General features: G+C 44.1%; 49 protein-coding genes and 11 pseudogenes (2 of these 60 only partly in view). 6 read left to right on the forward strand and 54 right to left on the reverse strand.

What is annotated here, in order from left to right; translation table 11 throughout:
* Positions 1–704, forward strand: the 3' portion of a protein-coding gene (locus tag JCM19037_RS00540; protein WP_042396713.1) for an HAD-IIB family hydrolase. Its footprint begins 55 nt before the window's first position; only the last 704 of its 759 coding nucleotides appear in the window; its start codon lies off the left edge, out of view; the stop codon is at positions 702–704.
* 38 nt (positions 705–742) lie between these two features.
* Here JCM19037_RS00540 and JCM19037_RS00545 read toward each other — a convergent pair whose 3' ends face one another.
* The 7 genes and pseudogenes from JCM19037_RS00545 to JCM19037_RS00575 all read right to left on the reverse strand — a co-directional run bounded on the left by JCM19037_RS00545 (position 743) and on the right by JCM19037_RS00575 (position 7852).
* Complete coding sequence (locus JCM19037_RS00545) at positions 743–943, reverse strand: hypothetical protein (protein WP_152548877.1); 201 nt, start codon at positions 941–943, stop codon at positions 743–745.
* Between the two features lie 382 nt (positions 944–1325).
* The gene (locus JCM19037_RS00550; protein WP_042396718.1) at positions 1326–2240 is read right to left on the reverse strand and encodes a chemotaxis protein CheV; all 915 of its coding nucleotides are present in this window, start codon (positions 2238–2240) and stop codon (positions 1326–1328) included.
* Between the two features lie 221 nt (positions 2241–2461).
* Complete coding sequence (locus tag JCM19037_RS00555; protein WP_042396723.1) at positions 2462–3433, reverse strand: glycine betaine ABC transporter substrate-binding protein; 972 nt, start codon at positions 3431–3433, stop codon at positions 2462–2464.
* 81 nt (positions 3434–3514) lie between these two features.
* Positions 3515–4360, reverse strand: a complete 846-nt coding sequence (locus JCM19037_RS00560; protein ID WP_042396726.1) for a proline/glycine betaine ABC transporter permease — start codon at positions 4358–4360, stop codon at positions 3515–3517.
* Positions 4353–5547: pseudogene (locus tag JCM19037_RS00565) on the reverse strand (glycine betaine/L-proline ABC transporter ATP-binding protein). The gene JCM19037_RS00560 and the pseudogene JCM19037_RS00565 overlap by 8 nt, the downstream one beginning before the upstream one ends.
* 461 nt (positions 5548–6008) lie before the next feature.
* Positions 6009–6803 (reverse strand): SurA N-terminal domain-containing protein, encoded by a 795-nt coding sequence (locus JCM19037_RS00570; RefSeq protein ID WP_042396728.1) that lies wholly within the window; start codon positions 6801–6803, stop codon positions 6009–6011.
* Positions 6800–7852, reverse strand: a complete 1053-nt coding sequence (locus JCM19037_RS00575; protein ID WP_042396732.1) for a dipeptidase — start codon at positions 7850–7852, stop codon at positions 6800–6802. The genes JCM19037_RS00570 and JCM19037_RS00575 overlap by 4 nt, the downstream gene beginning before the upstream one ends.
* Positions 7853–7963: 111 nt before the next feature.
* Here JCM19037_RS00575 and JCM19037_RS00580 point away from each other — a divergent pair, with 111 nt between their 5' ends.
* Positions 7964–8299 carry a YppG family protein gene (locus JCM19037_RS00580; protein WP_042396736.1) on the forward strand — a complete coding sequence of 112 codons (336 nt, stop codon included), beginning with the start codon at positions 7964–7966 and terminating at the stop codon, positions 8297–8299.
* 44 nt (positions 8300–8343) lie between these two features.
* On the opposite strand, the gene JCM19037_RS00585 is transcribed toward JCM19037_RS00580, so the two are convergent.
* From JCM19037_RS00585 to acnA, 10 genes and pseudogenes are all read right to left on the reverse strand, one after another.
* Positions 8344–8676 carry a cyclic-phosphate processing receiver domain-containing protein gene (locus tag JCM19037_RS00585; protein WP_238544466.1) on the reverse strand — a complete coding sequence of 111 codons (333 nt, stop codon included), beginning with the start codon at positions 8674–8676 and terminating at the stop codon, positions 8344–8346.
* Positions 8677–8816: 140 nt separating this feature from the next.
* On the reverse strand, positions 8817–10010 hold the full coding sequence (locus JCM19037_RS00590; protein ID WP_042396740.1) for an EAL-associated domain-containing protein: 1194 nt from the start codon (positions 10008–10010) through the stop codon (positions 8817–8819).
* Position 10011: 1 nt separating this feature from the next.
* The gene (locus JCM19037_RS21730) at positions 10012–10221 is read right to left on the reverse strand and encodes an alpha/beta fold hydrolase (RefSeq protein ID WP_052363396.1); all 210 of its coding nucleotides are present in this window, start codon (positions 10219–10221) and stop codon (positions 10012–10014) included.
* 11 nt (positions 10222–10232) lie between these two features.
* Positions 10233–10853 carry an alpha/beta fold hydrolase gene (locus JCM19037_RS00595; RefSeq protein ID WP_052363397.1) on the reverse strand — a complete coding sequence of 207 codons (621 nt, stop codon included), beginning with the start codon at positions 10851–10853 and terminating at the stop codon, positions 10233–10235.
* Positions 10840–11748 (reverse strand): homoserine O-succinyltransferase, encoded by a 909-nt coding sequence (gene metA / locus JCM19037_RS00600; protein ID WP_042396743.1) that lies wholly within the window; start codon positions 11746–11748, stop codon positions 10840–10842. Before metA ends, JCM19037_RS00595 begins: the two co-directional genes overlap by 14 nt.
* Before the next feature lie 25 nt (positions 11749–11773).
* Positions 11774–12253 carry a DUF4352 domain-containing protein gene (locus JCM19037_RS00605; RefSeq protein WP_042396746.1) on the reverse strand — a complete coding sequence of 160 codons (480 nt, stop codon included), beginning with the start codon at positions 12251–12253 and terminating at the stop codon, positions 11774–11776.
* 32 nt (positions 12254–12285) lie between these two features.
* Positions 12286–13425 (reverse strand): ammonia-dependent NAD(+) synthetase, encoded by a 1140-nt coding sequence (gene nadE / locus JCM19037_RS00610; RefSeq protein WP_307189685.1) that lies wholly within the window; start codon positions 13423–13425, stop codon positions 12286–12288.
* The gene (locus JCM19037_RS00615; RefSeq protein WP_042396748.1) at positions 13425–13859 is read right to left on the reverse strand and encodes a thioesterase family protein; all 435 of its coding nucleotides are present in this window, start codon (positions 13857–13859) and stop codon (positions 13425–13427) included. The genes nadE and JCM19037_RS00615 overlap by 1 nt, the downstream gene beginning before the upstream one ends.
* Before the next feature lie 182 nt (positions 13860–14041).
* Positions 14042–14161 carry an FbpB family small basic protein gene (locus tag JCM19037_RS23850; RefSeq protein WP_081828954.1) on the reverse strand — a complete coding sequence of 40 codons (120 nt, stop codon included), beginning with the start codon at positions 14159–14161 and terminating at the stop codon, positions 14042–14044.
* Between the two features lie 150 nt (positions 14162–14311).
* Positions 14312–17033, reverse strand: a pseudogene (gene acnA / locus JCM19037_RS00620) (aconitate hydratase AcnA).
* 137 nt (positions 17034–17170) lie between these two features.
* Here acnA and JCM19037_RS00625 point away from each other — a divergent pair.
* Positions 17171–17599, forward strand: a complete 429-nt coding sequence (locus JCM19037_RS00625) for a DUF2621 family protein (RefSeq protein WP_042396753.1) — start codon at positions 17171–17173, stop codon at positions 17597–17599.
* Positions 17600–17636: 37 nt separating this feature from the next.
* On the opposite strand, the gene JCM19037_RS00630 is transcribed toward JCM19037_RS00625, so the two are convergent.
* From JCM19037_RS00630 to JCM19037_RS25380, 7 genes and pseudogenes are all read right to left on the reverse strand, one after another.
* The gene (locus JCM19037_RS00630; protein WP_042396756.1) at positions 17637–18152 is read right to left on the reverse strand and encodes a CcdC family protein; all 516 of its coding nucleotides are present in this window, start codon (positions 18150–18152) and stop codon (positions 17637–17639) included.
* A 100-nt stretch (positions 18153–18252) separates the two neighbouring features.
* Entirely contained in the window at positions 18253–18480 is a 228-nt protein-coding gene (locus JCM19037_RS00635; RefSeq protein ID WP_081828955.1) for a YneF family protein, read from the reverse strand.
* 86 nt (positions 18481–18566) lie between these two features.
* Positions 18567–19001 (reverse strand): sporulation inhibitor of replication protein SirA, encoded by a 435-nt coding sequence (sirA, locus tag JCM19037_RS00640; protein WP_042396757.1) that lies wholly within the window; start codon positions 18999–19001, stop codon positions 18567–18569.
* A 174-nt stretch (positions 19002–19175) separates the two neighbouring features.
* Positions 19176–20444 (reverse strand): transketolase C-terminal domain-containing protein, encoded by a 1269-nt coding sequence (locus tag JCM19037_RS29770; RefSeq protein ID WP_373900103.1) that lies wholly within the window; start codon positions 20442–20444, stop codon positions 19176–19178.
* Positions 20441–21207, reverse strand: a pseudogene (locus JCM19037_RS29775) (hypothetical protein). The gene JCM19037_RS29770 and the pseudogene JCM19037_RS29775 overlap by 4 nt, the downstream one beginning before the upstream one ends.
* 105 nt (positions 21208–21312) lie before the next feature.
* A complete protein-coding gene (locus JCM19037_RS00650; protein WP_042396760.1) occupies positions 21313–21537 on the reverse strand; it encodes a DUF896 domain-containing protein in 225 nt (74 codons plus the stop codon).
* Between the two features lie 159 nt (positions 21538–21696).
* Positions 21697–21861, reverse strand: coding sequence for a hypothetical protein (locus JCM19037_RS25380; protein WP_193744617.1), 165 nt, complete (start codon positions 21859–21861; stop codon positions 21697–21699).
* Between the two features lie 148 nt (positions 21862–22009).
* Here JCM19037_RS25380 and lexA point away from each other — a divergent pair, with 148 nt between their 5' ends.
* Positions 22010–22657, forward strand: a complete 648-nt coding sequence (gene lexA / locus JCM19037_RS00655; protein WP_042396763.1) for a transcriptional repressor LexA — start codon at positions 22010–22012, stop codon at positions 22655–22657.
* Positions 22658–22965: 308 nt separating this feature from the next.
* Entirely contained in the window at positions 22966–23631 is a 666-nt protein-coding gene (locus JCM19037_RS00660) for an SOS response-associated peptidase (protein ID WP_042396765.1), read from the forward strand.
* 114 nt (positions 23632–23745) lie between these two features.
* Here the strand turns inward: JCM19037_RS00660 and glnA are convergent.
* From glnA to JCM19037_RS00685, 6 genes and pseudogenes are all read right to left on the reverse strand, one after another.
* A pseudogene (glnA, locus tag JCM19037_RS00665) lies at positions 23746–25094 on the reverse strand (type I glutamate--ammonia ligase).
* A gap of 88 nt (positions 25095–25182) precedes the next feature.
* The gene (locus JCM19037_RS29045; RefSeq protein ID WP_307189686.1) at positions 25183–25359 is read right to left on the reverse strand and encodes a hypothetical protein; all 177 of its coding nucleotides are present in this window, start codon (positions 25357–25359) and stop codon (positions 25183–25185) included.
* Positions 25350–25541: pseudogene (locus JCM19037_RS29780) on the reverse strand (MerR family transcriptional regulator); the annotation flags it as partial. The pseudogene JCM19037_RS29780 and the gene JCM19037_RS29045, both read right to left, overlap by 10 nt.
* Positions 25542–25685: 144 nt before the next feature.
* A pseudogene (locus JCM19037_RS00675) lies at positions 25686–26932 on the reverse strand (aminotransferase class I/II-fold pyridoxal phosphate-dependent enzyme).
* 15 nt (positions 26933–26947) lie between these two features.
* Positions 26948–28181 (reverse strand): annotated as a pseudogene (gene hflX / locus JCM19037_RS29785) (GTPase HflX).
* A 13-nt stretch (positions 28182–28194) separates the two neighbouring features.
* The gene (locus JCM19037_RS00685) at positions 28195–29097 is read right to left on the reverse strand and encodes an AAA family ATPase (RefSeq protein WP_373900151.1); all 903 of its coding nucleotides are present in this window, start codon (positions 29095–29097) and stop codon (positions 28195–28197) included.
* Positions 29098–29200: 103 nt separating this feature from the next.
* Here JCM19037_RS00685 and JCM19037_RS00690 point away from each other — a divergent pair, with 103 nt between their 5' ends.
* Positions 29201–30169, forward strand: coding sequence for a site-specific integrase (locus tag JCM19037_RS00690; protein ID WP_042396768.1), 969 nt, complete (start codon positions 29201–29203; stop codon positions 30167–30169).
* Between the two features lie 125 nt (positions 30170–30294).
* Here JCM19037_RS00690 and hfq read toward each other — a convergent pair whose 3' ends face one another.
* The 24 genes and pseudogenes from hfq to JCM19037_RS00815 all read right to left on the reverse strand — a co-directional run.
* Positions 30295–30531 carry an RNA chaperone Hfq gene (gene hfq / locus JCM19037_RS00695; protein WP_042396961.1) on the reverse strand — a complete coding sequence of 79 codons (237 nt, stop codon included), beginning with the start codon at positions 30529–30531 and terminating at the stop codon, positions 30295–30297.
* Positions 30532–30560: 29 nt separating this feature from the next.
* Positions 30561–31196 (reverse strand): tRNA (adenosine(37)-N6)-dimethylallyltransferase MiaA, encoded by a 636-nt coding sequence (miaA, locus tag JCM19037_RS00700; protein WP_052363399.1) that lies wholly within the window; start codon positions 31194–31196, stop codon positions 30561–30563.
* Between the two features lie 14 nt (positions 31197–31210).
* On the reverse strand, positions 31211–32452 hold the full coding sequence (gene mutL, locus JCM19037_RS00705) for a DNA mismatch repair endonuclease MutL (RefSeq protein ID WP_052363400.1): 1242 nt from the start codon (positions 32450–32452) through the stop codon (positions 31211–31213).
* A gap of 2 nt (positions 32453–32454) precedes the next feature.
* Positions 32455–35022: a DNA mismatch repair protein MutS gene (gene mutS / locus JCM19037_RS00710; RefSeq protein ID WP_042396771.1), complete on the reverse strand. Its 2568-nt coding sequence runs from the start codon at positions 35020–35022 to the stop codon at positions 32455–32457.
* 101 nt (positions 35023–35123) lie between these two features.
* Complete coding sequence (cotE, locus tag JCM19037_RS00715) at positions 35124–35795, reverse strand: outer spore coat protein CotE (protein ID WP_307189688.1); 672 nt, start codon at positions 35793–35795, stop codon at positions 35124–35126.
* 160 nt (positions 35796–35955) lie between these two features.
* On the reverse strand, positions 35956–36432 hold the full coding sequence (locus tag JCM19037_RS00720) for a DNA starvation/stationary phase protection protein (RefSeq protein WP_042396775.1): 477 nt from the start codon (positions 36430–36432) through the stop codon (positions 35956–35958).
* A gap of 199 nt (positions 36433–36631) precedes the next feature.
* Positions 36632–37012, reverse strand: coding sequence for a RicAFT regulatory complex protein RicA family protein (locus tag JCM19037_RS00725; protein WP_042396779.1), 381 nt, complete (start codon positions 37010–37012; stop codon positions 36632–36634).
* Positions 37009–38621, reverse strand: a pseudogene (gene miaB, locus JCM19037_RS00730) (tRNA (N6-isopentenyl adenosine(37)-C2)-methylthiotransferase MiaB). The gene JCM19037_RS00725 and the pseudogene miaB overlap by 4 nt, the downstream one beginning before the upstream one ends.
* A 195-nt stretch (positions 38622–38816) precedes the next feature.
* Positions 38817–40463 carry an ABC-ATPase domain-containing protein gene (locus tag JCM19037_RS00735; protein WP_152548879.1) on the reverse strand — a complete coding sequence of 549 codons (1647 nt, stop codon included), beginning with the start codon at positions 40461–40463 and terminating at the stop codon, positions 38817–38819.
* 105 nt (positions 40464–40568) lie between these two features.
* The gene (locus JCM19037_RS00740; RefSeq protein WP_042396783.1) at positions 40569–40829 is read right to left on the reverse strand and encodes a stage V sporulation protein S; all 261 of its coding nucleotides are present in this window, start codon (positions 40827–40829) and stop codon (positions 40569–40571) included.
* 90 nt (positions 40830–40919) lie between these two features.
* Positions 40920–41713: pseudogene (locus JCM19037_RS00745) on the reverse strand (TIGR00282 family metallophosphoesterase).
* A gap of 127 nt (positions 41714–41840) precedes the next feature.
* A pseudogene (gene rny / locus JCM19037_RS00750) lies at positions 41841–43399 on the reverse strand (ribonuclease Y).
* Positions 43400–43825: 426 nt separating this feature from the next.
* Entirely contained in the window at positions 43826–44869 is a 1044-nt protein-coding gene (gene recA / locus JCM19037_RS00755; protein ID WP_042396790.1) for a recombinase RecA, read from the reverse strand.
* A 1821-nt stretch (positions 44870–46690) separates the two neighbouring features.
* A complete protein-coding gene (locus tag JCM19037_RS00765; RefSeq protein WP_042396796.1) occupies positions 46691–48298 on the reverse strand; it encodes a DEAD/DEAH box helicase in 1608 nt (535 codons plus the stop codon).
* 3 nt (positions 48299–48301) lie between these two features.
* On the reverse strand, positions 48302–49543 hold the full coding sequence (locus JCM19037_RS00770; RefSeq protein ID WP_042396800.1) for a competence/damage-inducible protein A: 1242 nt from the start codon (positions 49541–49543) through the stop codon (positions 48302–48304).
* Between the two features lie 30 nt (positions 49544–49573).
* Positions 49574–50149, reverse strand: coding sequence for a CDP-diacylglycerol--glycerol-3-phosphate 3-phosphatidyltransferase (gene pgsA, locus JCM19037_RS00775; protein ID WP_042396803.1), 576 nt, complete (start codon positions 50147–50149; stop codon positions 49574–49576).
* A 162-nt stretch (positions 50150–50311) separates the two neighbouring features.
* Positions 50312–50593 carry a hypothetical protein gene (locus tag JCM19037_RS00780; RefSeq protein WP_152548880.1) on the reverse strand — a complete coding sequence of 94 codons (282 nt, stop codon included), beginning with the start codon at positions 50591–50593 and terminating at the stop codon, positions 50312–50314.
* A 10-nt stretch (positions 50594–50603) separates the two neighbouring features.
* Positions 50604–51200: a RodZ family helix-turn-helix domain-containing protein gene (locus tag JCM19037_RS21735; protein WP_052363401.1), complete on the reverse strand. Its 597-nt coding sequence runs from the start codon at positions 51198–51200 to the stop codon at positions 50604–50606.
* 15 nt (positions 51201–51215) lie between these two features.
* Positions 51216–51989 (reverse strand): DUF3388 domain-containing protein, encoded by a 774-nt coding sequence (locus JCM19037_RS00790; RefSeq protein WP_042396808.1) that lies wholly within the window; start codon positions 51987–51989, stop codon positions 51216–51218.
* 155 nt (positions 51990–52144) lie between these two features.
* A complete protein-coding gene (locus tag JCM19037_RS00795) occupies positions 52145–52393 on the reverse strand; it encodes a DUF3243 domain-containing protein (protein WP_042396971.1) in 249 nt (82 codons plus the stop codon).
* A gap of 69 nt (positions 52394–52462) precedes the next feature.
* The gene (gene ymfI, locus JCM19037_RS00800; RefSeq protein ID WP_042396810.1) at positions 52463–53185 is read right to left on the reverse strand and encodes an elongation factor P 5-aminopentanone reductase; all 723 of its coding nucleotides are present in this window, start codon (positions 53183–53185) and stop codon (positions 52463–52465) included.
* Positions 53182–54468, reverse strand: a complete 1287-nt coding sequence (gene yfmH, locus JCM19037_RS00805; protein WP_042396813.1) for an EF-P 5-aminopentanol modification-associated protein YfmH — start codon at positions 54466–54468, stop codon at positions 53182–53184. The genes ymfI and yfmH overlap by 4 nt, the downstream gene beginning before the upstream one ends.
* Positions 54465–55741, reverse strand: a pseudogene (yfmF, locus tag JCM19037_RS00810) (EF-P 5-aminopentanol modification-associated protein YfmF). Before yfmF ends, yfmH begins: the two are co-directional and overlap by 4 nt.
* An 18-nt stretch (positions 55742–55759) precedes the next feature.
* Positions 55760–57671: the 3' portion of a DNA translocase FtsK gene (locus JCM19037_RS00815; protein ID WP_042396815.1), read on the reverse strand. It continues 380 nt past the right edge of the window; only the last 1912 of its 2292 coding nucleotides appear in the window; its start codon lies off the right edge, out of view; the stop codon is at positions 55760–55762.

The raw sequence follows: 57671 nt of genomic DNA on the forward strand, positions 1-57671 counted from the left end.
CAGAAAACATTACGAACACGTTGCTCGGTTTGCAAACGGCTGGTCATACGGTCACATTTGCATCGGCGAGGAGCATCCGGGACTTGCTACCCGTCCTTGATCAAAGGCTGGTAGACGCACGGCTAATTAGTGCAAATGGGGCTGTAATCTGGGAGGAGCGTCAGCTACGACGTTTTGTCGGCATTGACACTGATACATTCGCAAGAATGCAAAGTTTACTGCACTCCATCGGCGCCACGTATCTCGTGGAAGCAAGTACGGACTACGCCGTTGTTGGAAATGACGCCGAACGATATCTTCCTAGCTACGTGCATCTGGCAGAAGCATCGGCTAAAAATGTGGACGAGCTCCCGTTTATCGGAAAAATACTCGTCCTAGGTTGCCAAGATCCGACCCCACTGCTTGAAGCGATCCCAACGATGAATGTCACACGGCATCGCCATCAAGGGGAAGCTCGGTTTGATTTGACCGCAAAAAACGTGAGCAAACACCAAGCTTTTCAAAGTGTTTGCGTAGAGGAGTTCGTCGTTTTCGGCAATGATTTGAATGATATCCCGCTGTTTATTCAAGCTAACCATAGTGTCATCGTCGGTGACTTTCCTCCCGTACATATACATGCAAATGAACAAGTTCCAATTACAAGTCGCACAGAAGCTGCACTCGTTGAAACCATACAAAAACTTGCTGAAAAATACGGCACATAAAAAGCAACAGCTACGAGGTGGCTGTTGCTTTTTATCGTTTATACGCGCTTTGCTTTTCCTTTTTTAATAACGATACGACGAAACGGAAATTCTTCCTCTTTATTAGGAATTGGGAAGCGATTAAATTCCGCTACAATCGTTCGTTCATACTCAGCAATGACCTTCATCGTCTCGCCTTCATATGTGACCGTCTCTCCAATAGTAAACAAGCGTTCTTTCTCTTCCATTTCATTCACCATACCTTCTACGATAAAATCGCTTCAAGCCATTTTATCATATCAGGAACCATCTGACGAATTTACAACTTCTCAAAACCTCTTTCGTAGTACTCATTTATCTGTTGAATAACAGATGGTTCTTCTCGGCCTGCTCCGCTCAACTTTTCCGTTGATTCTCTCGTTTTTCCGTTCATTGCCATCCTCTCCCTCTCCTTTGTGTTGTAATAGTGTATGCTCATTGTATCTTTTTGTTATAATACAGTCAACAATTATTTTAATTTTTATATAACACAATACCGCAAACCCGCATGGTTAATACTCTTTATACACAAAAATACGCATATCCACAGGTGATATGCGTATTTTTGTTATAGACTTTATAACTCATTTTTTAGTTTTGTTGTTACAACACAGAAGGGCGTATGTGTAATTGCTCGTCCATCACAGAAACAAGCTGCGAAACGTCAGGCTTCTGAACTTGTTGAGTGACGCCAACTTGCTCATTTCGCTCTCGTACATTTTCACTTACCATCGCTGAAAATAAAAGAATCGGTAAGTCTTGATGCACAGAATTCCTTCTTAATTCATTCGTTAACTGGTGACCTGTTATTCCCGGCATTTCCAAGTCTGTAACGAGTAGCCCGCAATTGGAGTGGTCGCCCTCCAAAAGATAGGTCAACGCATCTTGACCGTTTTTAAATGTCGTCACATTTGTATACCCAGAAGCGCGTAAGAAGTCCTCAATCGACCTTAGCATCATCACAGAGTCTTCTATGAGTACGATGTGTTGATTGCTTCGTTCTTCAACGTACATTACCTTCTCAGTCAATCCTGTATCCAGCCGTTCATCATGAATTTCCATAATAATCTTCTCATAATCGAGAAATTGTACGGTTTCATTATCCATCTTCACATAGCCTGTCGCTAGATACTCTAACCCTGCAGAAAGCTCATCGGTATTGTGTACTAACGCCCAATTGATGTTATAAATGCCTACAACACCATCCACCGCAAGTACCATCGCCTGTCCGTTCACTTCCACGACCATCATCTTCTCATCACCAGTTGATAACGAGTCTTCTAACGCCAACACACGATGAAGTTCAATGACAGGCACTGCCTCATCGCGAAACTGTACCGTACCTGACACGTAACGATGCCGGTTTGGGGTTGCTGTTATCGATCCTCGGTGAATCACTTCTTTCACTTTTAATATATTTATTGCAAAAGATATGTCACCTACACGATAGACGATAATCTCAAATTCGTTTAAGTCTTCATTCACATATTCGGTTTCAAAGAATGAGCTACTTCCCATGATCGTCACCCTCTCTATCTTTATTATCGGACGCCCATTGCCTTCATTTAACAAGAAAGTCCATGAATATTTGAAAACACTTGATTGCGGGTAGCCATTCACCAATCGCAATCGCCAATAACACCCAACTTTTAGTAACTAACCGATGAATTTGTCAAAAGTTACGCAAAAAACACCGCAAGCGAAAGCTTGCGGTGTTACGTCTCGACAAATTCTATCGATTAATCTTCACGTAAGTCTTCAATAGAATCAATGTTCATATATGAAGGGACGGTAAGTCCTAGAGCGGCTTCACCGTCTACGTTTGGCCCAAGGTCTACGAATTGATCTTCCATTTGTGCATAATATTCTTCATGCGTGTACGGTAACCAAGCCGCAACCATACCGTCAGCATCGCCATTGGCAATAGCTGTGAACATAATGTTTGCTTCCATTGAGCTCATGTTTACTTCATAACCAATGCTCTCTAGTACAAGAGCAACAACGTTTGTTGAAGCAATCTCAGTTTCCCAAGGAACGTATGCAAGGTCAATTGACTCGCCGTCAACTTCGCCAGCATCCGCTGTCCACTCAGAAACAACGTCTTCGTTCGCGTCGATCCAGTTTTGTGCCGCTTCTTCTTCAGCAACGCCTTCGCTAATTTCAAGCATCACTTCATCCATATCAGCCGCTGTCCACGCAAAGTTATCAAGAACCGCAAAGCCTTCTGGCTGATCTTCCTCTAGACCTTCACGTACGATCGTGTGGATGCTTTCTGCTTCACCGAAAGACAACTCTGGGTCATCAAGAATCTTCAGGTCCATCGCTTCAAACTTCCAGTGAGGCGTCCAACCTGTCACAAGAATCGGCTCTTCATTCTCATATGCGTTTGCCAACTCTTGTGTCATCGCTGCGGATGAACTCGTTTGCACACTCCATCCTTCTAAGTCGTAATCTTCAATCGCTTGCTCTGCAGCAGCTACTACACCAGCACCTGGGTCAATGCCGACGATCGTATAGTTAACCTCTTCACCATAGTTCGCTGTTTCACCGTTATCATCGGTGTCGTCCTCGTCGTCTGCTTCCTCACCCGTGCCATTATCGTCTGTTGAATCTACACCGTTGTCATCGCCATCATCTGTGCCGCAACCTGCAGCTACAAGTGTGAAAGACAAAGCAGATGCAAGACCGATTCTCTGCCAGTTCTTTTTCATAAAAAACTTCACTCCTTAAGTAATTTGTTTTGTATAGTATTGACCCCCCTGCGCGCTGCCAGCGGCAGGGAAGAATTCGTGCTAGGATCTTCGTTTTCGTAAACCAAAACCTGCGGTAAGTCGGTCTAAGATTATCGCGACAACGACAATGGCAAGTCCGGCTTCAAAACCACTACCGACATCATTTCGACCTACAGCCCGGTACACGATATCACCCAAACCGTCAGCACCGATCATCGATGCGATAACGACCATGGAAAGGGAAAGCATAATCGTTTGGTTCACACCCGCCATAATTGTCGTTCTTGCCATCGGCAACTGAACTTTAAATAGTTTCTGTGCACCTGTAGACCCGAACGCATCTGCCGCTTCAATCGCTTCAGAAGACACTTCGCGAATTCCGAGGTTCGTAAGGCGAATGGTCGGTGGCATCCCGAAGATCACTGACGCAATAACTCCTGGCTCCATACCAATTCCAAAGAAAGCAACTGCAGGAATTAAGTATACAAATGCTGGCATCGTCTGCATAAAGTCAAGGATCGGCTTGACAATCGCTTCGACGGTGTCATTCTTTGCCATCCAAATTCCGACAGGAACACCAATCACAACAGAAAGAATCGTCGCTGCCAAAATGAGTGACAGCATCGTAATCATGTCTTCCCAGAATCCTAAGTTAATAATTAACATGAGACCGAAGAAGACAAAGGCGGTAAGGCCAATTTTCCTTCCGGCAAAAAAGTACGTTACAGCAGCGATAATTGCTACAAATAATAGTGCCGGGATCGCTTCCATGGCTGTGGTCAGCCCTAATAGGATATAGTAAATGACCGTTTCGATACTTTCAAAGATGAAATCCGCATTCGTCATCCAATCAACAACATCACGCGTCCATTCATCGAGAGGAATTCTAGGTATCGCATCACTCATCCAGATTCACCTCTTTTCCAGAAAGCGCTGCAAGAATTGAACTTCTAATAATAATGCCTCGAAGCTTCCATCATCCACAACCGCAATTGGATATTTAGTTTCTGACGTTAAATCAATGACATCATTGACAGGCATGTCCATCTCGATCACTTTTAGTGCGTTCGTTTGAATAGCCTCTGTCAAATCGTCTTTTCCTTCGTCCACAAGCTTGCGAACGTCTGCCGCATCAACAATACCGATGAGTTCACGGTTTCGTTTCACTGCGAAAATGCTTGAAATACCCGTCTCACGCATCCGTTTCAACGCAACACGAGGACCTTCCCGCTCTGGTTGTACCGTTTCTGGGCGCATCATGACGTTGGATGCAGTATACACCTTTGATCGATCAACGTCCTCGACAAATTTCTCTACGTATTCATCGGCAGGATTCGTTAGAATCTCCTCAGGCGTGCCGATTTGTACAATGGCGCCATCTTTCATAATTGTAATCCGGTCGCCAATGCGAAGCGCTTCGTCTAAGTCATGCGTAATAAAGATAATCGTCTTCTTCATCGTTTCTTGAAGATCGAGCAATTCGTCTTGCATGTCTTTACGAATTAACGGGTCTAACGCTGAGAAGGCTTCATCCATTAACAATACGTCGGAATCATTCGCAAATGCCCGCGCCAGTCCAACACGCTGTTGCATCCCTCCGGAAAGCTCATCTGGATACTTATCTTCGTAGCCTTCCAAGCCTACGAGCTTTAACGATTCCATCGCTTTCTTGTAACGATCGTCTTTACTAACCCCTTGAACTTCCAATCCGTATTCAACATTGCTAACAATGGTACGAAACGGAAATAAACCAAACTTCTGAAAAACCATACTCATATCTTTACGTCTTATGTCACGTAATGTTTTCTGGTCCACTTTCGCCAGATCTTTGTCGTTTAAGTATACAGAGCCTTCTGTCGGTTCAATCAGTCGGTTAAGTATCGTACGAGTGTCGATTTTCCACTTCCCGATAACCCCATAATGACAAAAATTTCTCCGTCTTCAACTGCAAATGAAGCTTTGTTCACACCGACAGTTAATCCTGTTTTTTCGAGGATCTCTGATTTGGACTTTGATTCATTTAATAACGGAATCGCCCGCGCCGGTTTCTTACCGAATACTTTCGTCAAATTCTCTACTTTAATTTTCGACAATGCATCCACCCCTCTATTTGATCATGTTTAAGCATTCACGCACATTTATCATCATTGATCAATGGTCTATGCTTTTTGCACCATACTTTCAAAACTATACGCCGTTTTTGGATCGTGTACAAACTCATTCTATCGTATATATTGCCCATAATCTAAGATCCTTACAATTCCAAGGGCTTTACTACATGGTTTTCGAATGTATTCGCTTGAATGCTCATGTTTTGATGCATTATCGCGATTGCCAATTGTCAAAAACGTGCGCAAGCTTTAACAACTACTATATTCCCACAACTTTTAAGACGTAAACCTCATATTTTGTAAAAAAATATCGAAACGTAAGGCTTTGTGCCTGAATCGATTCAACTAAAAAACAATCAGCAATACAAAAAAGCCATAGACAACGTCTTCCGAAAGGAAATCTGTTTGCCTATGGCTTATATGACACTTTAACTTTTCGGTCTTTAAATATGAACCGTAACGTCACCTTGTTCTTCTAGTTCTGGAACAAGTGTTTCAAATACATATTCCGTTTGCTTGTCTTGCTCGAGCATCATGCGGAGGTCCTCTTCAACTTCACTGAATTCTGGTACTTCCTGAGGTCCCATGCCCATCATTTCTTCTTCTTCTGATACATCTTCATCTGATTCTTCAAATTGCGCATTCATTTCTTCAATCATGCGTACTTCTTCTTCATACGCTTCTTCCACTTCTTCATCAGTCACTTCGAAATCTGTTTGTGAATTTACGTAAAGTTCAACAGCCACTTGTGGAGCGAGCATTTCACGAAATTCATCGGCACTTACACCTTGCTGTTCTTCCACCATGTCGTAATACTCTTCAACGTCCATGCCTTCTACATCGAGCTGCTCTTGTTCAATGATGTATTCGTCAATCTCTTCTTCTGATGGTTCATAGCCTTGCTCTCTAGCTTCTTGTTCGAGCAGTTCTTGACCAACAAGCCCATCAACAATCATCTCGGTAATTTCTGGGTCAAGGCCGTCTTCACTCTCACCCATACCACTCATCATTGCAATCATCGTATATTGTTCTTCAAATAGATCTCTACTAATATCGGTGCCATTCACTTCAGCAATGGTATCCGGTAGTTCACTAAAATCCATTTCAGGATGACCCTGTTCTGGTGACGCTTGTTCTTGTTCTTCTTGTGATTGTTCACCTTCACTATCATCGCCACATGCTGCGAGACCAAACGTTAAAAGAGCAGCAGCGCCTACGGTGACTATTCGTTTATTCAATGCCAAGAACCCCTTTCTTCATTGCGGTTGATGGCATTGTAACATAGCTGATTATCAAAAAGACAATCTGTGTGGAGATTTTGTATTTCTTCGATAGATGTGTCAGTTTGTTGACAGAAGTTTCCTTCTTCCTTTTGGACATGATCATTATAAAAGCGCCGGTAGTTTTCACCTGCCACACGTTTTACGTCTGTGTCAGAATAGTGCTTGAGCATCTCTTCGATCAATTGTGGAAATTGGCCCGAATCTTCAAGCCCAGAAACGGCAGTCGTGATGCCATCAAAGTCTGACCCAAATCCGACGTGTTCAATCCCAATTCTACCAGCAATATCATCAATGTGTTCGAAAAGATCTTTATACGTAGCTTTCTTTGTGCCATTAATGAACTTCGGAAAGAAGGTCATACCAACGAGGCTGTTTTTCTGTTTTATCGCTTGCAATTGTTCGGAAGTTAGATTCCTTGGATGTTCATGAATATTGCGACTGTTTGCGTGACTTACAAAAAATGAGCCACTCCGCTCCACCGTTTCAAAGTAACTGGCTTCGTTTAAATGAGCTCCGTCTAAAATCATGCCTTCTTTCGCTAGAAAATCGACGACGTTCCGACCACGGTTCGTTAGCCCTGACCCTCTTGTTTCCATACAACCCGATGCTAGGTGATTGGATTCGTTCCAAGTGAGTCCGACACTTTCTACCCCTAACCGTTTTAACAAACGCCACCTCATCCAATCATCTGAAACAAAATCAGCCCCTTCTAAAGCGAGTATCGCTCGTGTTTTATTTTCTGTAGCTACAATCGGTGTACACGGCCTCCAAGCAATCTGCCCGTTTGTTACGACGGATTGGTGAAACAGATCAATTTGCCGAAGGATAATATCAAATTGGTCCCCGCGCGTTTCGTATACAGGTGGGAACACTGCAAACACTTGCATGTTCACTCCACCTTGAGCAAGAGTTTGCTCACTAACAACAGTCGTTTGTTCAAACGTATTATTTGGTGATTCCCACATCCGAAGCAGGGCATCACAATGGCCATCTGCAATAAACATATCCTCACTCTTTTCTAATAATTGATTTATGAATTCTACTCAACTTGGTCATTCACAAAACGGGCTTCACTCGCATAAAAAATAGCAAACACGATGGAAAAGGGGATTTTCATGTATAGAAGAACACAATTCCCACCGCCGCCTGGTCCCGGACCGAAAAATCACCACCCGTATATGTATCCTCCAAGACCTTATCCACCTTCAGTTCCGAATCAACCACCTGTCGCAAACTTCACGCAACAAGCAAATGCAATGGTTTATTCGCCACAAGTTCAAAAGCCTAAAGGTGCATATGTCAAAAACATTATGAACGGATTCACTGACCAAAATGGACAAATCGATGTACAAAAAACGATGGCGACCGTTGATACCGCTATGAAAACGTACCAGCAAGTATCACCGATGATTAAACAAATTACAAGCTTATTTACAACCGTTCGCTCTTAAACAAAAAATAGACCCGTATGCAGTAGCCATGCATACGGGATGTATTAATGATTATAAAGCGGCAACGGCCGATGATAAATCTTCACATGTAGTGGAAAGGTCCCCATATGCCGGGCATCCATTAGTGCTTCATACATCTTCTTCCCTCTCGGAGCATTGGCAGAATGAACGGTTATGCGATCTGCATAGATACGATGCTCAATCATGTACTCAACGACTGCATAGCCATTGGATTGATCACTCCCCATATCGTGATCCAGAGACAGGTGGGAAAGTGTCGATTCATTGGACAGAATGTAAATGCATTCTTCTGCTGTCCTCACGAGACGGTGGTCTGTTGGGGAATCGCGAACATCATCCATAAATACTTTTGACAAGTCACTACACATCCTCATTTTGTGACGTTTGGCATTCAGCGATATCTCCTCAACTTAAGAATAGCATACGTGCTTTGTTAAAGCAAACTGTATTGTTCGTATTTTCTGAATCATATACATCGAAATCCTTACTTGTGTATCTATACACTTAAATAAGGATGCTCATACAAAAACGAAAAACCAATATCCATAAATACATACAATTGTTCATTCATTGGGTAAGAAAATGTACGAATGTGATCGGTTGTCGTCAAGTCTTTATATAAGTCTGAAAGTACACCTTTTCCAGACACATTCATTCGCACAATGTTTTCTAAAAAGTACGGTCGCCAGCTCCAATTTTGCCAACGGTTCGTTTCATCATATTCCCATACACCTGCTGATGTACGAACCATGTTAGCCGTCTGTTGTTCACCTTGGTCATTGACGATATACACGCGAAAACAAACATCGTCCATACGTTTACCAATTTCATATGCAAACGCATCAAGAGCCTCAATGCTTTGACTCGAAACGATCTTCTCCATTCTTTTTCCAAGGTCACTCGTAAACGTGAGCAAGGAGCGAATTCTTTCTTGCTCATACGTTAAAAACCTTTGAAACTCTTTTTGCAACCGCGCCTTGCTGCCCACATCGTGGACAACATCTCTTTTCGTCGTTGACAAAAAGTCTCCTTGGATGTATCTTGCACCTGACTGCCACGCATCTTTTAGCTGTTGAAAGTTCCCGATGCCACGAAATAATAAAGAAGCACCAATCTTTCCTGCAGCGACAGAGTAAGAGTGAAACAGCTCACGATGAAGATCCACAAGGTCGGTTTGAAACGACTGCATATCCATTTCAACGACGTCTGGTTTAATGTGTGATAAATCCCTTAACGTAAGCTGTTGGTATGCTAAACTTTTCATCGCTACTTTTAATCCGCTTCTTTGTAAATAGTACGTAAAGTGCTTAATCTCTTCCCATCCGCTGAAGTCGTCCGTACAAACGACACCTAAAATGGCCGGCACTCCCGTGTTCTTAAATTCTTCTAGAAGGTTGTCTGCTTCGCTTCCTGTGTATAGCGATGCGTTGATGCTTATATATAAAAATACGTTTTCGTCTTGCATGATCTGAAACGCGGCCGTTCTCGTCTGCATGTCAACTTGACGCCGATACTCTTCAGGCACTTGATTGTCGTAAATGAACGCCGACAAATGATGTTCAACGCCTTCTGAATCGAGAAAGTGTGACGTCACTTCAAATCCGGCGATTTCATGATTACCTGCATGATACATCGGCTGAAACTTCGGATAGATATTCGTCAAATTGTCCATAACTTCCAGCGCATCCATCCTATTCACTCCTCTCCTTGCCAGCCGAAAAGCGAATGATCTCCTCCCCAACTTCTAAAGGGATTTCTTCTGGAAGTAGATGACCAACTTTCGGAAACACTTTCAATTTTGCACGGTGCAGTTCTTTTTCTAAATACCTGCCGACGCCTACAGGTACAATGCGATCATTTTCTCCCCATAAAAGCAGCACAGGTTTAGTAATTTTATGCAATTCTTCCCGACTTAAATCCCTTCTCGCTGGCGAATGAACTTACTAAGCGCACGGTACATCAAATTCTCTTGGAGCGGCAAACTGTACGCGTCTATTTGCTCTGTCGTCACTTTCTTATTGTCATGAATGACCTGCTTTAACACGTGACTCACATCACGATCTCTTACATATCTTGCAAGCCAAACGTCGAAGAAAGGAAGTCGACTTGCCCATCGAAGACGCTTGGAGCTTTTTTGCATATCTCCAGAACTCGCAAGCAGTACAACACGGTGGACACATCGGTTTGACCTTGCGAGGCGTAGTGCAATTTGACCACCCATCGAATGGCCGACAGGCACAATGTCGGTAAAGTGTTCCTCTCGTCGGTCTATCATATCTTGAACGGTTTTTGTGAACTGTTCATAAGAGAACTCATACTTCACATCTTTTTTACTCCTTCCAAATCCTGGAAGGTCAAGCGTTAGCACATGGGCATGGTTTACGAGACTTGGAATTAATGATTGAAAGCTAAAAGACCAGCTCATAAATCCGTGAATAAGTACAAATAACTTCTCTGAATCCCCCGCTTCGCACGGATAAAACTTGGCATTCACATCCTCTTCACTTAGCACGTAACGGTTACCTTCGTTCATAAGGCGTCTCTTGATACACGTAATAGTTTAGCCAGTTTGAAAATAATAAATGAGAATGCGCTCGCCATAAAAGCGGGGGCAAGCTTTGTGTATTATCTTCTGGGAAATAATCATCAGGAATTTGTGTATCCATTCCTCGTTGTCGGTCTCGTAAATATTCTTCTTTCAACGTATCTGCATCGTATTCTCCGTGTCCGGTCACAAACACTTGACTGCCATCGTGATTCGTTATGAGATACACACCCGCTCGCTCGGACTCAGCTAATATCTTTAACTCCGCATGAGACTCGATGTCTTCTTTATCGGTCGTCGTGTAACGAGAGTGAGGAACATAAAATGAATCATCAAACCCGCGCAAAAGCGGGTTATTTTTCTCTTTAATCGTATGTTTGAACACACCAAACTGCTTTGTCGGAAGCGCCTGTTTATCAATACCATAGTGATGGTACATCGCCGCTTGTGCACCCCAACAAATGTGAAGCGTACTCGTCACATGTGTCTTACTCCAATCTAGCATTTCCCGCAGTTCGTCCCAATAAGTTACCTTTTCAAAAGGAAGTTTCTCGATCGGTGCTCCGGTAATAATCATCCCATCAAAATTATAATCTTTCACGTCAGCAAATGATTTATAGAACGACGACAGATGTTCTGTTGACGTATTTTTGGATTGATGTGATGCAGGGTGCAAAAACGTAATCTCTACTTGCAAAGGTGTATTTCCGAGCAAACGTAATAATTGCGTTTCTGTCGTTTCTTTGACAGGCATTAGATTTAGGATGACGATGTGCAGCGGTCGAATATCTTGTGCATAAGCGCGCTCGTCTTTCATGACAAATATATTCTCTTGCTGCAAGATTTCTGATGCGGGCAATTGATTTGGAATCTTTATTGGCATGATTGAACCTCTCTTATCATAATCTCTACTCTGCTGCGGTATTTACGTCCCACGCTCCATACTCTCCCGTTGCATGGTGAGAGTAAATCCACTCAAATTGTGAATCAATGTTTGGAACTTCGTACGAAAGCGTCCCTCTTCGTTGTCCACCCGGTCGAATTTGCCCCCCCATCAACCGTTGGTCACCAAACGAAGAATCATGTCGATATTCATACCCCTCTTCATCGACAATGCTCGTATTAAGCGGCGCAAACTGCGCACTCGACTCTGTTTGATTGACGACCATCACATCTACGATTACGTAGGACGTCTCTTCATTCGATTCTGCGTATGCATCTACGACCGAAATGTCCAAATTTCCGATACGTGCGGATTCACTATCCGTTAAAAGATCGTCACTCGCACTCGTTAAGTTGTCTGACTGACCTCTGCCTTCAAATGCCATCCCAGCCATAAACCCAAGAACCAATACGAGACCCATTAGTGTCCAATACTTCCATCCCATTAAAGCCTCTCCTATCAATCGTCACATCCGACTTAACGTTTCCACCAATCGTCTTGAGGCGTCACCGGTCCGACTCGTTTATGTTCCGTCTTGTTGTATCCGGTAATGATCTTGTCTTCAACCTCTTTATCGAGTGGTTTCCCTTCAAGAAAATCGTCAATTTGCTCATACGTAAGTCCGAGTGCCTCTTCATCTGACAACCCTGGACGATCATCTTCCAAATCAGCCGTAGGTACTTTCAAATACGTTTCTTCGGGCGCATCTAAATATTTCAGTATCTCTTTTCCTTGTCGCTTCGTGAGCCCAAACAGTGGCGTAAGGTCACAAGCACCGTCTCCAAACTTCGTAAAGAAGCCAGTTACTGCTTCTGCCGCATGGTCTGTGCCGATCACAAGCAATCCTTTTGATGCAGCGAAATCGTAATGAACTTTCATTCGCTCTCTCGCCTTCGTATTGCCTTTAACAAAATCAGATAGCTTTTCCCCTGCAGCATCTTCGTAGGCTTTCACAGCAGCATCTACCGCTGGTTTAATATTCACAGTGAGAACGTGATCAGGTTCAATAAATTCAAGTGCACGTTTCGCGTCATCCTCATCCTTTTGCTCACCGTATGGTAAACGAAGAGCCAAAAATTGATACCGGTCATCATTCTCTTCGTTACGTAGTTCTGCGACAGCTGATTGCGCCATTTTCCCTAGAAGCGTCGAATCTTGACCACCAGAAATCCCAAGAACAAACCCGTTTGTTCCGGTATTCTTTATGTATGCCTTCATAAACTCTTTTCTCTTCTTAAATGCATGTTCCGGCTCAATAAATGGGTTCACTTCCAAAGCTTCGATAATCTCTTCTCGATTCATCTTCATTCCTCCCAATGGTTTTATAAATCGTTCGTATTGGTCGAGTTTCCCTTCTTGAATCAAAACCTTTTGTTGGTATGTTCCAAACAAATCGAAGTGTGACAACGACCCTCTCTCATGAATCCATTCTTTACTAAGACCGTAGCGTTTCCCCCATTGTAGCAATTTTTCTAGATCTGCACAGGCGACTTTTGTTACAGTATCACAATCTGGAAAACGATCATCTAACCAAAAATGCGTGAGAATGCTAATTTCACCAGCTCTCGCCCGCGCTTTCCATTGCTCCATCTCTCGTTTTGATACGCCAAACGCCATTACAACTTGTCCCGCTTCGATTGAACTTCGTTTTCATATACACGATGCCACTCCGGTGCAACTTTCTTCATGGATACCGGTCGGAATCGGTCGGCTGTCACAACGACGTGTGTCGTCGTTCCTTCAACACAAACTTGTCCTTTGTCATTCGTAATTGTGTACGCATAAGTTGCTCGAATCCCCGTATAATCGGAAAGCCAAGTCGCAATATGAGCCGTCTCAGGATACCGTAGCGCTTGTTTATATTGGAGATTTACTTCTGTTACAGGCGCAAGCAAACCGTCCTGTTCCATTTGTGTGTAAGAAAAGCCAAGTTTTTCAATGAAGTCTGTGCGACCGATTTCACACCAAATAAGATATTGAGAATGATGAATCACACCCATTTGATCCGTTTCTGCATAACGTGTTTGAATGATCGTGTTGCTCGTTGTCATATGAATAACTCCCTTATTGAACGTTCTCTTCACTTAAGCATAGTAAATAACCCTCAAGCAATCAAGCACTACGATTGAAAAGCTTGCAAACAATAGAAATTGCTCGGTTTTCTCTGAACGCGACATCTCGCTCGTAAAAAACGGACATCCCTATGATTGGGGATGTCCGTTTTTTGCAAATCTTATTTCCGCTTTGCATCCATCTTTTCATCAATTTTTGCAAGTGCTTCGCGATCATTCATAATTTGTTCGCGATTCGTGCGCAACAATTCTGCAAACCTTACTTTTTTCATTCTTTTCATCGTTGATCACCTCTACTGTACATTATGGGAAGACGTTGTCGAAATTATTCATCATGTGCAAATTGATGCACTAATACGGTACGTGAAATTTATTTTGATGCAAAATAAAGATCCCTCTGCTTATTGCACAGAGGGATCGCAAATGACGGCTTATTTGTTTGCCGCTTCTTTCAGTTTGTTACGAAGAACCATCGGCAAGATTCCGCCGTGACGATAGTAATCAATCTCTACTTCAGAATCAAAGCGCACCGTCGCGTCAAATGATGTCTTCTTGCCATTCTCATCCGTCGCTGTTACTTGAATCGTGTCTCTTGGTGTAACGGCGTCGGTAATGTTAATATCAAACGTTTCTTTCCCTGTAAGACCAAGAGAATCTGCACCTTCACCTTTTTTGAATTGTAGTGGGAGTACACCCATCAATGCAAGGTTACTTCGGTGAATACGCTCAAAGCTCTGGGCAATAACCATCTTGATGCCAAGAAGATTCGTTCCTTTTGCTGCCCAGTCACGTGAACTTCCCATTCCGTAATCTTCTCCAGCCATTACAACGAGTCCTGTATCTTCTTCTTTATACTTCATCGCTGCATCATAGATCGGCATGACTTCATCTGTTGGCCAATAGGTTGTGAAGCCACCTTCAGTACCTGGTGCCAATTGGTTTTTGATTCGGATGTTTGCGAACGTACCGCGCATCATAACTTCATGATTCCCGCGTCTAGAGCCGTACGAGTTAAACTGCGCAGGCTTAAGACCTTTGGACATGAGGTACTCACCCGCCGGGCTATTTTTCGCAATTGAACCTGCAGGAGAAATGTGGTCTGTCGTAACAGAATCACCAAACTTCCCGATGGCTCTCAAGCTATTTAAAGATGTAATGCTTTTTGGATCTTTCGACATATCTTCAAAGAACGGTGGGTTTTGGATGTACGTAGACTCCTCATCCCAGTTATAAAGTTCTGCGTTGTCCTTAGACTGAAGCGCATTCCAACGCTCATTGTTATCGAAAACATCCGCATACTCATCTTTAAACAGTTGTGGTGACACGTTGTCGCGGATAAATGACTCGATCTCCGCAGAAGATGGCCACAAGTCTTTAAAGTAAACGTCTGTTCCGTTTGCATCTTTACCAAATGAATCATTACGCAAGTCGAAGTTCACATTGCCCGCAAGTGCATAAGCAACGACAAGTGGCGGTGATGCCAAGTAGTTTGCACGCACGAGTGGGTGAATACGACCTTCAAAGTTACGGTTACCACTGAGTACAGAAGAAACGAGCATATCATTGTCGGCGATTGCTTTTTCAATCTCGTCAGGAAGTGGACCACTGTTACCGATACACGTTGTACAACCGTAACCAACAAGGTTAAACCCAAGTTTATTCAAGTAAGGCATAAGCAGAGTCTTCAAGGTAACGCGTAACCACTTTTGAACCTGGTGCGAGTGAAGTTTTTACATACTCTGGCACATCAAGTCCTTTTTCAACGGCTTTCTTGGCAACCAAACCTGCACCAATCATAACCGATGGGTTCGACGTGTTCGTACAGCTTGTGATGGCAGCAATCGTAACAGCACCTGTATCAAGCTTTGATGTTTTGCCGTTCGGATGCTCGACATCTACAGAGCGCTCGAGCTCAGATTCTTCAAGACCAAATCCGTGGTTCCCTGCTGGAGCCGTTACCGCTTTTTTGAATGATTTTTGCATGTCGTCAAGCTCAATGAGATCTTGAGGACGTTTTGGACCTGAAAGTGCTGGATCGACGTTGCTCATGTCCAATTTAACGACTTCAGAGTACGTTGGCTCTGGTGCATCTTCAGTAAAGTAAAGACCGTTCGCTTCGCTATATGCCTTTACAATTGCGATTTGTTCTTCACTACGTCCAGTCAAACGCATGTAGTTAAGCGCTTCCTCGTCAACAGGGAAGAAACCACACGTTGCACCGTATTCAGGAGCCATGTTTGAAATCGTCGCACGATCAGCAAGGCTCATACCGCTAAGGCCCGGTCCGAAGAATTCGACGAACTTGCCGACAACATTTTTGGATCGTAGAAGTTGAGTCACTTTGAGTGCCAAGTCTGTTGCTGTTGCACCGTCTGGAAGCTTTCCTTCCAAGCGTACACCGACAACTTCAGGCGCTGGGAAATAAGAAGGTTGCTGGAGCATACCTGCTTCGGCTTCAATACCACCAACACCCCAACCAAGTACACCAATTCCGTTAATCATCGTTGTATGAGAATCGGTACCGACTAGCGTATCAGGGAAAGCAATCTTCTCACCTTCATCGTTCTTTCCAACGTGAACAACATTAGCAAGATATTCGAGGTTCACTTGGTGAACAATACCCGTTGCTGGAGGTACCGCACTGTAGTTTTCAAATGCTTTTGTTGCCCAGCTGAGCAATTTGTAGCGCTCTTCGTTACGCTCAAACTCTAAGTTCATGTTGCGCATAAGTGCGTCACTTGTACCAAACTGGTCGACTTGAACCGAGTGGTCAACAACGAGGTCGGCTGGAATTGCTGGATCGATCGAAGAAGGGTCTCCCCCAAAATCAGCAATCGCTTTACGAAGTGAGGCAAGGTCAACAACCGCTGGTACACCTGTAAAGTCTTGAAGGATGACACGCGATGGTTTAAAAGGAACGTCTTCAGTTCCGCCACCTTTTGTGCCCCATTTTGCGAGACTTTCCACATGTTCCTTTTTGATGACTTTACCATCTTGCTGTCTTAATAAAGATTCCAATAATACTTTAATTGAATATGGTAGTTTAGTAACATCCGCGACATTGCTTAACGACTGTAAGTCATAATAAACATAAGATTCGCCGTTAACGTCGAATGTTTTTTTGGCTTGATAGAGATCATTTGTTTCACTCATCAAATCCCTCCCTTTACTCCTATCATATAATACCGTAACCAATTTGTCGAAGTATAATCTCTTAAAATCACAAACCTTGTTCATCGAATTTCTTATATGCTAATATAAGAATTGATTATAATACCGAGGTGAACCGAGTGGCTGAAAATCTATTCATGTGGTTTATCGTATTTTGGACCGTCTTTATGGTTGTTTTTATGTTTATCGGTGGTTTCTTTATGTTCCGTAAGTTTCTCAAACGGTTGCCAAAAGAAGATGGACGCTCCATATTAGACTGGCAAGACCATTACCTTGAGCGAACGAGACACTTGTGGACGAAACAGCAAAGTGACTTGCTAGAAGAGCTCATATCTCCTGTTCCAGAGCTATTTCGTGATGTGGCAAGAGACAAGATCGCTGGTAAAATTGGCGAACTTGCGATCGAGCAAAAAGCAGATCATATTACTGAGGATCTTTTGATTCGCGGTTATATTCTTGCGACACCAAAAAGGGACCATAAATTCCTTCGCAGAAAACTGGACGAGAAAAATATGAGTTACGAAAAATACGAACACTTATTATCATAAAACAACCTCTCACGCTCGTTCGTGAGAGGTTGTTTCGTTATGTTCGTTCACTTTTCATCGGAAATTGGAACGCGGAGTTGGATAACGTCCGTCTTTCAAATTTCTTAAACGATACGAGCATCGCAATCCTCCATGGTAAAATCATTCCAAATGCAAGCAAGAAAAACATGCCCGCTAATTGAGGAAGGTGCACTTGTTCTCCTAAAATCATCTTTACGATCACTCTCGCAATGAGTAAACCTACGAGTAAGTAAATAAACAATTTGGATCGTTTCATATAAATATCTCCATCTTTTAGATGGAAATGTGACGTCCGAATCAAAAAATACGAACAAACGATCCCGGTAAGTAACGGCGCCATAATTTGCAATGTTTCTAAGCGTGCAGGTTCGTAGATGAACATTAAAAAACCAGTGCTCATCATAATTGGCGGAATGATAATCTTTTTAACGCTAGCTGGCTTTTTGATCGCTTTCAGTCTTACGAAGATGATGAAAGAGCTCATAAATACCGCGCCAATCGTCGTAAGGAGCAATAAAGTTGACTCGCTCATATAGCGTTCTCCTCCTGCTGTCTAGATTGAACGTTATGTATAGGGTACACGATTCTACAATTCTCATTCATACAGATAAAACACCTCGGTGTCGAGGTGTTCACTTTTTGGTGTCTTGCTGCTTTTGCATCGCCTTCATCATCTGATTAATCTTCTTTTGAGAAGGGTTTTGCCCCATTTGCATCATCATGACACGAAGCATTTGTTCATTAATTGGTGGATTCTTTTTCATATAATTCATCATCGTTTTTCTAGCGATGAAAAATCCTAGTGCAACACCTGCTAACATCGCAGCAATTGCAATTAGTACAACCCAGATAGTGCTCACGATCGTTTCCTCCTAATCTTTACACTCGCAGTTCCTTATTACAGCACGTCCCATTATACCGTAACTGAACCTGCATGAAAAGACCATTACACATTCTCAAGCAAAAGCGATTTAAATTTTATCGGTTTTAACCAGCCATACTTTTGCCGATGAATGTCACAGGCGAAAAAATAAGGGTCATACGTTTGCAATTGATCAAACCACGGCCACTCATCACCCATGTTTCCATCACTCCATATTTGCATGCGCTCATCGTTCATTGCCACTTTAACCCCGTCTTCACCTTCCATGAATAGTAGCTCTCGTTCTTTTGGTGTTGTCGCAATACGGTCAAGGGAAAATTGTTCACAAATATCATGAACAGGTAACGGCCGGCAAATGTATGCTATTTGTTTTTTTACGATGTGATACAGAGGTTTTACCGTTTCATATTCTTCGAACAGCTGAAACAATTTCGCTTCAGCGCGTATAAATCGTTTCGCGACGTCAGGTTGCAACAAATAAATATCATAGCGATGCATGTTTCGACCTCCTTTAGCTTGTCCTTATCATACCAAGAGACTAAAGAGAATCTTGTCAATATTTGCACAGTACATTCGACAAAATGATTCATCCGCTGCACACTTTCGCCTCCTTTAACATGTGCGGTAAAAAAACCACCCTAGCTGAAAGGGCGGTTCTTTATCACTTCACATTTACTTAATCAAACGATTTACGTGGGTAATCACATTTTCTACATTAAAGCCGTACTCGTCCATCACGACATCTCCAGGTGCAGATGCTCCGAACGTATCAATCCCGATGTTCGCTCCGGAACGCCCTGTGTAACGTTGCCATCCATAAGTTGTTCCTGCTTCAATTGAAAGGACTGGAATGTTCGCAGGCAGCACGTCTTCTTGATACGCACGATCGGTTTGTTCAAACAACTCTTGACTTGGCATACTTACGACGCGTACGTGCGTCCCTTGTGCTTTCAATTGTTTCTGTGCGTCCATCGCAAGTGACACTTCAGAGCCCGTCGCAAGAAGAGTAGCTACCGCTCCCTCCGCTTCAGCGAGTACGTACGCCCCTTTCTTCACTTGCTCGTATGCGTCATCTGCAGAAATAAGTGTTGGCAATCCTTGTCGGGTCAACACAAGGGCAGTTGGTGTCCCTTTAGACTCAAGGGCGATTCGCCATGCTGCTGCAGTTTCATTGCCATCTGCTGGGCGAAGAACATTCAAGTTTGGAATCATTCGCAGCGATGAGGTTTGCTCGACAGGTTCATGAGTTGGTCCGTCTTCCCCGACAGCAACGCTGTCATGGGTAAAGACAAACGTCGAAGGCACGTTCATTAATGCCGACAAACGAATGGCCGGACGCATATAGTCTGAGAACACGAGGAACGTCGCTCCGTATGGATGTAATCCACCGTGAAGAGCGATACCGTTCACTGCTGCAGCTGTTGCAAATTCTCGAACACCAAACCATACGTTTCTCCCTGTTCGATTTTCTTTCGTAAAGTCGTCATGATCGTTCATCATCGTATTGTTAGAAGAAGCAAGATCAGCTGAACCACCAAACAACGCATCCGTTTGTTTTGATATTGCACTAATCATTTCACCAGAAGCTTTTCGTGTAGCCAACTTATCTTTTCCTACTTCATAAGCAGGAAGATCTAGAAGCGCTTCTTTATTAAACCATTCTCTGGCAAACGCACCTCGAAGTTCTTCTGCTTTTTTCGGTTCATCTTGTTCGTATGCGGCCAATGTATTTTCCCAATCGCTAAACTGCTTTTTATTGTTTTCTTTTAAAGAAGCAAAGAATGAAGCCACTTCCTCAGGCACATGGAACTCATCGTGCTCCCATTTATAGCTTTCTTTCACGAGTACAGTCTCGTCTGCTCCGAGAGCTTTCCCGTGAGCTTCATTCGTACCTGCTCTGTTCGGGGACCCAAAACCGATGACTGTCTTAATTTCAATCAAGCTTGACGCGGATCCGCTTTTGCATCTGCAATTGCCCGGTCAATGGCATCAACATCACTTCCATCTTCTACAAGAATCGTGTGCCAGCCGTATGCATCGTAACGTGCCATTACATCCTCAGAAAACGAGCGATTCAAATCTCCATCTAAAGAGATGTCATTTGAATCATACAAAACAACAAGCTTCCCAAGTCCGAGATGACCCGCAAGGATGCGGATTCTGAAGCGACCCCTTCCATCACATCTCCGTCACCACAAAGAGCGTACGTGTAATGGTCAAACAGCTCATGTTTGGATGTATTGTATACTGCGCTCAGGTGGGATTCAGCCATTGCCATACCTACAGCCATTGCAAGGCCTTGACCGAGAGGTCCTGTTGTTGCATCCACACCTGGAGTATGTCCGTATTCAGGGTGACCTGGCGTTTTACTTCCCCATTGGCGGAAGTTCTTCAGTTCATCCATGCTCAAGTCATATCCACTAAGATGAAGCAGGCTATATAAAAGCATTGATCCGTGTCCGGCTGAAAGTACGAAACGGTCACGATCCCACCAGTTTGGGTTATCTGGTTCGTGCTTTAAATGTCTTGTCCACAATGCAAACGCCATCGGTGCTGCACCCATCGGAAGCCCCGGGTGACCGGAATTGGCTCGATTAATGCTATCAATGGATAACGTACGAATCGTATTAATTGCTTTTTCTTCTACTGTATTCAACACTCGTTCATCCTCTCCATCATTCCTATTAAACCTACTCTTGTCCATGATATACGGTTTTATTCATCAAAACAACCTTTAGAGCGGTTTGTTCATGACATTGAAAAAACCTGGATGCACCGTCCAGGTTGATGGGTTAAGCTATTCATTCTGTTAATAGGAACGCCTTCGTTTCTTTAATGAATGAGGAGTCACATCGCTTCCATTCTCATCAACCACTTTAACGGCTTGTAATTGCTTCTTAAAAGATGTTCTTAGACTACTCAAGTACTCATCTCTAAGCGAATGCTGTTCGAACTCTTCGTCATGAGTTAACCCCATCGTCCTTGCCCGCTTGGCAAGTTCGTTCATACGGTCGATTTTCTTACTAGAGTTCATCACGGATCCTCCTTTCGTTATTTATCATCGTTCTCACACATTAGTATGTATATTCCCGAACAGCAAAAGAAATAAACCTAACATTTATAATTTAAAGAATTTAACCGGTTCGTCATTGTTTTCAGACCTCACGTAAAACGATGGCCAAAGTTATTAGTTTTACTTATATGAAAGAAATGCTGGATTTAAAACGACGGGTTCACTCGCCGCTAATGACGTTTGGGCTACAAACAACATGACAGCGACCGCAAAACCAAACAGAAGAATAATGAGCCACTCTTCTACCGTTTTCCTCTTTATAAGTGCTTTTGATAACTTGACCATCTGATCCCCTCCAAAACGTATGTTCGTATAATGATCATAACCGGAACAAATGTTCTTGTCAACAAGAAAAACAGAACGAGTGTTTGCAAACACATGTTTTGTATGCTATGCTTTTCCTAAGATTGGAAAGAGATAATGAGGTGAAACGATGACAAAGTTATCCGCACGCCAAGAACGCATTCTTACTTATATTAAAGATAATGTACGCAGCAAAGGTTACCCGCCGTCCGTACGAGAAATCGGTGAAGCTGTCGGTCTCGCTTCAAGCTCTACTGTGCACGGTCATTTAGCACGATTAGAGAAGAAAGGCTTTATTCGGCGTGACCCTACAAAACCTCGCGCAATCGAAGTGTTAGGATTAGATGGTGCAACGACAGACGCCTCTTCATACACCGAGAACAGCAATGCACCAGCAGCAACCGCTTACGTACCCGTTATCGGTAAAGTTACCGCTGGTCAACCGATTACGGCTGTTGAGAACATTGAAGAATACGTCCCTCTCCCTGAATCTTTTGTTGGGAATGAGTCGGTTTTCATGCTAACCATTGTCGGTGAAAGTATGATAGATGCCGGGATTTTGGACGGGGATCAAGTCATTGTTCGGCAACAACAGACAGCGAATAATGGCGATATCATCGTTGCAATGACTGAAGAGCAAGAAGCGACGGTAAAGCGCTTTTACAAGGAAGGTAATCAAATTCGTTTGCAACCAGAAAATGAAACGATGGAACCGATCTATTTAGATAATGTATCTGTGCTAGGGAAAGTGACCGGCGTACTGCGAAATATTCATTAAAGAACTGTTGAAATAATCTGTGTAGACACACAGGTTTTTTCTTTTTCGTTTTAAGTTTACATAATGTTTTTATTGTTTACTTTTCCGTTCTTTCACATAGAGAGCGACCCCGATCACACTAAGCATTCCAATTCCTGGTGTAGCGATCATAAGTGACACAATTAATCCAAACTCAAGCATACGCGGACCCCTTTAGTGTCTTTTACATCTAGTGTATGCAAGTAAATTTCCCACGTACCCGAGCGTTTGCACATTTGCCAGTTTGGGCACGATAACGGTATCTGAATAGATGAAGGGAGATATCGTTCATGTGCGGCCGATTTACATTCTTTGAGCAATTAGAAACCCTAGAAAAGCTATTTAACAACAAGTACAGACAGAATACCCCACTACCAACAAGCTATAATATCGCACCGACTCAATCAATTTTTTGCGTTTATCATGACGGTACGTACGAACAGTTAAAAACGGTCAGATGGGGACTCATCCCCTCTTGGGCGAAAGAACAGAAATCTAGCCGTCCACTTATTAATGCCCGAGCAGAGACCGTCACAGAAAAACCTAGCTTCCGTCAATCCTTTCAAAGGAGGCGATGCATCATTCCTGCCTCTGGCTTTTACGAATGGCAAACGAAAAACAAAAAGAAGCAACCGTTTCACATCCAATTAAAAAACGGTGACCCGCTCGCTTTCGCAGGCATTTGGGATACGTGGTCAAACGACACAGAACAGATGACGAGCTGCGCTATTATTACGACAGAAGCAAACGAATTGGTCGCTGACATCCATGAGCGCATGCCGGTCATTCTCTCCCCTGCTGATTTCGATCGTTGGCTAGATCCAACAAACACCGACCCCCAATCGGTAACCCCAATGTTAGAACCCTATCCTGCCGGAGACATGATTGCTTACGAAGTATCCCCACGAGTGAACGACCCAAGATCTAACGATGCTGAGCTAGTGAACTCGTTATAGGTCGAGTCGTTACGTGCAATTTTTCATCAAAAATTGTGGGCAAGCCAACCTGTACCACATTCCACGAGACATGTAAAAAAGCCCTATCCCCTAAAGGATAAGGCTTTTTCCATTTTAGTATGCTTGGAAATATTGCTCTCTTTCCCAAGGGTGAACTTGGGTTCTAAACATATCCCATTCGATTTCTTTAGCTTCAACGAAGTGTTCCATTGCATGCTCGCCAAGTGCGTCGACGAGAATTTTGTCGGCTTTTAGTTCTTCAAGCGCTCCTTTTAAGCTACCAGGAAGGGCTTCGATTCCTTCGTCTTTAAGTTCTTGCTCATCCATTACATAGATGTTGCGGTCTGTTTCTTCTGGTGCTTGAAGCTTTCTTTTGACACCGTCAAGACCTGCAGCAAGCAGTGCGGCCATTGCCAAGTATGGGTTGGCAGATGGGTCTGGGCTTCTCACTTCAATTCTTGTGCTCGCTTTTCTAGAAGAAGGAATTCGCACAAGTGGACTACGGTTACGTAGTGACCAAGCGATGTATACCGGCGCTTCATAGCCTGGAACGAGACGCTTGTATGAGTTGACGATTGGGTTTGTAATTGCTGTGAACGCTTTGGCGTGATCGAGAATCCCAGCTAAGAATTGCATCGCTGTTTCACTCAATTGGGAAGGCGTGCTCTCATCGTAAAAAGCATTCGTCTTTCCTTTGAATAAAGACATGTTACAGTGCATCCCCGAGCCGTTTACACCAAATAGTGGTTTTGGCATAAATGTCGCGTGCAAGCCATGCTTTCTAGCAATCGTTTTTACGGCTAGTTTGAACGTTTGGATGTTGTCACAAGTAGTGATTGCATCGGCATATTTAAAATCAATTTCATGTTGTCCTGGTGCTACTTCATGGTGAGATGCTTCGATTTCGAAGTCCATATCCATGAGTTCAAGTACGATGTCACGACGGCAGTTTTCACCTAAGTCTGTCGGAGCAAGGTCAAAGTATCCACCTTTGTCATTCAACTCCATCGTCGGCTCGCCTTTTTCATCGTTTTTGAAGAGGAAAATTCTGGTTCAGGTCCAATGTTAAAGTCGGTAAACCCGAGCTCTTCTGCCTGTTTGAGTACACGCTTTAGAATGCCACGCGGGTCGCCTTCAAACGGTTTTGGTTCTTCGCCTGGTGCACCTGGCTCATAGATGTCACAAATGAGACGAGCAACTTTGCCTTTTTCCGGCGTCCAAGGGAAAATGACCCAAGTATCAAGGTCCGGATATAAGTACATATCTGACTCTTCAATACGAACAAATCCTTCAATTGAAGACCCGTCAAACATCATTTCGTTATCTAACGCTTTCTCAAGCTGATCAACCGGGATTTCAACGTTTTTAATCGTCCCTTGAAGGTCAGTAAATTGCAGTCGAATAAACTTTACGTTTTCTTCTTTTGCCAGTCGCGCAATATCTTCTCGCGTATACTTTGCCATGTTTCGTCATTCCCCTTTTCGTTTAATAATTCAAAAAGCAATGTATGTGACTTCCCCACAAAGTGTATGTGGAGAAGGTAATACCGAATTATGATCTAAAAAAGTGAGACAGTTGCCCTTGAATCATGCTTGCTTTCGTTTCGTTTGGATGATTCACTGCTTCTCGCTTCAACCGTTCACGAAGCTTTTTTAGTTCTTCACGCTCACGCACTTCTTTCTCGCGCTCTGCTTCTTGTTCTTTCATCATTTCCTTAATGCCTGCCATGTTCACGCCGCGATCGGTGAGCTGCTTGATATCAAGGAGAACATCGACATCCGCAAAAGAGAAAAGCCGCTGGTTGCCATCCGTCCTTGCCGGTCTTACAAACCGTGTGTTTCATAATAGCGAATTTGTCTTGGCGTAAGGCCTGTTAATTCCTTCACGATACGGATCGAGAACAAAGGCATGTGCAGTCGTTCACTTTGCTCCAATTGTTTGCTCCTTTCAAGATCAGCACGTGTGATCCGTGAAAATATTACGTTGTATCTATGAATATATTACTTAGTTTAAGAGATACAAAATTTCATGTCAACTTTTTTAATCAATTTATGTTAACTTTTTTGACATGAGTGGTGCAACATCGTTGCAAGTGCCCGTTTCACCGCAATCTTTACGTGAGCGAAAGAAAGGCCCCCTTGAACATACGCGGTGTAAGGCTCTGCCACAGGTCCATCCGCACTAAGTTCAATACTTGCCCCTTGCACGAATGTCCCAGCTGCCATAATGACGTTGCCATCATAACCCGGAAGCGGACCTGGGACCGGTAATGCGCGGGCATCTACCGGTGAATTCTGCTGAATGCTCTGGCAGAAGCTCACCATTGCGCGCTCTTCACCAAAATGAACCGCTTGGATTAAGTCCGTTCGCTTTGTCATTGAGCTAGGAGTGGTATGAAAGCCCGCCTTCTCCAACATAGCGGCTGTAAAATGTGCTCCTTTTACGGCGTCGGCGACGACAGTTGACGCCATGAATACACCTAAAAAGGCGTCATGTAAAAACGGACCGGTTGCCCCAGCTTCAATTCCAATTCCAGGCGCACTTAAACGAGAGGCTGCCCGTTCGACGAATCGAGCTTTTCCGGCGATGTAACCACCGGTTTTGGCAATGCCCCCACCTGGTTCTTAATGAGGGAACCTGCAATCAAATCCGCTCCAACATCCCCTGGTTCTTCAGTTTCTACAAACTCCCCGTAGCAATTGTCCACGAAGACGTTCACGTGCGGGTGATGGGTTTTAATGTGCAAAATGTACGCACCAAGCTCGTCCAAAGTAATGGATGGGCGGGAATCGTAACCCGAGGAACGTTGAATGACTACCCAGCTCGTTTTTTCAGAAATTGCAGCTGTTACACAGGAAAGATCAATGCGTCCTTCTTTGAGGGGAACGACGTGCGTGTCCATATTATACTCTTTGAAATTCCCAACCTCGTCGCCTGTTAAACCTAAAACCGATTGCATCGTTTCATAGGGATCGCCGCTAGCATACACTAATTGTTCCCCTGGCCTCATGTTCCCGAACAAAGCTGCGCTAATGGCATGTGTTCCCGACACGAAATGCGGACGTACAAGCGCCCTTTCCATCCCAAAGATCCGGGCGTACACTTGCTCAAGCTTTTCTCTCCCCTCGTCGTCATACCCATAACCGTCCGAACCTACGAGATGGTGCTTTGAAATTCCCGCCTCTTGAAAGGCATCCAACACTTTCGCTACATTTCGTTCACTCGTTTGGTCGATTTGTGTATAGATGTCAGAGAGGTCAATATTGATTTCTCGCTCCCACGTCTGAATTTGGTCTGTCATTCTCTTTTGTCTCCTTTAGTTGTCTTTGTTCACGTAGCGATTTTGTGAGCGTGCATAACCCTTCACGAAATAACTCTCCGTTTGTTCATCAAAATCTTCCTCTTGAACAATCGTTGTACTTTTTAACCGAGACAACCGCTTCCCATCTCCAGCAGGAACCACTTGTTCGTACGGTTCCATAAAAGAGATGATTTGCTTCTCCAATAAAAGCAAAAGCTCCTCGATATTTCTGCCGGTTTTCGCACTAACTTCGATTCGCGGGGCATTACCTGACACCAACGTTTCTCGGTTCGAGTGATGCTCATCTTGTTTATTCAGTACTGTAATCGTTTCAATACCACTTGCGCCAAGGTCTTGAAGCAGCGATTCAACGGTTTTCACTTCATCATCTGCGTGCTCGCTCGAAGCGTCCACTACGTGAACGAGCAAATCTGCTTCTGTAACTCTTCGAGGGTGGATCGAAAGCTCGCAATAAGTGTGGTGGGCAAGTCCCGAATAAAACCAACCGTATCACTCACTTGCACTTCTAAGCCTGATGGCAGTCGTAGTCTTCGAGTGAGTGGATCAAGTGTAGCAAACAACAGGTCCTCGGCGAATGCTTGTTCATCCGTTAGTGCATTCAAAAGCGTCGTTTTCCCTGCATTTGTATACCCTACGAGCGTAATGTGCAGCCGCTCTCCTTGTTGCTTTTGATGCTTGCGCACATCTCGGTGCTTTTGCACGCGAACGAGGTCCCGCTTTAACTCATCCATTCGCCGGTGAATGTGACGACGGTCGGTTTCTAGTTTTGTTTCACCAGGACCCGCGTTCCAATGCCTCCGCCTAACCTAGAGAGCGATAACCCTTGACCTCTTAGACGCGGCAACAAGTACGTCAACTGCGCAAGTTCCACTTGAATTTTCCCTTCTCGGGTTCGTGCGCGTTCGGCGAAAATATCAAGAATCAACTGGGTGCGGTCAATGACCGCAACACCGGTCGATTCTGAAAGCGATTGGCCTTGCCTCGGGGACAGCTCATCGTTAATGACGATCACGTCTACTTCTAGCTCCGAAGCGAGTTCTGATAGTTCATCAACTTTACCAGAACCAACATAACGAGACACGTCTGCAGTTCTACGGTTTTGTAAACTCGTATGCACAACTGTGCCGTGGGCCGTCGTTACAAGACTTTTCAATTCTTCTACACTTCTATGTTGCAAAGCTTCGTCTTCTTTTTCATTGATGACTGCAACAACAATAACTCTTTCCAAAAATGGCTACCTCCTAAAAATCACGATCAGATAAGGTTTTTAATGCATCTACGTCATGTTCATTATGCTCGCGCATCGTTCGAACCGCATGCTGGCGAATCGCCTGCTCAATCGTGTTTCGAATGTATCGTCCGTTACTAAACGGCTCTCTAACTGAGGATTTACGTTGCTGTAACGCTTGCTCAAATTTCGTTTTTGCACGTTCGGTCCAAATGTATTCTCGCTCCACGAGTAGACGCTCTGCAATTCGCATGAGCTGTTGTACCGAGAAGTCCGGGAACTCAAGTTGTAATGGAAACCGAGATGGCAAACCAGGATTCAAATCCAAAAACGCATCCATTTCCCTTGAATACCCTGCGAGAATGAGAATAAACGACTGTTTGTGGTCTTCCATCGCTTTCACTAGTGTATCAACAGCTTCTTTTCCAAAGTCTTTTTCCCCACCTCGGGCCAGTGCATACGCCTCGTCAATAAAGAGAATTCCCCCTGACGCTTTTTGCACCAGCTCACGAGTCTTTTGTGCCGTCTGACCAATATATTCCCCAACAAGATCTGCCCGCTCTGCTTCAATAAAATGGCCTTTTTGTAAGAAACCAAGGTCTTTAAACAACCGACCGAGAAGACGGGCAGCTGTCGTTTTACCTGTACCAGGACTTCCTTTAAAAATCATGTGCATCGACTGTTCAACGGTCTTCAATTGATGTTTCTCGCGACAACGGTTAATATGAATCCAAGCATAAATTTCACGAACCATTGTTTTGACGTTCTCAACGCCAATCAGTTTTTCCAATTCTTTTTCTGCTTTTTGCAGCAGATAGTGGTGGTCGGTTTCTAACGTTGCTGTTTCTCGTTTCTCTTTCTCTTTTAAACGTACGCGGATGCGAGATCTTCCCTGCTGACTGCTGATCATTGTTATCCCTCCGAACAATCACGGGCATTTGCCCATAGTGTACGCAAGCAAAGGGAAAGATGTGCAAAAACCGCGTTGCCTACATTATTGTATCGAAAGGAGAAGGAATTTGCACCCAAACGAATGTTCATTACCCAAACCTGCAAACAAGTACTTAGATGCTTTAGCCGCAAAAGGCAGAAAGACGTCTACGATCAAGCGATATCGGTATGACTTATTAGATTATTACTCTTATGTTCATGAACATATACAACCCGATGAACAATTGCCCACATACGAGTCTCTTTCGAAGTTCTTTACTGAAATTATCGGGAAGCGAAACTATAAATACAAAACGTATAAACGTATTCATACGGTATTGCTCCGTTATGGCGCGTATTTATGTGAGATGCGTTTGCAGTCGGTTAATCCCGTCGAAGAAATTACACTTCCAGAGGTTGATGATGATGAGCTTTCAGAAGAAGATTTATTTAGTCATCGCGAAGTGGACCAATTGCTCCGTTCCATTCATTCAGACAATGGTCTCTCAGAAACTCAGCAGAAATCCCGGCCGCTTCTAGCACCACGAAACCTCATTATGATCCGACTTCTCTTGTTTTACGGTTTGCGATTGCAAGAATTGTACGGCCTACAAATCGATGACTGGCAACGGCCCGGTCGCTTACATGTCAAACCGTTAGACGGTGAGGTGCTTCCACGCACCATTTCACTTTCACAAGCCGACCGCACGTACCTCCGTGATTATCTTGACGTAATTCCAACGCCAGTTCAGCCGGTACTCGGAAATGAGCACCCGCTATTTATCAGTTTCGACTACCAACGGCAAACGTATCGCTGGTCGTATGAAGAAGATATGCCAAAAAGACTTACGATCGTGGCGATGCAAAAAATGATTCGAGAGGAACTAAAACGAGCAGGACTGCCTCTCGGGCGAAGCGCACAGCACATGCGACATACATTCATTGTTCGTTCCCTTGAAAATGATGAACCCCTCTCAAGCCTCCAACAAAAACTTGGTTTGCACTCCCCACTCGTACTTCAACGCTATGAGCAACTGGCCTTGAAGGATGAATCGTAGCATGTAAGGAACTGGCTCACACAATTTCTTTCGTGTGAACAATGTGGCGATCTATATATTGGCAAGGTATTCTTTACTCATTTGAAAAGAAAATCCCGTCTCTTTTAAAAGAGACGGGATTTTCTTTATTCTCCTTGATTCGGATCTAATTGTAGTTGGACGTTCCGCTGCGGAGCAAACGTTGAAATGGCGTGCTTGTACACCAACTGTTGTTTGCCGTCGGTATCAATGATGATCGTGAAGTTGTCAAATGCTTTCAAATACCCACGAATTTGAAAGCCATTCGTCAAAAATACAGTAATTGCGATATTCTCTTTTCGCAACGTATTTAAGAATTGATCTTGAATATTGACGTTTTTCAATACAGGTCCCCCCAATTCATGTCTTCTGTTCATTTCGACACGTCTTGCACGATTCCTTCAAGAAATTTAACAATTCCTTGAAAATCCTCTGACTTCGGTTCAGCACCCATGTCGAACCATGTGACCGTCTCTTTATTTTTAAACCAAGTGAGTTGACGTTTCGCAAATTGTCGAGAATGAATTTTAATTCGATCTACCGCTTGTTCGAATGAGTATTCGCCTTCAAAATAGGCAACGAGTTCTTTGTAACCAATTGCCTTCATTGCTTGAGTATGTGCATACCCTTCTTCGTAGAGACGCTCAACCTCTTGAACCAACCCTTGATCAATCATCCGGTCTACTCGTTGTTCTATACGGCTATACAACTTACTTCGCTCCATCTCCAAACCAATGATAATGACGTCGTAAAGAAGCGCGGGATTCGTTTGTGAGAGAGGATCAGGAGCCGATTTACCACTGTGAATCAATTCCAAAGCACGAATGACCTTGCGCGTGTTGTTTTGATGGATGCGTTCCGCTGCCGACTCATCTTGTTTCCGCAATGCCTCGTGCAACTCTTCTTTTCCACCCGGTTGATTGGCAAGCTGTTCCATCTTTTCCCGCCATGCCAGGTTCGCTGGTTGGTCCTCAAATTGCCAATCAGACGTGACGCTTTTCACATACATCCCGGTACCACCGACTAAAATAGGTAGATTTTAGGGAGTTCATCCTCTATCGGACGAACAGACGTCGTCTCTTCTGCCTCCAGCTCTTGTTTTCGTTCTATACGAGCAGGTGCGGGCTCTTCTTTCACAACGAGCGGTTCATTCTCTTCACGTTTTTCTCCAATTTCCTTATGTGTTGGCTCTGCAGCACGTTCATAAGAAAGTGGCAGCTCCTGAGCGACAGAAACCGGTGCTTTGGCGCGTTTCGAAGGCGCGGCGGTCGGGATGAACGTTTCTTTTTTGAGATGAGCTGCAATCGCACTCTCCACCTCTTGAAGCAATTCATCTTCTTTGCTTAATCGCACATCCCATTTGGACGGGTGCACATTTACATCGACTAAAGTTGGGTCCATCGTAATCGAAAGTAGCACAACCGGATAGCGGTGCAAAGGTAAGAGTGTATGATACGCTGACTCCAACGCTTTCACGATTGGAAAGTGACGAATATAACGGCCGTTAATAAATGTGCTCATGTAATGCCTGCTCGCTCGATTCAACTCCGGCCGACCGATAAACCCTGAGATCGTATAGTCTAACGATTCATGGGAGACCGGGAGCATCTGTTCAGCCACTTGCTTGCCGTACACTTGAAAAATGACCGACTGTAAATTGCCATTCCCATTCGTAAATAGCAGTTGCTTGTCATTGTGCTTAAACCGAATCGACACATCTGGCCGGGAAAGCGCCGCCCGGTTGATCACATCGCTTACTCTTCCAAGTTCCGTGTTGACGGTCTTCATATGCTTAAGCCTAGCAGGTGTATTGAAAAACAGCTCGTCCACAACGATGCGTGTGCCTTGCCTTGCTTTTGTCGTATTCTTTCCAATGAGACGCCCACCTTGATAGCGAAGTTCAATGCCCGCTTCACCAGAGACGGCCGTTTCCATCGTCACTTTCGCGACCGACGCAATACTTGGCAACGCCTCCCCTCTAAACCCTAGCGTGCGTATTCGATTCAGATCTGATTCACGGGCAATTTTACTCGTGGCATGCCGTAAAAAGGCGAGCTCAGCTTCGCCGCTTCGAATTCCTGAGCCGTTATCAATAATTGAAATGGAGGCAAGCCCTCCTTCGGTAATTCCAATATCGATTTCTGTACTGCCTGCATCTAGTGCGTTTTCCAACAGTTCTTTTACGACCGAAGCGGGGCGTTCGACCACTTCCCCTGCAGCAATTTTGTTTGATAAGTGGTCATCCAACTGTATGATCTGAGCCATTTTCATCCCCTTTCTGAATCATTGATTTTTCGTTGCCACTCATAAATTTTTTCCAGTGCCTGTATTGGCGATAAGTGCAGTACATCAAGGTGTTGCACCTCTTGTTCGATCTCACTTTTGCTTCGCTGATCTGCCTTGTCTCGCTTTTTTGTTGACTCTGGCACCGTTTCTTCGAACAAGACGAGCTGTTCATGAACGTTTGGATCAGGCGTTGGCCTGAGTTCGGTTTGTTCCAATTCTTGCAGCAAATGTTCGGCACGGTCAATGACTTGATCCGGCAAATTGGCAAGCTTGGCTACGTGAATCCCATAACTTCGATCTGCTTTTCCATCTTCAACTTTATGCAAGAAAATAACGTTCCCGTCTTCTTCCTCCGCACGAACATGAACATTTTTTAGCCTTCCAAGTTGTTCTTCAAGGATCGTCAATTCATGGTAGTGCGTTGAAAATAGTGTTTTGCATTGGTTCTTCTCATGAATGTATTCGATGATTGCTTGTGCGAGCGCCATTCCATCATACGTTGACGTTCCACGGCCAATTTCGTCGAGCAACACCAAACTGTTTGCAGAAGCTTGTTGCAATGCATATTCTGTTTCCACCATTTCCACCATGAATGTGCTCTGGCCGCTAGCCAAATCGTCCGCTGCCCCAATGCGGGTAAAAATCCGGTCAAATAACGGCAATACCGCAAGATCAGCAGGAACATAACAGCCGATTTGTGCCATCACACTGATCATCGCCACTTGGCGCATGTACGTACTTTTACCCGCCATATTTGGCCCTGTAATGAGCAGCATATCCCGCTCCCCGTCTAAGTGAATATCGTTCGGTACGTAATCACCGACTGGGATCGTCTCTTCTACGACAGGATGGCGGCTCCGTTCGAGCCGAAGTTCCCCGGCTTCTGAAAACAGAGGTTTTGTGAATCGTTTCTCTTCACTTGCGACCGAAAAGCTTTGCAATACATCGATCTCACTAATCATCTTAGCGGCTTGTTGGATGTTCGGAATATACCTTTGGACTTCTTCTCGAATTTGCAGAAAAAGTTCATACTCCAACGTTTCCATCTGATCTTCTGCATTTAAAATCTTACTTTCCATCTCTTTAAGCTCGTTGGTTGCAAAACGTTCTGCATTGGTTAACGTCTGTCTGCGCTCGTACTGTTCAGGTACGAGGTGCGCACTTCCTTTTGACACTTCTAGATAAAAGCCAAACACGCGATTATACCCGACTTTTAGCGTCTTAATTCCCGTTCGCTCACGTTCTGTCTTCTCCAGATCAGATAGCCACGTCTTCCCATTCTCTGTCGCTTCTCGGTAAGTGTCGAGCTGCTCATTGTACCCAGCGCGAATCATCCCGGCTTCTTTAATTGAGATCGGTGGTTCATCAACAAACGCTTCTCGTAACAGCACTTCTAACGGTGCACACTCTTCGATGTTTTTGCCGTATTCGTTTGCAGCGTCTCCAAGCTCCGTAAGTAGCGCGCGGATCCCGGGCACTTGTTGCAAAGACTTTCGCAATTGCACGAGCTCTCTTGCATTCACATTGCCGTAAGCGACTTTTCCGGCGAGACGTTCCAAATCATACACTTGCTGAAGCGCCTCTTGTAACGTGCGGCGTTCAATGGGGTTGTCCAAAAATACCGAGACCATTTGAATTCTTGCCTCGATTTGGGATTGGTTATATAACGGTTGTTCAATCCATTTCCGTAACCTTCGACTCCCCATTGCTGTTTTTGTAAAATCTAGCAATCCATATAACGACCCGCTTTTCGTTCGTTCACGCAACGACGCGATAATTTCTAAATTCTTTCTCGTATGCACGTCCATTTGCATGTGTTGCTGATGGATGTGAGTAACAGCGGGCTGCATATGCTGCAGTGACCGCTTTTGTGTGTGTGTTAAATAATTGAGCAATCGGCCAAAAGCCGTGCGTATGAGCGGTTCATTTCCATCATAAAGATGGTCCATATGAGATGGGATTTCTTCTTTCATCTCTGTAGACATCGTCATTCCAACAACTGGGAGGTGTGTCCCTGCTGCTTCATCAACCACAATCTCTTTAAGACCATCCATATGTAATAACCGATGCATTTCATGATCGCCGCGGTCCGTCACGCCGACCTCGGTTTCTCCTGTCGACAAATCGGTACGCGCATAACCCATCTGCGCTATACCGATTGAAAGCGAGAGAATATATTGATTCTCCTCGGCTTGAATCGCTTTCCCTTCCATGACCGTACCAGGGGTAATGACACGAACGACGTCACGTTTGACGACCCCTTTTGCTGTTGACGGGTCTTCCGTTTGTTCACAAATGGCAATTTTATAGCCTTGTTCAACGAGGCGAGTAATATAATTTTCGGCAGAATGGTAAGGAACACCACACATCGGTGCTGCGTCGTCTCCCTTTCCTCTTTTCGTTAAAGTAATTTCAAGTACACGCGCTGCAAGTACGGCATCATCATAAAACAGCTCATAAAAATCACCAAGACGAAAGAACAAAAACGCATCTTCATGTTCTTCTTTGATTCGAAAATATTGCTGCATCATCGGTGTTTGTTTAGACACTTTGTTTCCCCCACTATATAACGAACTAGAACAAATTATAGCATATTCACGTTTTTGATGATGAACGAATTCAATAGAAAAACCAGGAGCAAATCTCCTGGTTAATCTTTCTTATAGCTTTCTTTTTCTTCTTCATGTTTACGATGATCTTCTTTCTCTTTATGATCGAAGTCGCGTCGATCATCTTGTCGTTCACGCTTTCTATTTCCAAATTCTCTTGGAGGTCGGCGATCAAGGAATTTCGGATCAATCTGATCTTTTAGCTCTTGGTCACTCACTTGTTCGCTCCACTTCACGTCTTCATAATGGGCATCTTCTTTGTCTGGATAAACGAGGATGCTCACTTTTGTCTCCCCGACAACTTCAGCAGCGAACTCTTTCTCAACTTCAACATTCACATCTTTTTCGTTTTTCGCGATTAATGCCTCAATCGTTTGTGGTTGCTTCGTTGCTCTTGCAATGACGTCCAACTCATCGGTCATGAGTTCATCAGGTCTCATCTTTAATGGCACATGTTCATGGTAAGATACCCGTTCTGTTGCCACATCGGTTTTCGTGTTTTTCTCATAAGAATACCAAACGTTAATATCATAGGAACCTTTAATTTCTACACTGTCCCCTTTACGCTCTGCATCATAGCGATGATTAATAACCCAGCACCCTAGTATACTCGTAGGATTGTGCTGCGGACAAATGGTGTGCATCGTTTTGGAGAATTTTCTTCCTTTACCGCAAACGGCTTTCGTAATAATTTCTCTGTAATGTTCAGACACGTCACGTTCCTCCCTTATTTTCGGCATTCCGGCGCTTGCATGCCTCTTCTTATTCATATGTATGACCTAAATGTACGATCATGCCCATAAATTGTTGCTCACGAAAAAAGAGATGAGGATCTGATCTCCTCATCTCTTACCTATGCAAAACCCAATTCAACTATTCTTGGTCTAAATAAGCTCTTAACATCCAATCATCTTTTTGGAAGTCTCTTGCAATTTCTTGAATCGCATCAGCAAGGGACAATGCTTTTTTATCTTCAAGTTGTTCCATAATCTCATACAATTCATTACTCATCTTCTGAAGGTCGAGGGAAATGCTGTTTACCATATCCAACTCACCTTCATTACCTGTTGCTTCGTCAATCGTAGAAGCAGCAAGGAAATCTTTCATCGTTGCGAGCGGCTGCACTCTTACAGTTAGCATTTGCTCAGCATACTCATCAATGTGTGTTTTCGTTTTGTCATACATCTCTTCGAATTTCTCATGCAAAGAGAAGAAATGCTTCCCTTTAATATACCAGTGATAGTTATGAAGCTTGATATAGAAAACATGAAGGTTGGCGAGTTGCTCGTTTAATTCTTTCTCCATTGCTCTAGCGCTTGTGCCTTTAATTTCTGCTTGTCGTTTAACCATGTAAAACGCCTCCTATAAGTAGTGATTTGTATTCAACTAATTATTGATTATAATTATTATATAATAACAATTATAATTTGACAACCATTATCGTGTTTTCGTGGTGTCTAATTATTATCTACCCGTTTCTCAAATAAAATATGCCCCTATTTATAGAAAAACACCCGCGATCATCCTCGCGGGTGTTTCTGATTGTCAATTACTCTTTATCTTTAGAGCTTGTAATGTGCGCTGTTACCGTATCTGAAATCGTACTGGATACGAGTTGTAACACTTCGTTTACTTCTGTTTGGCTGCGCTTAAATTCTTGGACAATCGGAATGTCATCAATTTTTTTGTGAAGATCTTCAATTTCAGCCTCAGTTTTCTTAATGGCTTCTGTTTTTTTGTAGTGCTTCAAGTTTACAAGTTCTTTTTGTTTTGCTTTCACTTCATCGATGAGCCCTTGAATCTTCGTGTTTTGGTTAATTTGCGCTTCAGCACGAATGAAAAAGTCAACCTCTTCTGTTTGGGTAAGTTCATTCGCCAACTGCTTCGCTTTTGCCATAATCTCTTCTTTTGTATACAATCCTTCTGTCATGCGTTCTGCACCTCGCTGTATTCGACCAGTTCACCATCTAATGACCACGTTTTTACGTTTGTGATTTTTGCATAGATTAGCTGTCCAATTTTATCTTTTGACGTTCTTACGTTTACACGTTTGTTTGTACGCGTTCGACCAGAAAGTACATCTGGATTTTTCTTACTCTCGCCTTCAATAAGAACTTCAACCGTTTGTCCTTGCATAGCGGCATTACTCTCTGCGGACAATCGGTTTACAAGTTCGTTCAGTCTTTGTAATCGTTCTTTCTTTACGCTCATCTGAACATTATCTTCCATCCGAGCGCAGGTGTACCTTCTCGAGGAGAATAAATGTACGTAAACGCACTGTCATATCTCATCTCTTCAACCAACGTGAGCATATCTTCAAACTGCTCATCGGTTTCATTCGGGAAGCCAACGATCAGGTCGGTCGTGAATGTGGCATGCGGCATCGCTTTTTTAATTCGGTTAGCAAGGTCGATGTATTGTTCTCTCGTATACTTTCTTCCCATAAGCTTTAGAATCTCGTTATTTCCGTGTTGGACAGGGAGATGAATGTGTTCTAACAAGTTGTCTCCTTTTGCCAAGACTTCGATCAGCTCGTCGTCAAAGTCTCTTGGGTGGCTCGTCGTAAATCGAACACGTGGAATATCTACTTGTCGAATCATATCCATCAATTTTCCGAGAGAGCTTGGGTCTTCAAGATCTTTTCCGTACGCATTCACATTTTGCCCGAGAAGCGTGATCTCTTTGTATCCTTGTCTTGCCAAATCTCTCACTTCATGAATGATATCTTCAGGTTTTCTGCTTCGCTCTTTACCTCTCGTATAAGGAACGATGCAATATGTACAGAACTTGTCACACCCATACATAATGTTGACCCAAGCTTGTGTTTTGCCTGCACGTTTGCGCGGCATGTTCTCAACAACATCGCCTTCTTTTGACCACACCTCAACGACCATTTCTTTACCGAGGATCGCATCATGCAAAAGCTCTGGTAATCGGTGAATGTTGTGTGTCCCGAAAATAAGATCCACATGTTGATGCTTTTGCAAGATCTTATTGACGACCGTTTCTTCTTGAGACATGCATCCACAGATTCCGAGCACAACTTCTGGTTTCTCCAGTTTCAAATTCTTTAAGTGACCGATCTCGCCAAACACTTTATTCTCGGCGTTCTCACGGATGGCGCACGTGTTCAATAAGATCACATCGGCATCTTCGGTTTCCTCTGTACTCGTAAACCCTAGTTCTTCTAAAATGCCGGCCATGTTTTCGGTATCATGAACGTTCATCTGACATCCGTACGTGCGAATATAATAGCGCTTGCCTTGGCCAATTTGTTTCATTTGCTCTGGAACCGAAAAGTCATAATGAAAGTCGACTTCTTTTCTTCGTCTTCGTTGGCCTTGTCGGTAATTCGGTGGTTCATTAACGACGATACTTCTCCCGCCAATTTTCATGACGTTTTTGCCTTCATCATTCTCTTCGAAAACTGCATTCGAGAAATCAAAGTATTTCCCGAAGTCCTTTTGGTCTAAAGACTTCCCATTTTTTTCTGTATGATCAGGGTTGGTCTCGTTTTGACGGCGTTTGTGATCGCTCATAGCCATCCCCTTTCTGTATACCAAAAATCTCATATATAAACGGATGTTGCTGCAAATCCATTAACTGCAGAACTTACCAGTTCAAATTATAATGGTTCACCGTGAGGAAAACAACCTCAAGTTCTTTCACTCGTAGATGTTCACCTCTTAGTCACAGATTTCAGGAATGATTCAGTTGCAATCCTCTGTGCCGATTTAAGCAGCGGCAATTTCCATCTTTCGAGGCCTAGCCAAATCCCCTGGGTGTTGACCATAAAACGAAGATACTTGTTCAATACCAGCTGTTGTTGCTTGTTCGTAACGCTCTAACAGCTCATTAATGGACGTATTCCCGTCCATATGGTGCTTCGTGAGCACCCGTAATATCTCTGCGATTGCACGAGTTTGACTGTCATCGACGATTTGCTCAACATTTGACAAATCGATGGTTTCACGCCCAAAAAGTATCGTATCTGTACCTTTGGCTCCTACTTTTTCTTTTTTTCCTTTTTGTGCATTCCAACCTGCTTTTTTCGGCATCCGCTTTTTCGTTGAATGAGTAACATCATCGGGCATAACCGCCTGCCTCGTCGTTCCTTCGCTTGCAATTTGTTTTGCACGATCGGTGACATCGGTGACTTCGTATTCATCGAGCATAATGACGGTGTCTGCCACTTCTAAATAATCGCCACTTCCTCCTACAACGACAATCGTTGAGATGCCTTCTTCTTCATATAAATATCGAACCCGATCAATAAATGGCGTAATTGGCTCCTTCTCTTTCGCTACGAGTTGCTGCATGCGTTGGTCACGAATCATGAAATTCGTTGCGCTCGTATCTTCATCAATGAGCAAAAGCGTTGTGCCAACTTCTCGAGCCTCTATAATATTTGTCGCTTGTGACGTACTCCCACTTGCATTTGTTGTTGAAAACGAACGAGTGCTTTTATCATTTGGTAAATTACCGATAAACATGCCAATATCAACACCACTCACGCTTCTTCCATCCTCGGCTCGAATTTTCATCGCTGTGTCGTCGGTAGCAATGTACTCTCGCCCATCTCCAGCAATATGGTTGTACACCCCTTGCTCAATTGCTTCAAGCAACGTGCTTTTGCCGTGATAACCACCTCCAACAATGACCGTCACACCTCGTTTAATCAACATTCCGCGAACGTTGCCCGCATGGGGGAGGTTTGCGTAAGCTTCCAGTTCTTTTGGGCTCATAAAACGTTTTGTGTGATCACTTTGAAGTGGCTGTTTACTTATGCCACTCAATCGTGGCAAAATCGCGCCATCACGAATAAACACTAGGCCATCCTCTTTGGCTACAAATTGGCGCAAAGCATGCTGATCATCACAAAGACGTAAGTGCTCGTGTAACTGATCGATGTCCATATCGTCAACGGCTGATTGCATAATTTTTGGGAGTTGTACCGTTAGTCGTTGGATCGCTTCTTTCGCAAGAATGGAGCGCCCCCTTGCCGGTAACTGAACAGATAGACGCACTTCCAGTTGACCTTTATGAATAACGACTGCGCTTCTCTCCAATATTTCTTGAGAAGGAGCGTCAATGAAAATGCCTTTGTTTGCTTGGTGCTTCTGGATCATTCGGTTTACCACTCTTGCCAAATAATCCGTGAATCCTATATACCGCCAATGATCGGTGTACATGTCTTTCGTAAACGATAGCTTGTCCACCGGTGCACTTACGCGTATTCGAGACGGAGACGCATATGGATCGGCTTGGACATGATCAATGTGCAGCGTATACTTCCCAAACGTGTGCGCGCCTTTAATGTCATGGTATGCTTTGTATCCTTTGTGATCGATGCGATGTAAGATCGAGGTTAATTGCTTCATAAGAATTCTCCTTGTATTACGGTTTTATAAAAAAGTTTGGCACATGGATAAAAAACCTAGTGTACGTACACTAGGTTTTTTATCGTTACCTTTGCTAGTCATCACTTATCTTGGTTCAATGATCAATTTAATCGCCGTGCGTTCCTCACCATCAATCTCAATATCGGTAAAGGCTGGAATACAGATTAAATCAATGCCACTCGGTGCTACAAATCCTCTAGCAATGGCAACCGCTTTAACCGATTGATTGAGTGCGCCAGCGCCAATGGCTTGAATCTCTGCCGCACCTCGCTCTCGTATGACTCCTGCTAGGGCACCGGCTACAGAGTTCGGAACAGATTTCGCTGAGACTTTTAAAACTTCCATGTATTGTCCTCCTATCGCTTTTAAATGGCACCGTTACCCCCATAATATTCAGCAGTTGCCTTCCTATGCCTTTATCGTGATAATTTACGGTTATTCATAAAAAGGATGATCATCATTAATCATAATTCTTTGCAGGGAACGTGCCTTGCCCGTTTGGTCATCGAGGTCAATGCAAATCCCATTTAATTGGGTTCGACCTTCGGCCACTTCGAACTTCACTGGCATCGCTGTCAAAAACTTGTCCAATACAGCCTCACGTTCAACCCCGAGTATTCCGTCATACGGCCCGGTCATACCAACATCTGATTGGTAAGCCGTCCCACCCGGAAGAATTCGGTCATCGGCTGTTGAAACATGAGTGTGTGTTCCAATGACAGCACTTGCTTTCCCATCTAAAAACCAGCCCATTGCTTGCTTCTCACTTGTGACTTCAGCATGAAAATCTACAAATACAAACGGGGTTCTTTTCTTTGCTTCTTCCACCGCTTCTTCAACAGCCCGAAACGGGCAGTCAATATCAGCTAAAAATGTACGACCCATCGCATTAATAACGACAACTTCTTGTCCATTTATATTCACACTCACTGTTCCTTTACCAGGTGTGCCTACCGGGTAATTGATCGGACGAATGAGCTTTTTGGCATCATCAATAAATGAGAATATCTCTCTTCTTGCCCAAGCATGATTGCCAAGTGTAACGACTTGTGCTCCTGCTTCTAAAAAGCTTTTGTAAATCTTTTCTGTAATGCCTTTGCCACTAGCCGCATTTTCGCCATTAACAATCGTAAGCGATGGTCTATACTTCTTACGCAGTTCGGTAAATAGTCTTGTACCATGCTTCTGCCTGGTCGACCGACGACATCTCCAATAAATAAGATTCGCATGCTGTTTCCCTCGCCTCATCTTCGAATTCATGCGATAGTCATTATATACCCTTTCAGGGAGTTCATAAAACTATCATTGCTTTTAACACGTGTAAAACGTAAAGAAAGCAGCACAATGTGCGCTGCTTTACTTTGCATAGTCTACTGCCCGTGTCTCCCGAATGACAGTGATTCGGATATGACCTGGGTAGTCTAATTCGTTTTCGACCCGCTTTGTAATATCGCGGGCAAGACGATGTGCTAACACATCATCAATTAAATCAGGTTTCACCATAATGCGGACTTCGCGACCCGCCTGTATGGCATACGTTTTTTCAACACCATCAAATGATTCTGCAATCTCCTCGAGTTTTTCGAGTCGGCGTATATACGTTTCCAGTGTCTCTCTTCTTGCTCCAGGGCGTGCAGCAGATAACGCATCTGCTGCAGCGACGAGTGTCGCTATGACAGACTCGGCCTCTTCATCGCCATGGTGAGAAGCAACACTGTTGACGACTACCGCATGCTCATTGTACTTTTTCGTTAATTCTACACCAATTTCTACGTGGCTTCCTTCAATTTCATGATCAATCGCTTTTCCGATATCATGTAGAAGACCCGCTCGTTTTGCTAGTTGCACGTCTTCTCCTAGCTCCGCCGCCATTAAGCCTGTCAAATGAGCCACTTCCAATGAATGTTTGAGCACATTTTGTCCATAACTTGTTCTAAATCGAAGTCGACCCATAATCTTAATTAAATCTGGGTGCAAGTTATGAATGCCCATTTCAAAGGTTGCTTGCTCACCGTACTCACGGATCCGCTCATCCACTTCTCGTCTCGCCTTTTCAACCGTTTCTTCAATACGAGCTGGATGAATACGGCCATCTTGTACGAGACGTTCAAGTGCGGTTCGTGCAATTTCACGACGAATAGGGTCGAAACCAGATAGGATCACCGCTTCTGGTGTATCATCAATGATGAGATCGATGCCAGTTAGCGTTTCTAAGGCACGGATATTTCGACCTTCTCGTCCAATAATCCGACCTTTCATCTCATCATTTGGCAAATTCACGACTGAAACTGTTGTTTCGGCAACATGATCCGCCGCAAATCTCTGTAAAGCTAAAGATAGCATTTCTTTTGCTCGCTTGTTCGTTTCTTCTTTTATACGCTCGGTGTTCGACTTGATCATAACGGCTGATTCGTGTTCCAGTTCTTGTTCGAGATCGACGCGAATCATTTCCTTCGCTTCTTCCTCGTTAATCCGGATACGCGCTCCAGCTCTTCTTGCTGTTTACTGATCAAACCTTCCATTTTACTGTTCATCGCTTCGGTTTCACGCTGTTTCTCTGCGAGAACCTCTTCTCGTTTTTCGAGTGATTCTTCTTTTTTATCTAAAGACTCACTCTTGCGATCAAGTGTTTCTTCTTTTTGAAGAAGTCGACTTTCTTGTTTTTGAACATCGTTTCTCCGTTCGCGAATATCGTTTTCGGCTTCGGAACGAATGCGATACGCTTCATCTTTCGCTTCAAGAATGGATTCTTTCTTGCTTGCTTCAGCGTTTCGCTCCGCTTCTTCAATCATCTTCTTGGCTGCTTGCTCAGCACTTGAGATCTTTGCCTCCGCAATCTTCTTACGGATCAAATAACCGATGAACCCGCCGACGCCAACACCGACCAACAGCAGCAAAATGGAAGTGACCACCATAACAGGACTGTTATCTATCAAGAGATACACCTCCTTTGCTATGAAGTTGTTCTGTGTGAATCTTGTTCACCTTGCGGGTTTGCCAACGAAAAACGGAGACAGCAGGTTTCTGGTGTTGAATTCCATTTGGGTTTTCATCAAACGCATTGTTCATTGAACCAAATGTTTCTGTTCATTCTGTTCCATCATTCATCTTATCTGTTATGAATGTACTATCTGATGGAGAATACGAACTGTATTCTTCATCGATGATAAGCGGCTGCTAACCTTGTCTATCCAAGTCAATTCTTGCCAACAGCAACTCATTTCATTCTTTATAATTGTATACTTCTATTCATGAAAATGTCAACATTACGACGCTGTTCATCTTCGTGTGGAATAAGGAAGATTTGATACGAAAAGAGCAGGGAATGTCCCTGCTCTTCATTAAGCGTCCTCAAGTTTCAACGTCACTTCTTCTTCGTCACTATCTTTCTTCGCGCTAGCGTTCAATTCATAGTGAGCACGAATCTTTTGCTCAATATCTTTAGCGATATCTTCGTTTTCTTTCAAGTATTGCTTCGCATTCTCACGGCCTTGACCGAGCCGCTCGCCTTCATATGCATACCATGCACCGCTTTTATCAACGATGTCAATATCCGTCGCAATATCAAGCAAGGAACCTTCTCTTGATATTCCTTCTCCGTACATAATATCCACTTCTGCTTGGCGGAAAGGAGGCGCTACTTTGTTCTTCACGACTTTCAGTCTCGTTTTATTACCAACCGTTTCATTGCCTTGTTTTAGCGCTTCGGCACGACGTACTTCTAAACGAACGGAGGAATAGAACTTGAGTGCTCGCCCACCTGGTGTCGTCTCTGGATTTCCAAACATTACGCCAACCTTCTCACGAATTTGGTTAATGAATACGGCAATTGCATTGGATTTACTAATTGCTCCTGACAACTTACGAAGCGCTTGGGACATAAGGCGTGCTTGCAAACCGACGTGAGTATCCCCCATATCCCCTTCAATTTCCGCCTTAGGTACGAGTGCAGCCACTGAGTCAATAATCAAAATGTCGACCGCACCACTGCGAATAAGCGCCTCAGCAATTTCCAAGCCTTGTTCTCCAGTGTCTGGTTGAGAGAGCAACAGCTCATCAGTGTTTACACCGAGGTTACGTGCATAGACAGGATCTAGTGCATGCTCAGCATCAATAAAGGCCGCTTGTCCGCCATTTCTTTGAACTTCTGCAATCGCGTGGAGAGCTACTGTCGTCTTACCTGAAGATTCCGGACCGTAGACTTCAACAATCCTTCCGCGCGGATAGCCGCCAACGCCTAGAGCAATATCAAGAGCCAAAGCCCCGCTTGATACTGTCGATACTCTTCGTTCACTATCTTCTCCAAGCTTCATGATGGAGCCTTTTCCGAACTGCTTTTCAATGTTTCGAAGCGCTTGGTCGAGCGCTGCTTTGCGGTCACTCATTGTTCTATCTCCTTTATTATAAATTCATACATTTCTCTCATGCAGAATGATGGTCGTTTTATCCCCTGCATTCATCATATCGTCTTTTGTTCATTTTGCCAAGAAAAATACGAACATTTATTCGTTTTTTTCTTGGAGAACTCACGAGCAAGCCGAAACACCTTCTGTGTCAAAGATCGAAAAACGAACGTCGGATTATATAGGGCAAACATCGACAACCTCAGAAAACTGGCGCGTTCATCGGCCGTAAGGTGTTGAGGCTCGATGTGAGCTTTTCCAAAATTGCGCGGAGAGAGCATAAGGCGACATCAACTTGGTCTTCTGTCTACCCGTTTCGTGAAAAATAGGTGAGACTGTCTAGAGATGGGCTCCTCTATTCAAATACTATTTTTTTATGGCAATTAACCGTGCGAAATTCATCATTCTAAACCTGAATAATTTCTAAGAGAAGTCTATGAGACAGTTGGCACCTTACAGTGTCCTGTTTGAGGGGCGGATAAACACATAAAAGAGTCAGAGAGACCGTGATTAGCCTTCTCCTCTTCTATGTTGGCGTTTGACCGTAATGTCCCCCGACTTTCCTATGACAAGTGTATGGAACGAAGACCGGGTGCAATCTCGACCATAAGGTTCATGGAATTTCTGAACGTATAGATTAGCATAAGACGTCTGCGGTTCGTCAAGACTTCGCAGCAGCGCTGACACGGTTTCAGAAAATGCGCGATGCGTTCAACTTTACATTTCCCTTATTTGCGTTGTTGGTCCTCGATTTCGACCAACCGGTTGAAATTCTCCATAGGCGTTGGAGAAAGCAGAAAACGTTTTTTGCTTCCAAAGGGCTTGTAATGGAAACAGAATCAGCTATTATGCTCGTTTTGGTCTCGTTTTGGTTCCAATCCATAGACATCTGCTTCCAAACAGGCATTTATGGAAGCAGATCGAGCGCTTTACAGTAAATGAACGACCGTCTGCTTCCAAAACCTTCTTCATTCTCGTGTAGTACAAAATTCTAAAACAACCCCTAGCCTAGAATTTATATGGAATGTACTTCACGTTTTTCCAGTTTGCACTATTGTTGCTCTCCACTGCAGGCGGCTGCTTGTAATCCAGAGCATAAATACGACATCACCTCTCACTGCGCTCCGCTTGTGCTCGCTGTGTCTACTTGACAGTCCAGACGATAAGGGCAACAACGGTGCAGCACCAAAGATCGACCACCGTGTTTTCTATGCAGTCCAGACTACAAGTGCAACATCGGTGGCCAAAGTGCGCCCACCTTGTTTTCTATGCACTCCAGAGCATAAGGGCGACACGGTTCACGTTTTTGCCTACTGGTTACAGTGTCTGGAATGAAGTCCAAATGTCCCAAATATTTATTAATGTGACACTTGGGAAAGAAAAATCATCATTTTAAACGTGGATCGGCACATAAACGGAGCGGGCGGTCACAAATTGCGATATATGTGACCGTCGAGAGCCGAAAGTGCCCGGATTGAGGCTGGATTGTCACATAAGTGACACGTCATCACATTCCTTACGCCAGGTGGTGGCCATCGGCTATGCGATGCTTCCCTTCGAGAAACGCTTTCTATTTTGCCTGCAACTCTCACTCACATTGCCGGACAACGTGAGTTGAGATGAGCTTCAACAGTCACTCTGTTAGCGTTCGCCGGCCAATAGCGATCTTAATCATAGGATTTGTTGGAGTTTTTAAGTTTATGTTTAGTCGTAGTAAATAACAGACGCTAGCACATCCAAAAAACGCTCGCCACAAGTCCTCCTCGGACGAATGACAAGCGCTTATCGGAACTTTTCTTACGATTAGGAACGAGCGGGACTCGGTTTGCGAGAATCTCGTTTTGGACGCGGTTTCGCAGGCTCCAAGTTCACTCTTGCTCCGTTCAATCTCGAATGACGAAGGCCTTCATAAACGAAAGGTGCAACGCTCTCAGGCACTTCAACAAAGGTGAAATTCTCAAAGATGTCGATCTTTCCAATTGATTTACCTGGAATGCCAACGGCGTTTGCTACTTCTTCAACGAGAATTTTTGGCGTCATATTCACGTTGCGACCGACGTTAATGAAAAAGCGTACCATTCCTTTTGCACCACCGGTTTCACCGAAGCTATACCCTTCTTCAGACAGGTTGTTTTCCGTCTGGTAGTTCATCTTTAGTAACGCTTGAATAACGTCTTTTTGATCGAAGTCTTTTAGTAGCTCCTCGGTAAGGTCATCAAAAATGGACGTCTCTTCACTCGTCTGAATCACATTTGTAATTTGTGTTTTCCACGCGTCTTGTTGCTTTTCAACCACTTCTTCAATGGTCGGAATATCGCGGGTTGGAATTTGCATCTTGATTTCTTTCTCAATTGAGCGCAGGTGCTTCATTTCGCGTGGCGTAACGAGCGTGAGCGCTTGCCCTTTTTTACCTGCACGACCGGTACGACCGATGCGGTGCACATATGATTCAGGGTCTTGAGGGATGTCATAGTTAATGACGTGAGTGACGTTATCGACATCAATTCCTCTGGCCGCAACGTCTGTCGCAATGAGAAACTCAATTGAACTATCTCTAAATTTCTTCATGACAGCATCTCGCTGTGATTGCGTGAGATCCCCGTGCAAACCATCTGCAAAATATCCACGTGCTTGCAATGACTCTGTAAGCTCAGCGACGCCTTTTTTCGTACGAGAGAAAATGATGGCAAGCTCTGGGTTGTAACGATCAATTACCCGGCATAGTGATTCCAATTTGTTGCGTTCTAACACTTTAAAATAAAGCTGTTCGATCGATGGGGCGGTCACATCACTGCGACTAATCGACACCGTCTCTGGCTTTTCCATGTAGCGACGTGACAACTTGCGAATCGGACCCGGCATCGTCGCTGAAAACAGGAGTGTTTGTCGCTCTTTGTTCGTTTGTTTGAGGATGGACTCGATATCATCAATAAAACCCATGTCCAACATTTCATCTGCTTCATCAAGGACAAACGTTTCGACACGGTCCAAGCGAAGTGTCTTTCTACGCAAATGGTCTTGAATACGCCCAGGCGTTCCGATCACGACTTGGACACCGCGCTTCAATGCTTTGATTTGGTGACCAATTGATTGCCCACCATAAATCGGTAATGTTGTCAGCTTCATATTCGCAGATAATTTCTGCAGCTCACCGGCAACTTGAATGGCTAATTCCCGTGTTGGCGTAAGTACAATCGCTTGCACGTCCGAACTAGCCGTAATTTTATTTAAGAGTGGAATGCCAAATGCGGCTGTTTTTCCAGTTCCTGTCTGTGCTTGACCAACAACGTCATTCCCGTCTAAGACGATAGGAATCGCCTTTTCTTGGATTGGAGAAGGTTCTTCAAACCCCATCTGCTTAATGGCTTGTTTTAATTCTGGCTTAATGGCTTCGTGTTCAAATACGTTCATTCACTAATCACCTTTTTTCTTTTCTAGCAATAGACAACTGCATGCCTCTTTGGCAGCTCTTCGTCGAATCGTTTCGCGGTTGCCTGTAAGCTTTCGTTTATATACAGTGGTTTGATTTGGTAAAGCAATGCCAATGTAAAGCGTACCTACTGCTTTATTTTCTAATGTGTCTGGTCCAGCAACACCGGTAATCGATATGCCTACTGCACTCTCATACCGATCGCGAATTCCTTCTGCCATTTGCTTTGCGCATGCTTCACTAACAGCGCCGTGTTCATCGAGCAGATCAGCATTAACGCCGAGATGCTTGATTTTCATCTCATTGCTGTAAGTGACCATACCACCAGCTGTCACGGAAGATGCACCGGCAATTTCTGTAAGTTGTTGCATCAAGCCCCCACCAGTCATGCTCTCTGCGGTAGCGACTGACCAGTTCTTTTCCTTTAAGTATTCCACAGATTTTGAGAACAAACTATCCTCATTGTAACCGTATAAATACTCACCGACGCGTTCCAAAATCTTATTTTTTGTTTTGTTTAAGCGGTCGGTCGCCCGGTCTTCATCGGTTTCCGTAATTGTGAGGCGAAGCGTCACTTCATCTTGCCCCGCAAGAGGAGCGATCGTTGGGTTCGTTTGTTCGTGGATCAGGTCTTTCAACGTTTCTTCAAGTGCCGATTCGCCGATACCGAAAAATCGTAACACCCGTGAACGAAAAAACGCACCTGCATGATTTCGTTCTGCTAAGAACGGTTCCAACTCCCGTTTGACCATCGTTTTTAATTCTTGAGGCGGCCCCGGTAACAACACATACAGTGTTCCGTCATGTTCCAACGCACAGCCTGCTGCAAGCCCTGCATGATTGAAAAAGACGTGTGATCCATCAAGCACAAGCGCTTGCTTTCGGTTCGCTTCTGACGTCTCTTTGCCTCGGCTCGTAAAAAAGCTTTCAACATGCTGGAGAGCACTAGGGTCATAGATGAGTGGCACTTGCAAGTACTCTGACAGTGCTTCTCTTGTCAAATCGTCTTCGGTTGGTCCGAGACCACCAGAGAAAATAATTAAGTCGTGATGCTGTCTCGCTTCCTCAATCGACGACTGTATTCGCCGTTTATTGTCACCGACAACGGTATGTTTGTATACATTGACCCCAAGAGAAGCGAGCTGCTTTGAAACAAATTGACCATTCGTGTTCGCAATTTGTCCGAGTAGCAGCTCTGTACCTACGGCAATGATTTCAGCGTTCACCAGACCTCCTCCAATCTTCAGACACCTGTTTTATGCATCTTTAAATACATGTTTGTTCTTCCAAAAGTAATCGATTCCCGACACAATGGTTAATAAGACTGCCATCCACATGAGAAAATCAGCGAACGGAATGCCAATTGATTCAAACGGTGCGTTATGTACCATTAGGAAAAAGATCGCAACCATTTGAAATACCGTTTTCCACTTCCCAAGTGAACTCGCAGCGATGACCGTGCCATCTGCTGCTGCTACGAGACGCATGCCCGTTACAGCAAATTCTCTCGTTAAAATAATGACCGCCATCCATGCCGGTAATAAATCCAGTTCGATTAATGAAAGCAACGCTGCCGTCACGAGCAATTTGTCAGCAAGTGGATCGAGAAACTTCCCGAAGTTACTCACCAAATTCCTGCTTCTAGCAATGTAACCATCTACCCAGTCGGTCAAAGCCGCAAATGCATAAATCAGGGCAGCAACAAGATGGTGCACGGGGACTTCTGTACCGAAAAGAGAAACCGAGCCCCATTGAAATGGATAGAGAAAAACAATCATAAAGACGGGAATAAAACATATTCGGGCAATTGTAATCTGATTCGGCAAGTTCACATCCGCGCCTCCTTTCAACCCTATATTATTTTAACAGAAACGAACAAAAACTAAAAACAGAGGATGTACTTATTTACCGAAGAAACGGGCAAATAAATAAAAGAGGACACGGATTGCGCACGATTCCCGGCACAATCCGTGTCTGTTTCTAAAGACTTCATTTTATTCTCGTTCAATCGTAATATAATGATGGTGCACATCAACCGGGTATTCTAATTCCTCGCCGTTCACCGTAATGTTCACACCAAAAATATTGCCGACGTTAATCGTGATCGCATCTTCATCGAATTCAAATGATTCATCGCTGCTCAGCACCCCACCGGCTTCAATTGGGTCACCGAAGCGCTCAGTACGAAAGTCAATATAACTTTCTCCATCAAATTCAAGATCAATCTCGATTGTATCTCCAGTCACAGTAAAGATGGATTGATTATTATCGGTCACTTCGACAAATTCAAGCTTGCTGAAGAAGTTTCTTCGTCGTCTTCATTGGTCGAAGCTCCGTATCGCCATTTTCATCAGCACCATTTTCTTCATCAGTGCCCTCGTCCTCGTCTGTACCTTCGACGTCTTCATCGTCCTCTTCATCCTGTGGAGTATCTACAATTGCCATCTGTTCATCTGAATCTCCATTTTCTTCCTCATCATCACTCGCCGATGGCCATACGGATATTGCCCAAATTCCAGCAACGAGAACGACTAAAAACAAACCGATCAGTATCGCAGGTAAAATGCTCGATTTCTTTTCTCTTTCACTCGTGCGCTTGGCACGTGTATGTTCAGTTCTTGACGGCAGATCGACCGCTTCTTGTTTTGGTTTAGGTAAGTCTGATTCAAATTGTTGAAACACTTGATCTGGTTCCAAACCGAGAACTTCAGAATAGCTCTTAATGAATGCCCGAGCATAAAATGCGCCTGGCAAATCACTATAATTCCCCTCTTCAATCGCTTGCAAATAACGCTTTTGAATCTTTGTGCGCGCTTGTACCTCTTCTAAATCCCAACCAAACTCTTCTCTTTTTTCTTTTAGAAATTGGCCTAACTCTGTCATACTCCCACCTACCACCTAGCTAATATCAAATGAAGAAAAACCTGACTCCACCATTTCATACGTAATCTTTTCATCCTCATTATTTCGCAACTCAATAATACAATCAAAATCTTGTAATGTATAGGCTGTTTCTCGTACAAATATGTCTGGATGTTCCACAACTTTCACACTTGGCATGCTCATAATCTTGTCAACAAGTGTGCGATGCTTTTCGTTGGCACGCATCGTCGTAACAATTCCATCAATGATATAAACGAGATCATCGCCAAGTTCGTCTTCAGGAATGGTCGATCGCACGGTTTGACGGAGCAAAGTGGATGAGATAAAGGACCAATGTTTGTTCGCACACACACTAGCAGCCACAATCGATTCGGTTTTTCCAACACGAGGCATGCCGCGAATGCCGACCAAATAATGACGCTCTTCTTTAAACAATTCAGCCATGAAGTCTACGAGCAAGCCCAGTTCATCACGAACAAACCGATACGTTTTCTTATCATCGGCATCGCGTTCAATGTAGCGACCGTGCATGACCGCCAGACGATCCCGCAACCTCGGCTGTCGAATTTTCATCAGTGTGATGCTTTCCATCGTTTGCAAGATATCTCGAAGCCGTGTGATGTTATCATCCTTTGCACTGCGTATGAGCATTCCACGACGATTGTTCTCCACTCCGTTAATTGTCACAATATTAATGGACAGCATTCCGAGTAACGAGGAGATATCTCCAAGCAAACCTGGGCGGTTTTGATGGATTTGATATTCAAAATACCATTCTTTCTTTTCCATCAATTCCCTCGCCTCCTTCAGCATTTCTATACTTAGCATTATCTCTCATTTTACGTTATTTTCGAGCATTTGGGTAGTAGTATGTAAGAATATGGTTGGACAGCAAGAAAAACGCACCTCGTTCGGTCTGACCGAAGAAGGTGCGTAGCTCCCATCTAATCTCTTTGAACGAGTTTAACCATCATGTTTGCAATCGCATGTTGTTCTTGTTCATCCGCGACATTCCACATGTCTTTAAGCACGCGTTCCTGTTCGTTTTGTGGCTCAACTTCTTTTGCCAAATAATCGCCAACTTCAAAAGCGACATCAGAGACCACGTCATGGCTTAATCCATCATCTTCAGCAGATTCAAGACGATCGCCTAAAAATGATTTCCAATGCTCCCAGTTTTCTAGAACGGACACTGTTGCTCCCTCCTCTACTAATTCACTACGGTTGTAGTTTGAGGCAAGCGGCAACATTTCATACATACTTTATCCGCTCCAAGCTCCGTTGATGGAAAGTACGTGACCATTTACATATGCCGCTTCTTCGGAAAGCAAATAATTGCAAGCATGCGCGACTTCATGTACGTATCCAAAACGACCCGCTGGAATTTCCTCAGACAGTTGTCTCAATTCTTCCTGGCTAAACCTTTCCATTTGTGTGGTTTGAATGACCCCAGGAGAGACTGCATTGACCGTAATGTGCGAAGGTGCTACTTCTTTTGCAAGTGCTTTTACAAATGCAATCTGGCCACCTTTGGCTGCGGAATAAACCGTTTCAAAAGATGCACCCACTTCTCCCCAAATCGAGGCAACAAGTACAATTCTCCCCGCTTTTTGCGCGATCATTTGCGGCAAAATCCGCTTGATTAATCGAACAGGAGAACCGAGGTGCTCATTCATAAGCCGGTCAACTTCTTCATCGGCATGGTCATCCAAGAGACCGTAAAAGGCCGTTCCGCTCGCAAAAATGATGTCGTCAATGTGAGCGTCAAGTTGTTCGAAACAATCGTTAGCACCGGTCGATAGACCAAAATCTGCTTGAACGAGCGTAACCTCGCTACCTAATTTACGGCACTCTTCTTGAATGTCCAGCGCAGCACTTTTGTTTTGATAATAATGAAGATACAGGTGAGTGTATTCCCCTGCCCGCTCCTTTGCCACTGCTCTACCGATACCGCCTGTGGCTCCAGTAATTAACGTACGCCTCATGAAGAGTGGGGGAGCACTTTCATTACTGAACTATGGTCTTCTGCAAAATGACGCTGCAACACTTTTTCTAAATCACCGATCGTTAGCTTTTCAAGCTTAGGAACGACATCAAACAGCGCGTCACCGTTCATTTCATACCTCGTAAATTGTGTCGCAATAAATTCAGAGCTGTTTAGTTGCTTTAAAAACGAACCGATTTTTCGCTTTTTCGCTACTTCGATCTCTTCTTCGTTTAAGACTTTTTGCTTGTACGTGCGGATCGTGTCGCGAAGCACTTCAACGAGACGGTCAGGGTCTTTTGAGTCTCCTCCAATTGCAGAGAAGCCAAAGGATCGTTCCATCGTGAAATCCGTAGAGAAAGAACCGTCAATGAGTCCTTCTCGGTATAGCTTCTCGTACGCTTGTGACCCGCTACCGAACATGACGTCTAGAAGCATTTGTACAGCGAGTTCATACGTCAGCCCGTCAAGTGGATACGCATCGCCACCCTCTTTATATCCGAGCAATACTTTCGGCGTTTGCACATTCATGTGCAAAACATCTTCCTTTTGATTACTTTCATCGGGCTCGTCACCATATACTCGGCTGATCTCTTCAACGTCTTTGAACGATTTCGCTGCTTGGTTATCGCGCACAAGCGCACCCATTTCTTCGGGATCAACAGGGCCTGTCACGAACAGCACCATGTTTGACGGGTGGTAAAACGTTTCGTAACACGTATACAACATATCTTTCGTAATCTCATGAATGGATGACACTGTTCCAGCAATGTCTACACGCACGGTGTTGTTTTTGTAAAGACTCGCAATGAGGCCAAAGAACAACCGCCAGTCGGCGTCATCATCGTACATACGAATCTCTTGTTCAATAATGCCTTGCTCTTTTTCAACCGATTCTTCCGTAAAATACGGCTTCTGCACAAAGTCAATTAGCGTCTCCACGTTGTTATGCACATCACTCGTACTTGAAAACAAATAGGCCGTTCGTGTGAAACTCGTAAACGCGTTCGTTTGGGCGCCCCGTTTCGAAAATGTATCGAAGACGTCGCCATCTTCATCTTCAAACAACTTGTGCTCAAGAAAATGCGCGATGCCATCAGGTACACGAATGGCTTCTTTTTGCCCTAAAGGACTGAAGTGGTCATCAATTGAACCGTAATCCGTTGTGAAAATCGCAAACGTTTTATTGTTTTCATGACGGGGGAGTACGTACACTTTTAGTCCGTTATCAAGCGTCTCATAATAAAGGGTTTCACCGAGCTGGTCGTATTGTTGTTTTTTCATTGTGAATCCTCCTTGCCTGTTAACAGATACACCGTATCGAGTGTGATTTCTGATGCAATTCGCGTCACATCTTCTCGTGATACGCTTTGAATTTCTTTCACACGGTCTTCAACCGAGCGGTGTTTGTTCGTGAGTACATTCTGGTACAAGAGATCAATCGACCCTCTCGCCGAATCCACTTGTTCAAGAATTTGGTTCGAAAGCATGTACTGAGTCGTTTGCAACTCTTCATCGGTAAAATTACCGTTTTTGAGTTCCTGTAACTGCTCTTTAATGATCGTCACTGCCCGTTCGTATTTATCAGAAGCAATACCTGCCATCGCAAAAACTAGACCTTTGTATGGCTCATACCGTGAAGCGGCGTAATAGGCAAGGCTCTCTTTTTCACGAACGTTAACGAACAGTTGGAATGAGGAAATGCCCCGAAAATCCCGTTCGTGACGAGGACGGCTGCATATTCGTTATCGCTCGCTTGAAACGGTACCCGAAACCCCATGTGCAATTTCGCTTGTTGCACATCTTCATGGTCCACGACTTCTCGTGTCTCCTCAGGTGCTTTTTGCATTTTTGTTTCACTCGTCACTGACTTGCTCGTAAACTGTGTCGCATACTCATTCAGAACAGATTCAATTTCTTCACGCTCTCCAGGTCCTGTAATAAACAGATCAAAAGCATTTGTTTTTAGCATGTCTGTGTAGGCGTCTTGGAGCGCTCGTTCGTCTACGTCTTCAATATGTGTTGCTGTACCATATGGCGGAATGCCATACCGTTCTTCTTTGCACATTTCTTCAACGAGGCGTTGGTTCGCGTAGCGGATTTTATCATCAGCAATGCTTTTCACCCGACTGATGAGCGCTTGTTTTTCTTCTTTAATAATGCTGTCTAGAAACGTGCCATCGTCGGTTTTGGCAGGTTCAAACAATACCGAGAGAAAAAATCGCAACATCTCTTTAGCTAGGGGTTCGTTTTCACTTTGTAAATATTGTTCGTGAACGACTTCAGCAAAAAACGTAACAAAGTGTTGTTCGCCCTTTTTGCCGACGTCGGCACCGAAACTTGCCCCGTAAAGCCCATCCAAGTGCTTGCGGATTTCTCTTCGGGATGGGTACTTTTTCGTTCCAGCTTGCAATACTTGGGTAAGCAACGCGCGTGCTGCTGATGTTTTTTCGTCCTCTAATGGGGCTTTCATTTGAAGCACAAACGTTGTCGTTTTATATTTATCACTCGGCTGCCAATGTACATGTAAGCTGCCAACGTTAAATTGTTCGACCATGAGTCATCACCTTTACCTTTACTTAGCGTCCGTTAAATCGTCTGGTTCATTTCTTTTTAGCACCTCGCGGGGTTTCTTGCCTTCGTATGGGCCGACTATGCCTTGTGCTTCCATTTCATCTACGAGCCTGGCTGCACGTGTATAACCGATCCGAAAGCGTCGTTGCAGCATGGAAACCGATGCAGAGTCCATTTGCATCACAAGGTCTATCGCATCATAATACAGATCGTCTTCAGGCTCTTTATGAGTTTCAACGACCTCATCTGGCGTCATCTCTTCTTCATATTGTGCTTTTTGTTGGGCAACAACGTGAGAAACGATGTCTTCAACTTCTTCATCAGAAATAAACGCCCCTTGAATTCGGGTGGATTTATTTGCACCGACGGGTAAAAATAACATGTCCCCTCGCCCTAATAATTTCTCAGCACCAGACGCATCCAATATCGTACGTGAATCGGTCTGACTAGAAACCCCAAAAGCGATACGTGAAGGGATGTTTGCTTTAATTACTCCTGTAATTACATCTACAGAAGGTCGTTGTGTTGCAATAATCATATGAATGCCGGCGGCTCTAGCCATTTGCGCAAGTCGCGTAATTGCATCTTCAACATCGCTTGAAGCGACCATCATTAAGTCGGCAAGCTCATCTACAATGACAACAATGTACGGGAGCAACGGCTTATCATCGTCCTCTTTCTCATTTTGCTTCCGGATCATCGCATTATACCCTTCAATATTTCTGCTCCCACTATGGGAGAACAAATCGTAGCGTCGCTCCATTTCAGAAACCACTTTCTTCAATGCTTGTGCGGCTTTTTTCGGCTCGGTTACGACAGGTGTAAGCAAGTGTGGAATGCCGTTGTACACATTTAATTCCACCATTTTCGGGTCAATCATCATAAGCTTTACTTCATGAGGCTTTGCCCGCATGAGAATGCTCGTCACAATTCCATTTATACAAACGCTTTTCCCGCTTCCTGTTGCCCCTGCGACGAGCAGGTGAGGCATTTTATTAAGCTCAGCAGTCATCGGCTCGCCTGAAATGTCGCGTCCGAGCGCAACAGAAAGAACGTGAGCATCATTGGATTTCGACGTTTCTAGTACTTCCCGAAGGGTAACCATTGCAACGTCTTGGTTAGGAACTTCAATTCCTACCGCTGATTTCCCAGGAATCGGCGCTTCAATTCGAATGTCTTTCGCAGCTAGAGCGAGTGCAATATCATCCGTTAGACTGACGATTTTACTCACCTTAACCCCTACCGCTGGTTGGACCTCGTATTTTGTTACAGCAGGACCGAGGTGAACTTCGTTCACTTGAGCTTGCACACCAAAACTTTTCAACGTGTCTTCGAGTTTCTTCGCATTCGTAGACACTTGGTTTCGATCACTCGTTTGGTGATTTTGAACAGGGGACTGCAACAATGTAAGACCAGGCAACTGATAATCTTCGTTTGATTTCTCACTCGTAAGAAGCGGTTGAATATCTTCTGTCTCTTCTTTTTCTACAACAGGTTCCTTGCCTTTTTTCTTTTGACTTCGCTCTTCTCCCTTATACGCTTGCTCTTGGAAATTATGAATGACCGGTCGCTCACTCGTGCTTGCCTCCGTGGCTGCAGGTGTTTGTGGCGTTGGTGTTGCGGTCGACACCTTCTCTTTCTTTTCGGTCGCCGGCGCTCGAGGTTTATTTTCTTTCGTGCGCGAATTCTTGTAAGCATCCAATCCCTTCACGCCCCAAACGCGTACTCGTTTTGATACAGCGTCATACACATCACGAATCGATTTACCACTAAGTAAAATAAACGCAATGACAAGAAGTACCGCTCCGAGGACATACGTCCCACCAACATCTACGAGAAACGTACCGACTGCATACCCTAAAGCGCCAACCATTCCCCCTCCAAGATCATCGGCTTGACCGGTCAAGTCTAAG

Source organism: Geomicrobium sp. JCM 19037 (genome assembly GCF_000698105.1).
Lineage (GTDB): Bacteria > Bacillota > Bacilli > Bacillales > Marinococcaceae > Geomicrobium_A.

Bases quoted from the DNA above. Each gene is read 5' to 3' on its own strand.
- JCM19037_RS00545 (WP_152548877.1), bottom strand. From the start codon at position 943: ATGGTGAATGAAATGGAAGAGAAAGAACGCTTGTTTACTATTGGAGAG.
- JCM19037_RS00550 (WP_042396718.1), bottom strand. From the start codon at position 2,240: ATGGGAAGTAGCTCATTCTTTGAAACCGAATATGTGAATGAAGACTTA.
- JCM19037_RS00555 (WP_042396723.1), bottom strand. From the start codon at position 3,433: ATGAAAAAGAACTGGCAGAGAATCGGTCTTGCATCTGCTTTGTCTTTC.
- JCM19037_RS00560 (WP_042396726.1), bottom strand. From the start codon at position 4,360: ATGAGTGATGCGATACCTAGAATTCCTCTCGATGAATGGACGCGTGAT.
- JCM19037_RS00575 (WP_042396732.1), bottom strand. From the start codon at position 7,852: ATGTTTATTGCAGATGGCCATTGTGATGCCCTGCTTCGGATGTGGGAA.
- JCM19037_RS00580 (WP_042396736.1), top strand. From the start codon at position 7,964: ATGTATAGAAGAACACAATTCCCACCGCCGCCTGGTCCCGGACCGAAA.
- JCM19037_RS00590 (WP_042396740.1), bottom strand. From the start codon at position 10,010: ATGGATGCGCTGGAAGTTATGGACAATTTGACGAATATCTATCCGAAG.
- JCM19037_RS00595 (WP_052363397.1), bottom strand. From the start codon at position 10,853: ATGAACGAAGGTAACCGTTACGTGCTAAGTGAAGAGGATGTGAATGCC.
- metA (WP_042396743.1), bottom strand. From the start codon at position 11,748: ATGCCAATAAAGATTCCAAATCAATTGCCCGCATCAGAAATCTTGCAG.
- JCM19037_RS00605 (WP_042396746.1), bottom strand. From the start codon at position 12,253: ATGGGATGGAAGTATTGGACACTAATGGGTCTCGTATTGGTTCTTGGG.
- nadE (WP_307189685.1), bottom strand. From the start codon at position 13,425: ATGGCGTTTGGCGTATCAAAACGAGAGATGGAGCAATGGAAAGCGCGG.
- JCM19037_RS00615 (WP_042396748.1), bottom strand. From the start codon at position 13,859: ATGACAACGAGCAACACGATCATTCAAACACGTTATGCAGAAACGGAT.
- JCM19037_RS23850 (WP_081828954.1), bottom strand. From the start codon at position 14,161: ATGAAAAGAATGAAAAAAGTAAGGTTTGCAGAATTGTTGCGCACGAAT.
- JCM19037_RS00630 (WP_042396756.1), bottom strand. From the start codon at position 18,152: ATGAGCGAGTCAACTTTATTGCTCCTTACGACGATTGGCGCGGTATTT.
- sirA (WP_042396757.1), bottom strand. From the start codon at position 19,001: ATGCATCGCTATGATATTTATTTGTTGCAACCTGACGTCGCGAAACGA.
- JCM19037_RS00650 (WP_042396760.1), bottom strand. From the start codon at position 21,537: ATGAACTCTAGTAAGAAAATCGACCGTATGAACGAACTTGCCAAGCGG.
- JCM19037_RS25380 (WP_193744617.1), bottom strand. From the start codon at position 21,861: ATGGTCAAGTTATCAAAAGCACTTATAAAGAGGAAAACGGTAGAAGAG.
- lexA (WP_042396763.1), top strand. From the start codon at position 22,010: ATGACAAAGTTATCCGCACGCCAAGAACGCATTCTTACTTATATTAAA.
- JCM19037_RS00660 (WP_042396765.1), top strand. From the start codon at position 22,966: ATGTGCGGCCGATTTACATTCTTTGAGCAATTAGAAACCCTAGAAAAG.
- JCM19037_RS29045 (WP_307189686.1), bottom strand. From the start codon at position 25,359: ATGGCAGGCATTAAGGAAATGATGAAAGAACAAGAAGCAGAGCGCGAG.
- miaA (WP_052363399.1), bottom strand. From the start codon at position 31,196: ATGTATGTGAAAAGCGTCACGTCTGATTGGCAATTTGAGGACCAACCA.
- mutL (WP_052363400.1), bottom strand. From the start codon at position 32,452: ATGGCTCAGATCATACAGTTGGATGACCACTTATCAAACAAAATTGCT.
- JCM19037_RS00720 (WP_042396775.1), bottom strand. From the start codon at position 36,432: ATGGTTAAACGACAAGCAGAAATTAAAGGCACAAGCGCTAGAGCAATG.
- JCM19037_RS00725 (WP_042396779.1), bottom strand. From the start codon at position 37,012: ATGACAGAAGGATTGTATACAAAAGAAGAGATTATGGCAAAAGCGAAG.
- JCM19037_RS00735 (WP_152548879.1), bottom strand. From the start codon at position 40,463: ATGAAGCAATTAACCTCGATCTTACATCGCATCGATCACAAAGGATAC.
- JCM19037_RS00740 (WP_042396783.1), bottom strand. From the start codon at position 40,829: ATGGAAGTTTTAAAAGTCTCAGCGAAATCTGTTCCGAACTCTGTAGCC.
- recA (WP_042396790.1), bottom strand. From the start codon at position 44,869: ATGAGTGACCGCAAAGCAGCGCTCGACCAAGCGCTTCGAAACATTGAA.
- JCM19037_RS00765 (WP_042396796.1), bottom strand. From the start codon at position 48,298: ATGAACGTATTTGAACACGAAGCCATTAAGCCAGAATTAAAACAAGCC.
- JCM19037_RS21735 (WP_052363401.1), bottom strand. From the start codon at position 51,200: ATGACAGAGTTAGGCCAATTTCTAAAAGAAAAAAGAGAAGAGTTTGGT.
- JCM19037_RS00790 (WP_042396808.1), bottom strand. From the start codon at position 51,989: ATGGAAAAGAAAGAATGGTATTTTGAATATCAAATCCATCAAAACCGC.
- ymfI (WP_042396810.1), bottom strand. From the start codon at position 53,185: ATGAGGCGTACGTTAATTACTGGAGCCACAGGCGGTATCGGTAGAGCA.
- yfmH (WP_042396813.1), bottom strand. From the start codon at position 54,468: ATGAAAAAACAACAATACGACCAGCTCGGTGAAACCCTTTATTATGAG.